Origin of the sequence: Frankia sp. Hr75.2 (assembly GCF_949319125.1) — a bacterium.
GTDB classification, from domain to species: Bacteria; Actinomycetota; Actinomycetes; order Frankiales; family Frankiaceae; genus Parafrankia; species Parafrankia soli.
In genome coordinates this window covers 1-57671 of the sequence record NZ_CASGGV010000244.1, presented here as the reverse complement: position 1 = coordinate 57671, position 57671 = coordinate 1, and the positions used below count along the sequence as shown (strand labels likewise).

Annotated in this window: 46 protein-coding genes and 1 tRNA gene (1 of these 47 running past the window's edge); 32 read left to right on the top strand and 15 right to left on the bottom strand. The window is 73.1% G+C overall.

Annotation, left to right across the window (positions count from 1 at the left end):
• From AC559T_RS17395 to AC559T_RS17380, 4 genes are all read right to left on the bottom strand, one after another.
• On the bottom strand, nucleotides 1-366 hold the 5' end (the start) of the coding sequence (locus AC559T_RS17395) for a tryptophan--tRNA ligase (protein ID WP_071059168.1). The gene continues 654 nt to the left of window position 1, outside the view; the window shows 366 of its 1020 coding nt (coding positions 1-366); it begins with the start codon at nucleotides 364-366; its stop codon lies off the left edge, out of view.
• Between the two features lie 123 nt (nucleotides 367-489).
• Nucleotides 490-1464, bottom strand: a complete 975-nt coding sequence (locus AC559T_RS17390; RefSeq protein WP_071059170.1) for a ribose-phosphate diphosphokinase — start codon at nucleotides 1462-1464, stop codon at nucleotides 490-492.
• A gap of 448 nt (nucleotides 1465-1912) precedes the next feature.
• A complete protein-coding gene (glmU, locus tag AC559T_RS17385; protein WP_498869409.1) occupies nucleotides 1913-3436 on the bottom strand; it encodes a bifunctional UDP-N-acetylglucosamine diphosphorylase/glucosamine-1-phosphate N-acetyltransferase GlmU in 1524 nt (507 codons plus the stop codon).
• 313 nt (nucleotides 3437-3749) lie between these two features.
• Nucleotides 3750-3821 (bottom strand) — tRNA-Gln (locus AC559T_RS17380).
• A gap of 480 nt (nucleotides 3822-4301) precedes the next feature.
• Between AC559T_RS17380 and AC559T_RS17375 the strand changes: the two genes are divergently transcribed.
• Complete coding sequence (locus AC559T_RS17375) at nucleotides 4302-5321, top strand: acyl-CoA desaturase (protein ID WP_020458421.1); 1020 nt, start codon at nucleotides 4302-4304, stop codon at nucleotides 5319-5321.
• A gap of 116 nt (nucleotides 5322-5437) precedes the next feature.
• On the opposite strand, the gene AC559T_RS17370 is transcribed toward AC559T_RS17375, so the two are convergent.
• Together AC559T_RS17370 and AC559T_RS17365 are read right to left on the bottom strand one after the other, a co-directional pair.
• Entirely contained in the window at nucleotides 5438-7327 is a 1890-nt protein-coding gene (locus AC559T_RS17370; RefSeq protein ID WP_498869408.1) for an ABC-F family ATP-binding cassette domain-containing protein, read from the bottom strand.
• A 94-nt stretch (nucleotides 7328-7421) separates the two neighbouring features.
• On the bottom strand, nucleotides 7422-8597 hold the full coding sequence (locus tag AC559T_RS17365; protein ID WP_498869407.1) for a 4-(cytidine 5'-diphospho)-2-C-methyl-D-erythritol kinase: 1176 nt from the start codon (nucleotides 8595-8597) through the stop codon (nucleotides 7422-7424).
• 414 nt (nucleotides 8598-9011) lie between these two features.
• Here AC559T_RS17365 and AC559T_RS17360 point away from each other — a divergent pair, with 414 nt between their 5' ends.
• From AC559T_RS17360 to AC559T_RS17315, 10 genes are all read left to right on the top strand, one after another.
• Entirely contained in the window at nucleotides 9012-9584 is a 573-nt protein-coding gene (locus AC559T_RS17360) for an Asp23/Gls24 family envelope stress response protein (protein ID WP_112105066.1), read from the top strand.
• The gene (locus tag AC559T_RS17355; protein ID WP_235013694.1) at nucleotides 9581-9991 is read left to right on the top strand and encodes a hypothetical protein; all 411 of its coding nucleotides are present in this window, start codon (nucleotides 9581-9583) and stop codon (nucleotides 9989-9991) included. The genes AC559T_RS17360 and AC559T_RS17355 overlap by 4 nt, the downstream gene beginning before the upstream one ends.
• On the top strand, nucleotides 9981-10433 hold the full coding sequence (locus AC559T_RS17350) for a hypothetical protein (RefSeq protein WP_112105067.1): 453 nt from the start codon (nucleotides 9981-9983) through the stop codon (nucleotides 10431-10433). Before AC559T_RS17355 ends, AC559T_RS17350 begins: the two co-directional genes overlap by 11 nt.
• A 51-nt stretch (nucleotides 10434-10484) precedes the next feature.
• Nucleotides 10485-10724, top strand: a complete 240-nt coding sequence (locus tag AC559T_RS17345) for a hypothetical protein (protein WP_112105068.1) — start codon at nucleotides 10485-10487, stop codon at nucleotides 10722-10724.
• Nucleotides 10721-11119: an Asp23/Gls24 family envelope stress response protein gene (locus AC559T_RS17340; RefSeq protein WP_498869406.1), complete on the top strand. Its 399-nt coding sequence runs from the start codon at nucleotides 10721-10723 to the stop codon at nucleotides 11117-11119. The genes AC559T_RS17345 and AC559T_RS17340 overlap by 4 nt, the downstream gene beginning before the upstream one ends.
• 107 nt (nucleotides 11120-11226) lie before the next feature.
• Complete coding sequence (locus tag AC559T_RS17335; protein WP_498869405.1) at nucleotides 11227-12027, top strand: DUF6286 domain-containing protein; 801 nt, start codon at nucleotides 11227-11229, stop codon at nucleotides 12025-12027.
• Nucleotides 12024-12671 carry a hypothetical protein gene (locus AC559T_RS17330; RefSeq protein WP_083390610.1) on the top strand — a complete coding sequence of 216 codons (648 nt, stop codon included), beginning with the start codon at nucleotides 12024-12026 and terminating at the stop codon, nucleotides 12669-12671. Before AC559T_RS17335 ends, AC559T_RS17330 begins: the two co-directional genes overlap by 4 nt.
• A gap of 278 nt (nucleotides 12672-12949) precedes the next feature.
• Entirely contained in the window at nucleotides 12950-13576 is a 627-nt protein-coding gene (locus tag AC559T_RS17325; protein ID WP_071059186.1) for a 50S ribosomal protein L25/general stress protein Ctc, read from the top strand.
• A gap of 17 nt (nucleotides 13577-13593) precedes the next feature.
• Complete coding sequence (pth, locus tag AC559T_RS17320) at nucleotides 13594-14181, top strand: aminoacyl-tRNA hydrolase (protein WP_498869404.1); 588 nt, start codon at nucleotides 13594-13596, stop codon at nucleotides 14179-14181.
• 144 nt (nucleotides 14182-14325) lie between these two features.
• On the top strand, nucleotides 14326-14979 hold the full coding sequence (locus AC559T_RS17315; protein ID WP_020458433.1) for a PIG-L deacetylase family protein: 654 nt from the start codon (nucleotides 14326-14328) through the stop codon (nucleotides 14977-14979).
• A gap of 64 nt (nucleotides 14980-15043) precedes the next feature.
• Here the strand turns inward: AC559T_RS17315 and AC559T_RS17310 are convergent, their stop codons facing one another.
• On the bottom strand, nucleotides 15044-16270 hold the full coding sequence (locus AC559T_RS17310) for a glycosyltransferase (protein WP_498869403.1): 1227 nt from the start codon (nucleotides 16268-16270) through the stop codon (nucleotides 15044-15046).
• A 189-nt stretch (nucleotides 16271-16459) separates the two neighbouring features.
• On the opposite strand from AC559T_RS17310, the gene AC559T_RS17305 reads away from it, so the two are divergent.
• Nucleotides 16460-17674, top strand: a complete 1215-nt coding sequence (locus AC559T_RS17305; protein WP_071059192.1) for a glycosyltransferase — start codon at nucleotides 16460-16462, stop codon at nucleotides 17672-17674.
• A 55-nt stretch (nucleotides 17675-17729) separates the two neighbouring features.
• Nucleotides 17730-18752: a glycosyltransferase gene (locus AC559T_RS17300; RefSeq protein ID WP_498869402.1), complete on the top strand. Its 1023-nt coding sequence runs from the start codon at nucleotides 17730-17732 to the stop codon at nucleotides 18750-18752.
• A 59-nt stretch (nucleotides 18753-18811) separates the two neighbouring features.
• Here AC559T_RS17300 and AC559T_RS17295 read toward each other — a convergent pair whose 3' ends face one another.
• Entirely contained in the window at nucleotides 18812-20404 is a 1593-nt protein-coding gene (locus AC559T_RS17295) for a S8 family serine peptidase (protein WP_498869418.1), read from the bottom strand.
• A gap of 405 nt (nucleotides 20405-20809) precedes the next feature.
• Here AC559T_RS17295 and AC559T_RS17290 point away from each other — a divergent pair, with 405 nt between their 5' ends.
• The 5 genes from AC559T_RS17290 to AC559T_RS17270 all read left to right on the top strand — a co-directional run bounded on the left by AC559T_RS17290 (nucleotide 20810) and on the right by AC559T_RS17270 (nucleotide 30047).
• The gene (locus AC559T_RS17290) at nucleotides 20810-21838 is read left to right on the top strand and encodes an NAD-dependent epimerase/dehydratase family protein (RefSeq protein ID WP_368951929.1); all 1029 of its coding nucleotides are present in this window, start codon (nucleotides 20810-20812) and stop codon (nucleotides 21836-21838) included.
• Nucleotides 21835-22404: a dTDP-4-dehydrorhamnose 3,5-epimerase family protein gene (locus AC559T_RS17285; protein WP_112105078.1), complete on the top strand. Its 570-nt coding sequence runs from the start codon at nucleotides 21835-21837 to the stop codon at nucleotides 22402-22404. Before AC559T_RS17290 ends, AC559T_RS17285 begins: the two co-directional genes overlap by 4 nt.
• Nucleotides 22405-22964: 560 nt before the next feature.
• Nucleotides 22965-24248: a class I SAM-dependent methyltransferase gene (locus AC559T_RS17280; RefSeq protein ID WP_071059198.1), complete on the top strand. Its 1284-nt coding sequence runs from the start codon at nucleotides 22965-22967 to the stop codon at nucleotides 24246-24248.
• 771 nt (nucleotides 24249-25019) lie between these two features.
• Entirely contained in the window at nucleotides 25020-28232 is a 3213-nt protein-coding gene (locus tag AC559T_RS17275; protein ID WP_498869401.1) for a hypothetical protein, read from the top strand.
• Nucleotides 28233-28454: 222 nt separating this feature from the next.
• Entirely contained in the window at nucleotides 28455-30047 is a 1593-nt protein-coding gene (locus tag AC559T_RS17270) for a GumC domain-containing protein (RefSeq protein WP_112105080.1), read from the top strand.
• 693 nt (nucleotides 30048-30740) lie between these two features.
• Here the strand turns inward: AC559T_RS17270 and AC559T_RS17265 are convergent.
• On the bottom strand, nucleotides 30741-32036 hold the full coding sequence (locus tag AC559T_RS17265; RefSeq protein ID WP_498869400.1) for a hypothetical protein: 1296 nt from the start codon (nucleotides 32034-32036) through the stop codon (nucleotides 30741-30743).
• 807 nt (nucleotides 32037-32843) lie between these two features.
• On the opposite strand from AC559T_RS17265, the gene AC559T_RS17260 reads away from it, so the two are divergent.
• The gene (locus AC559T_RS17260; protein WP_498869399.1) at nucleotides 32844-34115 is read left to right on the top strand and encodes a glycoside hydrolase family 26 protein; all 1272 of its coding nucleotides are present in this window, start codon (nucleotides 32844-32846) and stop codon (nucleotides 34113-34115) included.
• 60 nt (nucleotides 34116-34175) lie between these two features.
• On the opposite strand, the gene AC559T_RS17255 is transcribed toward AC559T_RS17260, so the two are convergent.
• From AC559T_RS17255 to AC559T_RS17235, 5 genes are read right to left on the bottom strand one after another with little or no spacing between them, the layout of a single operon-like run.
• Complete coding sequence (locus AC559T_RS17255) at nucleotides 34176-35036, bottom strand: SDR family oxidoreductase (protein ID WP_498869398.1); 861 nt, start codon at nucleotides 35034-35036, stop codon at nucleotides 34176-34178.
• Nucleotides 35033-35959 carry a phytanoyl-CoA dioxygenase family protein gene (locus AC559T_RS17250; RefSeq protein ID WP_112108366.1) on the bottom strand — a complete coding sequence of 309 codons (927 nt, stop codon included), beginning with the start codon at nucleotides 35957-35959 and terminating at the stop codon, nucleotides 35033-35035. Before AC559T_RS17250 ends, AC559T_RS17255 begins: the two co-directional genes overlap by 4 nt.
• Nucleotides 35922-36671, bottom strand: coding sequence for an IspD/TarI family cytidylyltransferase (locus AC559T_RS17245; protein WP_112108367.1), 750 nt, complete (start codon nucleotides 36669-36671; stop codon nucleotides 35922-35924). Before AC559T_RS17245 ends, AC559T_RS17250 begins: the two co-directional genes overlap by 38 nt.
• Nucleotides 36668-38107 (bottom strand): DUF4910 domain-containing protein, encoded by a 1440-nt coding sequence (locus tag AC559T_RS17240; protein ID WP_498869397.1) that lies wholly within the window; start codon nucleotides 38105-38107, stop codon nucleotides 36668-36670. Before AC559T_RS17240 ends, AC559T_RS17245 begins: the two co-directional genes overlap by 4 nt.
• A 20-nt stretch (nucleotides 38108-38127) precedes the next feature.
• Nucleotides 38128-38970, bottom strand: coding sequence for a sugar phosphate nucleotidyltransferase (locus tag AC559T_RS17235; protein WP_020458450.1), 843 nt, complete (start codon nucleotides 38968-38970; stop codon nucleotides 38128-38130).
• A 1630-nt stretch (nucleotides 38971-40600) separates the two neighbouring features.
• Here AC559T_RS17235 and AC559T_RS17230 point away from each other — a divergent pair.
• The 3 genes from AC559T_RS17230 (at nucleotide 40601) to AC559T_RS17220 (ending at nucleotide 42674) form a co-directional block, all read left to right on the top strand.
• Nucleotides 40601-40750, top strand: a complete 150-nt coding sequence (locus tag AC559T_RS17230; RefSeq protein ID WP_498869396.1) for a hypothetical protein — start codon at nucleotides 40601-40603, stop codon at nucleotides 40748-40750.
• Between the two features lie 179 nt (nucleotides 40751-40929).
• Nucleotides 40930-41187, top strand: coding sequence for a hypothetical protein (locus AC559T_RS17225; protein WP_498869395.1), 258 nt, complete (start codon nucleotides 40930-40932; stop codon nucleotides 41185-41187).
• Nucleotides 41184-42674 (top strand): glycoside hydrolase family 26 protein, encoded by a 1491-nt coding sequence (locus AC559T_RS17220; protein ID WP_498869394.1) that lies wholly within the window; start codon nucleotides 41184-41186, stop codon nucleotides 42672-42674. The genes AC559T_RS17225 and AC559T_RS17220 overlap by 4 nt, the downstream gene beginning before the upstream one ends.
• A gap of 37 nt (nucleotides 42675-42711) precedes the next feature.
• Here AC559T_RS17220 and AC559T_RS17215 read toward each other — a convergent pair whose 3' ends face one another.
• Nucleotides 42712-43125, bottom strand: a complete 414-nt coding sequence (locus AC559T_RS17215; protein WP_112108369.1) for a MerR family transcriptional regulator — start codon at nucleotides 43123-43125, stop codon at nucleotides 42712-42714.
• A gap of 414 nt (nucleotides 43126-43539) precedes the next feature.
• Between AC559T_RS17215 and mfd the strand changes: the two genes are divergently transcribed.
• The 10 genes from mfd to AC559T_RS17165 all read left to right on the top strand — a co-directional run bounded on the left by mfd (nucleotide 43540) and on the right by AC559T_RS17165 (nucleotide 56515).
• Nucleotides 43540-47106 carry a transcription-repair coupling factor gene (gene mfd / locus AC559T_RS17210; protein ID WP_498869393.1) on the top strand — a complete coding sequence of 1189 codons (3567 nt, stop codon included), beginning with the start codon at nucleotides 43540-43542 and terminating at the stop codon, nucleotides 47104-47106.
• Nucleotides 47107-47164: 58 nt separating this feature from the next.
• The gene (locus AC559T_RS17205; protein WP_112108371.1) at nucleotides 47165-47920 is read left to right on the top strand and encodes a SurA N-terminal domain-containing protein; all 756 of its coding nucleotides are present in this window, start codon (nucleotides 47165-47167) and stop codon (nucleotides 47918-47920) included.
• Nucleotides 47921-47925: 5 nt separating this feature from the next.
• The gene (locus AC559T_RS17200; RefSeq protein ID WP_498869392.1) at nucleotides 47926-49236 is read left to right on the top strand and encodes a nucleoside triphosphate pyrophosphohydrolase; all 1311 of its coding nucleotides are present in this window, start codon (nucleotides 47926-47928) and stop codon (nucleotides 49234-49236) included.
• A gap of 445 nt (nucleotides 49237-49681) precedes the next feature.
• Nucleotides 49682-50041: an inorganic pyrophosphatase gene (locus AC559T_RS17195; RefSeq protein ID WP_071059219.1), complete on the top strand. Its 360-nt coding sequence runs from the start codon at nucleotides 49682-49684 to the stop codon at nucleotides 50039-50041.
• A 185-nt stretch (nucleotides 50042-50226) separates the two neighbouring features.
• A complete protein-coding gene (sppA, locus tag AC559T_RS17190) occupies nucleotides 50227-52182 on the top strand; it encodes a signal peptide peptidase SppA (protein ID WP_498869391.1) in 1956 nt (651 codons plus the stop codon).
• A 333-nt stretch (nucleotides 52183-52515) separates the two neighbouring features.
• The gene (gene eno, locus AC559T_RS17185) at nucleotides 52516-53799 is read left to right on the top strand and encodes a phosphopyruvate hydratase (RefSeq protein ID WP_020458457.1); all 1284 of its coding nucleotides are present in this window, start codon (nucleotides 52516-52518) and stop codon (nucleotides 53797-53799) included.
• Between the two features lie 7 nt (nucleotides 53800-53806).
• The gene (locus AC559T_RS17180) at nucleotides 53807-54211 is read left to right on the top strand and encodes an FtsB family cell division protein (RefSeq protein ID WP_071059223.1); all 405 of its coding nucleotides are present in this window, start codon (nucleotides 53807-53809) and stop codon (nucleotides 54209-54211) included.
• Nucleotides 54208-54777, top strand: coding sequence for a DUF501 domain-containing protein (locus AC559T_RS17175; RefSeq protein WP_498869390.1), 570 nt, complete (start codon nucleotides 54208-54210; stop codon nucleotides 54775-54777). The genes AC559T_RS17180 and AC559T_RS17175 overlap by 4 nt, the downstream gene beginning before the upstream one ends.
• The gene (locus AC559T_RS17170) at nucleotides 54774-55730 is read left to right on the top strand and encodes a Ppx/GppA phosphatase family protein (RefSeq protein WP_071059225.1); all 957 of its coding nucleotides are present in this window, start codon (nucleotides 54774-54776) and stop codon (nucleotides 55728-55730) included. Before AC559T_RS17175 ends, AC559T_RS17170 begins: the two co-directional genes overlap by 4 nt.
• Nucleotides 55727-56515, top strand: a complete 789-nt coding sequence (locus AC559T_RS17165; RefSeq protein ID WP_498869389.1) for a uracil-DNA glycosylase — start codon at nucleotides 55727-55729, stop codon at nucleotides 56513-56515. Before AC559T_RS17170 ends, AC559T_RS17165 begins: the two co-directional genes overlap by 4 nt.
• The last annotated feature ends 1156 nt before the right edge of the window (nucleotides 56516-57671 follow it).

The following is a 57671-nucleotide window of genomic DNA, read 5'->3' as shown; positions in this document are numbered from 1 at the left end:
CTCGGCGTTGCGGTCACGCGCCGCCTTGTAGGCGTGCGCCCGGTTCATCAGGCCCTTGCCCGTGACGCAGGACAGGATCCAGGTCAGCTCGAAGATCTCCGGGACGTCGGACTGCCGGTAGAAGACCGTGCGCTCGGGATCGAGCCCGAGCGTGATCCAGGTGGCGGCGACGGACCGGGTGTAGGCGGCGAACTTCGCCCTGTCCCGGATGGAGGTCAGGGCGTGGTAGTCGGCGATGAAGTAGATCGACTCGTACGTCGCCGTCAGGTCGAGGGCGGGGCGGATCGCCCCGATGTAGTTGCCCAGGTGCGGATCGCCGGTCGGCTTGATGCCGGTCAGCGAGACCCGTGGCCGGTCCTGCGTCATGTCGGGTGATTCTACGGCCCACCAGATCGCGCTCTCCCCAACGCGCCCCCGAAGCCCGGGCTCAGGGGCCTGGCTTCGGGGGCACAGGGGATCACCCCGGGGGTGGCCGGCGTGGTGGTGGGGTCAGGCGTCCCCGCCGAACAGGCCGGTCACCGAGCCGTCCTCGAAGACGGCCTTGATGGCAGCGGCGATCAGCGGCGCGATCGACAGTTCGGTGATCTTGTCGATGCGGGCCTCGCTGGGCAGCGGCAGTGTGTTGGTGAGGACGACCTCGCTGATCTCGGAGTTCTTCAGCCGGTCGGCGGCCGGGCCGGACAGGACGCCGTGCGTCGCCGCGGCGATGACGTCGGTCGCGCCGTGCGCCTTCAGGGACTCCGCGGCCTTCGTGATCGTCCCGGCGGTGTCGATCATGTCGTCCACGATCACGCAGGTGCGCCCGCGGACCTCGCCGACCACGTCGAACATCTTGACCTGGTTCGGGACGTTCGGGTCGCGGCGCTTGTGGATGATCGCCAGCGGGCAGCCGAGCCGGTCGGTCCACCGCTCCGCGACGCGCACCCGGCCGGAGTCGGGCGCCACGACCGTCACCTCGGACGTGTCGAGCTTGCTCTCGATGTAGTCCGCGAGCAGCGGCAGCGCGAACAGGTGGTCGACCGGGCCGTCGAAGAACCCCTGGATCTGGGCGGTGTGCAGGTCGACGGACATCAGCCGGTGCGCGCCGGCGGTCTTGAACAGGTCGGCGACGAGGCGGGCCGAGATCGGCTCGCGGCCGCGGTGCTTCTTGTCCTGGCGGGCGTACGGGTAGAACGGGGCGACGACGGTGATGCGCTTGGCGCTGGCGCGCTTGAGCGCGTCGACCATGATGAGCTGTTCCATCAGCCAGGTGTTCACCGGCGCGGTGTGGCACTGGAGCACGAAGGCGTCACACCCGCGGACGGACTCCTCGAAGCGGACGAAGATCTCGCCACTGGCGAACTCGTACGCGTTCGTGGGGACCGGCTGCACGTCGAGGGCGCGGGCCACCTCGGCCGCGAGCTCAGGGTGGGAACGCCCCGCGAAGAGCATCAGGTTTCGGCGGTTCTCGGTCTGGTATCCCACCGTTATCTCCTCAAGGCATGACTGGCGGCTCTGACAGGCGGCCCGTGACACGGACGGTTGCGGACGTGGACCGTTGATGTGTTCGTCTGCGGCTGACTCGTCTGCTGGTGGCGCTGCTGCTTCGTCGGACTCGACTGGCTCGTCTGCTGGTCGCGGTGGTCGTCGGGGGGCCGGGCGGCGACCGGCGGCGGGCGGGTACCCGTCGCGCCGGGGCCTGGGCTGGGGTCACTGCCTGGTCAGGTCAGATCTACCCGTTCCGCCCGGGCATGGCGCAGGCGGCCGGGAACGAGCGACTCGGGATCAGGCGTCCCCTTCCACGCGGCAGACTGTGTACGACGGTATCGATAGCCGCAGATCAGCCCACCTGCGGCCAAACGGTTTCTACGTTCGGCCTCGCGCGGCGAAAACGCCAGCGATACCGGGTCCCGGGGCCGGGCTGTGGTTCAACTCACGTGCCCGACTGCCCGGGCTGGCCGGGCTCCTGCCCGACCGGCTCGGGCGTGGCCTGCTTGTGTCCGGCTGGCTCGGCCGTTTCCGCCTCATGCTGCCGGGCGCGCAGCGCGGCCTGCGCCGCGGGGCTGTTCGGCCGGCGGCGCAGTACCCAGCCCGGCACGTTGCGCTGCCGGCCCTCCCTGATCGCGAGCGCTCCCGGTGGGACGTCCTCCCTGATGACGGCGCCGGCGCCGGTGTAGGCACCGTCCCCCACGGTCACCGGGGCCACCAGCATGGTGTCGCTGCCGATCCGGACGTCCGAACCGATCACCGTGCGGTGCTTGGCGACCCCGTCGTAGTTGACGAACACCGTGGTGCAGCCGATGTTGCTGCGCTCGCCGACCACCGCGTCGCCCACGTAGGCGAGATGGGGGACCTTGGACTCATCGCCGATGTCGGCGGCCTTCGTCTCGACGAAGGCGCCGATCTTGCCGCTGCGACCGAGCCTGGTCCCCGCGCGCAGGTGGGCGAACGGCCCGACGACGGCGCCGGCACCGACCTCGGCGCGCTCGGTCACCGAGCTGACGACACGCGCTCCCGCGCCGACGACCGTGTCGATGAGGGTGCAGTCCGGGCCGACCTCCGCCCCGGTGGCGATCGTCGTGGCCCCACGCAGGTGCGTGTTCGGCCAGACGGTCGTGTCCGGCTCCAGGGTGACGTCGACGTCGATCCAGGTGGTGACCGGGTCGACGATCGTGGCCCCGCCGAGCATTGCGGCGCGGGTGATCCGTTCGCGCAGCGTGCGGCCGGCCTCGCTGAGCTGCACCCGGTCGTTGACTCCGCCGGCCTCGGCCGCGTCGGCGACGACGTGCGCCCCGATCGGCTCGCCGTCCGCGACGAGCAGGCCGACCACGTCGGTGAGGTACTCCTCGCCCTGCGCGTTGTCGGTGGTGAGCCGCTTCAGCGCGGACTGCAGCAGCTCGACGTCGAACACGTAGACGCCGGCGTTGATCTCCCTGATCGCGGCGGTCGCGGGGTCGGCGTCCCGCTGCTCGACGATCGCCCGCACCTGGCCGCCGTCGCCGCGCACGATGCGGCCGTACCCGGTCGGGTCGGCGACGAAGGCCGACAGAACGGTGGCCGCCGCGCCCAGCGCCTGATGGCGCTCGACCAGGCCGGCGATGGTCTCGCCGGTCAGCAGCGGGGTGTCGCCGGGCAGCACGACGACGGACGCGTCGGGCGGGAGACCGTCCAGCGCCGCCAGCGCGGCACGCACGGCGTGGCCCGTCCCGCCCTGGTGCTCCTGGACGGCGGTGATGACATGCGGCGCCCGCTCGGCGAGCATGGCCGCGACCTGCTCGCGCCCGTGACCGACGACGACCACCGCCCGGGGCGCCCCGACCGGCTCGGTCGCGCGGAGCACATGCTCGAGCAGGGTCAGACCGGCGAGGCGATGCAGGACCTTCGGGGTGCCCGAACGCATTCGCCGCCCCTCGCCCGCCGCCAGGACGATGACAGCCGCCGGACGTGGCTGAGTCACACGAGCTCCCGCAATCTCGATGGACCTGGCTGCGCCCGACCTGCCGAGGGAACGACGCGCCGTGGACGGACCCGCTGACTCACGGTGAGCGCCGTGGGGTCGGTCCTGTTCGGCCGGCCCGCGGAGGGTGAGGCATCGGCTGTCAGCCTACCGAAGAGGCACTCCAACCTCGGCGACGGTGGGTGACTCCGTGCGGTCTGCCGCATCGCGCGAACGCGAGAGCGGCAAAGAGGGAAATCTTTTGACTGGACGTATCTTGAAAATCAAGACGCCGTCTTGTCGAAACAATTTCGGCACCCCGCGACTGCTTGTGCTCCGCCGCCACGACTCGAACGTGGACTAAGAGAACCAAAATCTCCTGTGCTGCCGATTACACTACGGCGGACCGCGGGTAAAACAGGGTTACTGCCGCGCCCACTCTACCATCGTGCCCGGCAACGGAAGAAATGTACGTGGGCCTCCCGGCGAGTGTCTGTGGTCCCCCCGGTGTGCTGTGCGGATCAGGGTGTGTCCCGGGCCCGGCTCTAGCTGGAGCGGCGTCAGGGCGTCGCGGCACGTAGTCACCCCCCGGCCGAGGTCGTCGGGTGTATTCGTGTTGTGTCCGTGTGAGCACTCTCGCCGCCGCCGGTTGATCCCGACGCAAGGTGATGATCCTGTCGCGAGGGGTGTCGGCGCGGAGGGGGGTGGAATCCTGTGGATCGGGAAAGATGCCATCCGTCGCGTGGAGGCCGTCGGCGTGGGCTGGGCGGTCCGGCCCGTTTGCGTGGCGGACGCCGTGAATGGTGCCCGTTGTCATCCAGGCGGGCTAACGTGGCGACCAGAGGGTCGGCAGTGGGCGGCCCACCGCGACGGACGGGATGAAGCAATGACCGCTACCGACACGGTGAAAGCGACCGAAACCAGGCATCAGGGTGCGGCCGTGGTTGGAGGTGACCAGTCCGTCGCGGATGCCGGCGGGGTCACGTCGCCGGCGCCGACCGAGTCCCACACCACCACTCCCTCGATGTTCCGGGCGCGTGGCGAACAGCTTGTGCTTGTGGCGACGATCCTATTTCCGTTCGCGGCGCTTGTCGCGGCAGTTCCGTTGTTGTGGGACCACTGGATCACATGGCGGGACGTCATCCTCGCGGCGGTGATGTACGCGATCACCGGCCACGGCGTCACCGTCGGATTCCATCGCTATTTCACCCACCGGGGTTTCAAGACCTCCAAGCCGGTGCGTGCCGCGCTCGCCATCGCCGGCAACATGGCCATAGAGGGCCCGGTGATCCGCTGGGTGGCCGACCACCGCCGTCACCACGCCTTCAGCGACGCCGACGGTGACCCGCACTCACCGTGGCGCTACGGCACCGGCCCGGCCGCCCTCGCCCGCGGGCTCTGGCACGCCCACGTCGGCTGGCTCTTCGACGTCGAGCAGACCGACCAGCGCCGCTACGCCCCCGACCTCCTGGACGACCCGATGATCGTCCGGGTGAGTCGTTCGTTTGCTCTCTGCGCCTTCGTCAGCCTCGCCCTGCCCGCGGTCATCGGCGGCCTGTGGGGCGGTTCGTTCGAGGCCGCGCTCCAGGCCTTCTTCTGGGCCTCGCTCGTCCGGGTGGCGCTGCTCCACCATGTGACCTGGTCGGTCAACAGCATCTGCCACGTCATGGGCTCCCGGCCCTACCGCTCCCGCGACCGCTCGGGCAACGTGTGGCCGCTGGCCCTGCTTTCCATGGGCGAGTCCTGGCACAACCTGCACCACGCCGAGCCGACCTCGGCCCGGCACGGCGTCCGCCCCTGGCAGATCGACACCAGCTTCTACGTGATCAAGACTCTGGAGATCCTCGGGCTGGCCCGGGACGTCCGCTGGCCCGACCCCGCCCGCCTGGCCGCCAAGCGCGCCTGACCGGCGTCGTCCACTCCCCGCGCCGCTGGTCCCGGCTCTCGACCTCGGCATCTGTCTCTCCGCCCCGGCACCCGACCCGAGCCCCGGGTCGGGTGCCGGAGCGGCCTTGCGGGGGATTATTCGATCTTGGAGGCCAGGGTGAGCCACTGGTCCTCGGTCTGGTCCTTCTCGCTGGTGAGGGCGCGGAGCTCGGCGTCGAGGGTGAGGATGCGCTCGTGGTCGGTGGCGGCCTCGGCCAGCGCCTTGTGCAGCTCGGACTCGCGACGTCCCAGTTTCTCGAGGGTCCGTTCCAACCGGGCCAGCTCCTTGCGGGCCGCACGCAGTTCGCCCGAGCTCAGGGCCGGACGCGCGTCCGTTCCCGACGCCTGCCCGGAGCCCGCGGCCGAGCCCGGCCCAGCCGGACCCCCCGCGCCGCCGCCCGAGCCACCGGAGCCGCCTGAACCAGCGGAACGCCCCGAGCCACCCGAGGCGGTGGAGGCACCCGAACCGGCCGTCCCGGAACCTGGGGAGCCGCCCGCCGCCGCGCGCCGGGCCAGGTACTCCTCGACGCCGCCGGGCAGCATCCGGATCCGCTCGTCGCCCAGCAGGGCCCAGACGACGTCGCAGGTCCGCTCCAGGAAGTAACGGTCGTGGCTGACGACGACGAGGGTTCCGGGCCAGGAGTCGAGCAGGTCCTCCAGCGCGGTCAGCGTGTCGGTGTCGAGGTCGTTCGTGGGCTCGTCCAGGAGGAGGACGTTCGGGCGTCCCATCAGCAGACGCAGGAGCTGCAGGCGGCGGCGCTCGCCGCCGGAGAGGTCGCGCACCCTGGTCCACTGCCGGCTCGAGGGCAGGCCGAACTGCTCGAGCATCTGGCCGGCGGTGCGCTCCCGGCCGCGTTCCACCGCCAGGATGCGGGCGACCTGCTCGACCGCCTCGAGTGCCCGCAGGTCGCCGGGCAGCTCGGTGACCTCCTGGGACAGGATCGCCGGGCGCACGCTCGCCCCGCGACGGACCCGCCCCGCGCCCGGTTCGAGGGTGCCGATGAGCAGCCGCAGCAGAGAGGTCTTGCCGGCGCCGTTCACGCCGACCAGGCCGATCCGGTCGCCGGGGCCGAGCCGCCAGGTCACGTCGCGCAGCAGCGTGCGGTCACCGACGGTGAGGTCGACGTCCTCGACGTCGTAGACGTCCTTGCCCAGTCTGGACGCCGCGAAGGTGCGTAGCTCAAGGCTGTCGCGGGCGGGCGGCTCGTCGGCGATCAGCGCGTTGGCGGCGTCGATGCGGAAGCGGGGCTTGCTGGTGCGGGCCGGCGGGCCGCGGCGCAGCCAGGCCAGCTCCTTGCGTAGCAGGTTCTGCCGGCGGGCCTCGGTCGCGTCGGCGCGCCGGGAGCGTTCCGCCCGGGCGAGCACGTAGGCGGAGTAGCCGCCCTCGTAGGCGTCGACCCGGCCGTCGACGACCTCCCACACCTGGTCGCACACCTCGTCGAGGAACCACCGGTCGTGGGTGGCGACGATCAGCGCGCAGCGCCGGGTGGCGAGGTGGCGTGCGAGCCAGGCGACGCCCTCGACGTCGAGATGGTTCGTCGGCTCGTCGAGGATCAGCAGGTCGAGTTCCTGCACGAGCAGGCGGGCCAGCGCGACGCGGCGGCGCTCGCCGCCGGACATCGGCCCGGTCTCCTCGTCGAGCCGGTCGATCAGGCCGAGGCCGGTGAGCACGGCCCGCTGCCGCGGGTCGGCCGCCCAGACATGGTCGGGCACGTCGCCGACGACGGCCGAGCGGACGGTGCCGCCGGGCAGCGAGTCGGCCTGCGAGAGGGCGCCGACCCGGGTGCCGCCGGCGTGCACGACCCGACCCGAGTCGGGCGGGTGCGTCCCGGAAATGATGTTGAGGAGGGTCGACTTGCCGGCTCCGTTGCGGCCGACCACGCCGACCCGTTCGCCGATGTCGAGCCCGAGGCCGACGCCGTCCAGCAGCGTTCGGGTGCCGTGCGCTGCCGAGACGCTCTCCAACGAGACAACGACCGGGCTCACGCGACGATTCTCCCCACGACTTCGACCGTGACATCCGCCGCGTACTCGGACGCGTCCCGTGCCCGGAACGTGTCCGAGTATGCAGGCGGGCGGGTCACGCCGGTGACGAGGAGGGGGAAAGCGGCGGGGACTGCGCCGCGGAGCTGCCCGGCTCCCCACCCGGACCGGCCGGGTCCGCCGGGATCACCCGTGCTCCGGCGACCGGGCCGTGGGCCCGCCGGACGGCGCGCGCGACGCCCATGCCGGCGAGGCTCGCGGCGAGCGAGACGCTCGCCGCCGCGTCGCGGGCGAGGAAAGCGCAGGTCGGCCCGGATCCGCTCACGATCGCGCCGATCGCGCCCAGCTCCAGCCCGCTCTCCAGCACCCGCCGCAGGGACGGGCGCAGCCGCAGCGCCGCCGGCTGCAGGTCGTTGACCAGGGCGGCTCCGAGCTCCGCCGGATCCCCGCTGCGCAGGGCGCTCAGGGCAGCGTCCGCGGGCGTGGGCCCGGTGCGCAGCCTGCCCTCGGAGAGCCGGTCGAACTCGCCGTAGACGGCGGGCGTCGACAGCCCGCCGTCGGCGAGCGCGAACACCCAGTGGTACTCGCCGCGCCCGAGGACGTCGGTGAGCTGCTCACCGCGGCCGGTGCCCAGCGCCGTCCCACCGGAGAGCGGGAACGGGACGTCGCTGCCCAGCTTGGCGGCCAGCGCGACGAGGGTCTCGCGGTCGAGGCCGGCGCCCCACAGCGTGTCGCAGGCGAGCAGGGCCGCGGCCGCGTCGGCGCTGCCGCCGGCCATCCCGGCGGCGACCGGGATGCCCTTCGACAGCGTCAGGTGGACGGCCTCGCCGCGGATCCCGGCGGCCTCGGCGACCAGGTAGGCGGCGCGGACAGCCAGGTTGTCCTTACCGGTCGGCACCACCGAGACGGACGGCTCGGCGCCGGTGTCACCCGGGGAACCACCCGGGCCGTCGCCAGCGCCGTCCGCGTCGTCTGACGTCGCCGGTCGCGCGCCCTCGCCGGCGACGCCGACCGTGACCGCGATCGGGTCCTCGTCGGTGAACACCGGGCCGGCGCCGTCGGGCCCGGCGAGTGACTCCGGGGGGACCGACGTCGCGGTGATGTCGTCGTACAGCGCGACGGCCTGCAGGATCGTCGTCACCTCGTGGTAGCCGTCGGGCCGGCGTGGGCCCACCCCGAGGTGGAGGTTGACCTTGGCGGGAGCGCGAACGGTGACGGTCGGCAGGGGGCGGCCGGGTTCGGTGGCGCGTCGACCCGGATGCGATCGAGGCAACGGACGCTCCTTGGCTCAGGCGTCGCTCGCGGCGAGCGCACTCGGCATGGCCGGTGTTGGTCACCGGGGCCCGCGCTCAACGTAGGGGCCCGTGCTCAACTTATCGGTCGCGGCGGCGGAGCGGCTCTTGCGTCCCGCCGGTTCTGGCGCCTCCGGGTGCGTTCCGGTGTCCGCTACCCGCCTCCCGGGTGCCCGGCCGCTTCCTGCGTGGACGTACCAGCCGGTTCCGGCGGGACGTACCGGCCCGTTCCGGCGGGGACGTATTAGCCCGGGCGGGGCGGGTACCTCGTCGGGTGGACGGCACCGGTGACCTCCCCGGCCACCGGGCGCGCGCCGCGGCCCAAGCCGCCGCGGCCCTAAGTCGTCACGGCGCCGCCGGCCGGGCGGAGGCACGGTGACGCGGGAGGAGCAGCGATGACGACCACCACGCGGACACAGAGCGTCGAGACAGGCACCGCCAAGGGAGTCGAGACAGGCACTGCCAAGGGAGCGGGGGAGAGTCGGCCCGGTGGGCCCGACCGGGCCCGGTCGGGGGAGAGCCACTGGAACGGCGTGGCCGAGCGGTCCACGGCTCCCGCCCGGCGTGCCTTCACCGAGCTGGTGACGGCGCAGGGACGGACATCGATCGCGGACTCCGTGGTCCGCAAGATCGCCGGTGTCGCGACCAGGGAGGTGACCGGGGTCCACGCTCTCGGAACCGGTGGCAGCCGCGCGATGGGCACCTTCCGAGCACACCTGCCCGGAACGAGCCCCAGCGTGTCGCAGGGCGTGTCGGTGGAGGTGGGCGAGCGGCAGGCCGCGATCGACCTGGACGTCGTCTGCGAGTACGGCGTCTCGATCGTCGACCTCTCGCAGGCGGTCCGTCGCAACGTCGTCGACTCGGTCGAGCAGATGACCGGCCTGGAGGTCACCGAGGTCAACATCGCCGTGGACGACGTCTACATCGGCGACGACGAGGCGGCGGAGGCCCCGCCACGGGTCCGTTGACCGCGCGGGAGCCAGCCCGTCCGGCACCGGCCGACCCGCCCGGTCTGGTCGACGTCCCCGTGCCGGCTGATGTGGCCGGACCAGCTGACATGTACCGGGCCGGCATCGCCGAGATGGACGAGGTCGCCGCCCGGGTGCGTGCCTGCCCGGACGTCGTCCGACTGGTCGGCCGACCGACCGCGGGCGTCACGCTCCGGGACGGCATGGCTCCCCGGGACGGCGCGGCGGCCGGTGCCAGGCCGGAGGGGATCACGGTTCGCGTGGTCTGCCGGTTCGGGCCGACCGTGGCTGAGCTCGCGGCGCAGGTCCGGGCGGCGGTGGCCCTCGCGGCCCCGGGCTGTCCCCGGATCGATGTGATCATCGATGATCTCGAGGTCGACGTCCCGGCCTGGGTCGGTGTCACCTGACCCCCGCGCCGCGCGGGCGCGGGCGGCGCGGCGGCGGTTCATCCTCGACAACCACCCGGACCGCGGCGGCGATCCCGAGGCGTTCCAGGCCGGCCTGCGGGCGTTCACCGCGGCCGGTGCCGGCGGCGGTCGCACAGATATCGGGCCTGGCGGCAGGCCCGGCGGCGGTGGCCACGGTGATGTCGGGGGCGGTCCGGACGGAACGAGGCCGGCCCCGACCGTGACCTTCTACCGAAAGCGTGGCCCACTCGGGCGGGCCCGTGCGCGGCTGGTCCGCCGGGAGGGCGCGAACTGGGAGATCGCGAACTGGAGGGCCCGGGCCGCGAACTGGAAGGCCAAGGCCACGCGGCCGAGACTGGGAATCAGGGTGACGCGGCGTGCAGGAGGCGGCGCGCACCGGTCCGGAACGAGCGGCACGCCAGGTCACTGGCGCTGCTGGTGAGAGCGGGCGGCGTGCCAGGTTGCTGGCAGTGCCGGTGAGGGAGGACCTCGGATGCGATCGAGTGCGCTCGGACTGATCGCCGGGCTCGTCGCGGGCCTCGCGCTCGCGTTCGGCGGGTTCGGCGAGTTCCTGATCGTCCTGCTCTTCGGGGCCCTCGGCCTGATCGTCGGGAAGCTCGTCGACGGCGAGATCGACCTCAGCCGGTTCGACCGGGGCCGGTTCGACCAGTCGCGGCCGGGCCGGGACCGCGGTCGGTTCCCCGGCGGCGGCCGGGGCCGGGAACAGCCGTGAGCCCCGATCATCTCGGCGGCGGCGGCGGCGGCGCCGGCGGTCCGGGCCGGCTGCTGGTCGCCGAGCGGGTCGTGGCGAAGATCGCCGCGATCGCCGCCGCCGATGTGGAGGCTGTCGCGGGCCCGCCGCTCCGGGCGGCGACCAGGGTCGCCGCGTTTCTGCGCGACGGCTCGCCCGGTGGCCGGCCGAGCGGTCGTCCCGAGGCGACGGCGCGGGTGGTCGACGGAGCGGCCTGGGTGTCGCTGACGCTGTCGATCACCTACCCGGCCTCGGTGAGCCAGACCACGCAGGCCGTCCGGGACAGGGTGCGCGAACGGGTGGCCGCGCTCGCCGGGCTGCCCGTCGCCCGCATCGACATCGACATCCCGCTGCTGTCCGCGGGGGCGGGCCCGTGACCCGGCGTGTCAGCGTGGCCGCTCGCGGGCAGGCCGAACCGTGCCGGTTGTTCTGTCCGTGCCGGAGACCGGCGGTTCGAACCCCCTCGGCGCGGGAGGGAGGCGCCATGCGGGCCGGTAACCGCGTCCTTGCGGCGCTCGTGGCGGCGGTGCTCGCCGCCGCCGGCGTCATCGCACTGGTGGAGATCATCGTTGCCGCGGGCGGGCACGGGCCCGCTCTGGTCGACTGGCCAGCCTGGTCGGCGCGTCTCGGTGACTGGTCGTGGTCGAGCGGCGCCGTCCGGCTCGTGGGGGTGTGCGTCGTGCTCGTCGGCGCCGGCGTGCTGTTCCTCTGCGCCCGGCTGGGCGCGAGGTCGCGTTTCCGGACCCGTCCGACCACGCCCGGCGCGGCGGTGTTCGTTCCCCGCCGGGCACTCGTGCGGGCGTTGCGGCAGAGCGCGCTCGCGGTGGACGGGGTCTCGGCCGTCTCGGTCCGGGTGCGGCGGCGGCGTGCCGTGGTCCGCGCCCGGCTGCGGCCGCGGACGTCCACCGGTGTGATGGTCGAGGCCCGGGCGCGGCTGGTGCGCAGGGTGGAGTCGTTCGACCTGCTGCGCCCGCCGCGACTGATGCTCACGACGAGCTCCGAGCGCCCTGGCCGGCGTTCCGGCCACGGGCTCGTCGCCCCACCGGTGTCGCCCTCGTCCTCGGCTTCGTCGGTGTCGCCCTCGCTTTCGTCGGTGTCGACGTCAACCTCGCCGGTTTCGGCGTCGTCGCTGTCAACGTCGAACCCCCCGGTGTCGCCCGAGCCCGCCTCGGCCGCGGCCCGGACCGTGCCCGGGGCCTGGCGTGCGTCGCCGGCCGCCGCGGCGCCGGGCACGAAGCGCGAGATCGGCACCGCCAGCTCGGGGACGCCCGGGGGCCGGCGATGACCCGCGGCGGCGTTCCGGCCCGGCACGCGGCTCCGTCGGCCGGCGCCGGCTCACCCGCGCCGACGCGCGCCTTCATCCCGGTGGTGGACCGTTGTAACCAGGTCCTCCTGGTGCTGGTCGGCCTGGTGCTGTTGGGCGGTGGAGTGCTGGTCCTGCTGGCCGGATCGGGCCTGTTCGGCCCGGCGCTCGCCGATCGGCCCGTGCTCGGGGGGGATGTCCGCTCCTTCGCGGCGCGGCACGGGTGGTTCTGGCCGGTCGTGGGCACGGCCGCCGGCGTGGTGGCCCTGTGCGCCGTCGGATGGCTGGTCGCCCAGGCCCGGACGAGCCGGCTCCGTGGTCTCTATGTGACTGACGACGAGGTCGGCGGGGTTCACCTCGACACCGCCGCGCTCGCGGACGCCGTCGCGGCGGACCTGGTCGCGAACCCCGTGGTGCACGCGGTGCGGGTGGTCGTGCGCGGACGGCCGCGCCGGCCGGTGCTCCAGCTGGCCGTCGAGGCGGATGCCGGGGCGGACATCCGCGCCGTCCGTTCCGACGTCGAGGAGCGGGTGCTGCCACGGGCGCGCCGTGCGGTGGGACGCCCGGATCTCGGCGCCGAGATCGATCTCGCGGTACACGCCGGCCCGCCGGCCAGGGTGCGCTGACGCCATCCAGGGTGAGCCGGCGGGCGCACCGCGCCGGGGAGTTTGCGCGCTTTCGCGAGCCGGGCGGGGGGAACCGCGGCAGCGAGGTCGGGGCGACACGACACCTGTCGGGTGTTGACAGCGAAGCTTCCGGTACTGTTGAGGACCGCGTCCATGATGGCGCGGCCCCGCCGTCCGGCGCTGAGCCACCTTTCGCCGCTGAGTCACCATCTCCTGGTGATCGGCGGTCGGTGACCGCCAGGCGCCGAGTTCACATTGCTGAAAGGATGAGCGCCCCCATGTCCGAGGTCCGCATCGCCGCGGAGCCGCGCACCGAGTTCGGGAAGGGCGGGGCTCGTCGCACCCGCCGGGCCGGCAAGGTCCCGGCTGTTCTCTACGGTCACGGCCAGCCGCCGCGCCACATCGCGCTGCCCGCTCACGATCTGCTGCACGCATTCAAGACCGACGCCGGCACCAACGTCCTGCTGACGCTGGAGCTGTCGGGCCAGACGGAGCTGGCGCTGCCCAAGGAGGTCCAGCGCCACCCGATCCGCGGCAGCTATGAGCACGTCGACTTGGTCCTGGTCAACCGGGGCGAGCACGTCTCGGTTGAGGTCGCGCTCGTCCTCATCGGTGAGGCCGACCCCGACACCCTGGTCGACCAGCAGGTCACGGCACTGTCGGTGAAGGCCGACGCGGCGTCGCTGCCGGACCGGATCGAGGTCGACATCACCGGCCTCGAGGCGGGTCACGGCATCACGGCCGCCCAGCTGGAGCTGCCGCAGGGTGTCGAGCTCGAGGCCGACGGGGAGCTCGTCGTCGTCCAGGGCCTGGCCAAGCGGACGGTCGCCCAGATGGAGGCCGATCTCGGCGAGACCGCCGAGGGCACTGAGGGCACGGCCGCCGCCCCGGCTGCCTCGGCCTGATCTGCTCCGGCGAGCGGATGGAAGCCCCTGCCGATGACGGGCCCTGGCTCGTCGTCGGCCTAGGCAACCCAGGCGCGAGCTATGCCGGGAACCGGCACAACATCGGTTTCATGGTGGTGGACCTGTTGGCCGAGCGCACCGGCGCCCGGCTGCGGTCCCACCGCTCGCGGGCCGAGATCGACCAGGTGCGGCTCGCTGGGCGCTCGGTCGTTCTCGCCAGGCCGCGGACGTTCATGAACGTCTCGGGGCCGCCGGTGGCCGCTGTCCGGGCGTTCTACAAGATCGACCTCTCCCGGGTGATCGTCGTCCACGACGAGCTGGACATCCCGTTCGACGCCATCCGGCTCAAGCGCGGCGGCGGGGACAACGGGCACAACGGGCTGCGCTCGATCACCTCGTCGCTGGGCTCGCGTGACTACCTGCGGGTCCGGGTTGGCATCGGCCGGCCACCCGGGCGGATGGATCCGGCGGATTTCGTCCTGCGCGACTTCAGCCCGGTCGAGCGCAAGGCGCTCCCGCTGATCGTCGACAACGCGGCGGACGCCGTCGAGTCGCTGCTCCAGGAGGAACTCGCGGCCGCGCAGAACCGCTTCCACGCCGGTTGACGCGCACCCGCGAGGGAACACACCGCTACCGTGTTCGCCCGCGGGTGCGCGAGCGCGCTGGTGTAGACGGTATCGGTGATGTTCCGCTGTGCGGATCCGGGTAGGTTGGGCCGCCATGTGGCCGGTGACCGAGAGGAGCATGCGATGCTCGCGCTGACGCCGGGCCGCCCGGTCGAGGGCAGCGCCTACACGGTGGTGGCTCTCGGCGCGCACGCGGACGACGTGGAGATCGGCGCCGGCGGCACGATCTCGCAGATGATCGCCGCCCATCCGGACACTGTGGTCCACTGGGTGGTCTTCTCCGGCAGCGGTGAGCGGGGTTCCGAGGCGGAGGCGAGCGCGCGCGAGCTGCTCGGCTCGTCCCTGGGCTCCCTGCACCTGCACGAGGTGCGGGACGGCTTCCTCCCCCGGGAGTGGAGCGGGGTCAAGGAGATGCTGCTGCAGATCTCCCGGCAGGTGACCCCGGACATCGTCTTCGCGCCCTCGCTCGGTGACGCCCATCAGGACCATCGCATGCTGGCCGAACTGGCCTGGCAGGCCTTCCGCGGCGCGCTGATCCTCGGCTACGAGATCCCCAAGTGGGAGAGCGACCGCGGCGCCCCGAGCCTCTACGTACCGGTGCCCGAGGACGTGGTGGCGGCCAAGGTGGAGCATCTCCAGCGGCACTTCAGCAGCCAGCACGACCGGATCTGGTTCGACGAGGAGACGTTCCGCGCGACGATGCGGCTGCGCGGCGTCGAGTGCGGCAGCCGCTACGCCGAGGCGTTCGACGCCCGCAAACTGACACTCGCCTGGTGACCTGACCGGGTCACCGGGCCACCCCCGGTGACCAGGGCCGGTGCGGGGCCCCGCCAGCCCCGTCTCAAGCGGTCTGAGCTGTGGTCTCCTCGGTGCGCCCGGCCAGCATGCCCCGGACCCGGTCGATGAGCGTCGCGTGATCGAGCTCGCGCAGGACGAACTCGCGCCCGGCCGTCCCGACCTCGGCGGCGAGCCAGGGGTTGTCCAGCAGCCCGCAGACGGCGTCCGCGAACGCGCCCGGATCGTCGGCGACCAGCAGGTGCTCGCCCGGGCGCCAGCCCAGGCCGCGGCTGCCGGTCGGGGTGCTGACGACGGGCGTCCCGGCGGACATCGCCTCGATCGCCTTGATGTTGACCCCGGACCCGGAGCGCATCGGGTTCACCGACACGGTCGCCCCGGCCACGTAGCCGAGCACGCTCGGCACGTCGGTGTGCAGCTCAACGCTGTCGAAGCCGGCCAGCCACTCGGCCAGGCCGTCCTCCGGACGGCGGCCGACGACCTGCAGGACGGCCGCGGGGTGACGTACCCGGATCGTGGGCCAGCAGCCGCCCAGGAACCAGCGCAGCGCCTCGATGTTGGTGGGCGTGTCCAGCGAGCCGACGAAGACCAGGCGCTCGCCGGCCCGCTCCGTGTCCGCGACGCCGCCGGCCGCGCGGGCCTCGGCGACCGTGCTGGCGGGCAGGAACGGCGGCAGGTGGAACGTCGGGACGCTCGCCCGCCTGCGGCGCCACTCGTGGTCCTCCACGGAGATGTCCGCGATGGCGTTCACCAGCGGTGAGTGGTGCATGGCCTGCTCGGCGAGCCGCAGGCGGTGGTACTCGAGCTCGTAGGCGACCGCGCGGGGGCCCGTGGAGTTCCGGGCCAGGACGCGGAAGAACTCCGAGTCGATGTTGTGCGCCCGCACCAGGTGGGGAAGCCGCCAGATCCGCGCGATCTCCTCGCCGAGATGCGACGTCCGGCAGCTGTAGCTGATGACGGAGTCGGCGCGCGGCGGGGTGTTCTCCAGCGCCCGGCGCAGCGGGCCCACCGGGCGGGACGCGTGCGTGAACGGCCGCGGCGAGAGGTGCGCCAATGGGCTGTCGTCCCGGGGGAGGCGGATGACCGCCGCGCCGGGGACGGCGTCCTCGTAGGCCGCGATGTCCAGGTCGGTGCGGGACGGCACCAGGACCTGCATCCGGATACCGGCCGCCGAGGCCGCCGTGAGGAAGCTGAAGGTCTCCACCCGCCCGCCGGCATCCGCGGGGAGGAAGGGCTCCTCGACGACGACGATCCAGCGCTCGGAGTCGCTCATCCGAGTAACTGTAGTCCCGGGGCCCGCGACCGCCCGGCAGGGGAGCGGCAGGGACACCGGCGGACATGCCGGGACAGCGGGTCCGGGCGGGCAGGGACGGGTTTCGCGCGGCCCGCGTCGGTGATCGCCCCGGTAAGGTGGCGGGTAGCCCATTCCGGCACCTGGTAGAGGCACCGCTACGGTTGTCGCATGACAGGAGCTCGTGCATTCGGGAAGGGCACCGCGATCGCGGTTCTCGGCGCGACCGCCGTGTACGGCCATGTTCTGTATCCCGCTTACATCGGGTACCGCAGTCGTGGGCTTGCGCCGTCGGTCCCCGCCGAGCCGGACGTGTGGCCGGGCCTCAGCGTCGTGGTCTCCGCCTACCGCGAGTCGGCGGTCATCGGCACCAAGCTCGACGAGCTGGCCGGTACGGACTACCCCGGCCCGATGGAGATCATCGTCGTCGCCGACGACGCGGAGACGGCCACGGCCGCCCGCCGTCCCGGCGTCCGGGTCCTGTCGTCCGGGGAGCGGCTCGGCAAGGCCCGCGCGGTCAACCGCGGTGTCGCCGCGGCCAGCCACGACGTCGTGGTCCTCACCGACGCCAACGCGGTGCTGGCCCCGCACTCGCTGCGCGCGGCAGCGCGCCACTTCACCGACGAGTCCGTCGGCGCCGTCGCCGGCGAGAAGCAGGTCGACGACCCGGCCGGTGCCCAGGGCTTCTACTGGACGTTCGAGTCCTGGCTCAAGCAGCGCGAGTCCGCGACCGGCGCCACCATCGGCGTGGTCGGCGAGATGCTGGCGTTCCGCCGCAAGGCGTTCCGGCCGCTGCCGAAGGACACCGCGGTGGACGACGCCTGGCTGGCGCTCGACATCCTCGAAAGTGGCCTGCGTGTGGTCTATGAGCCCGAGGCCTACTCGATCGAGACCTCCGCGCCGGACTACGCCGCCGAGTGGGAGCGCCGCACCCGCATCGTCGCCGGCAACCTCGACATGCTCTGGCGGCGCCGCGCCGCGCTCGTGCCCGGCGCGCTGCCGGTCACCTCGCAGCTGTGGGGGCACCGGCTCGTCCGGTCCTCGTTCGGCCCGCTGGCCCACGTCGCGCTGGTGGCGATCAGCGTCCCGGCGGCCCGCAACAGCTGGGGCGCCCGGCTGTTCCTGCTCGGCAACGCCGCCGGTGCGGCCAGCGCCGGCGTCCTGATGCGGGGCGGGACCCCGCCCGGGCCGAGCCGCCTGGTGGCCCAGGTCTTCTTCCTGCAGGCCGTCGCGCTCGGCGGCGTCCGCCGCTTCCTGGCCCGTGACCGGCCGGCGATCTGGCCGAAGCCGGACCGGCAGCCCGTGCCGGCGCAGCCGGCGGCGTCCGAAGCCGACATCGACCCCGCCAGCGCGTCCGGGGCCGGTGCCTCCGTGTCCGTTGTGTGACTGTCGTCCGTCGTGAGCTGACCGTTCCGAGCGGCGAGCTGAGAGGAACAGACCCGTGCCGGACATCGCACCCGACTCGGTTGCCGACCAGGCGACACCTGCCGGCTCCACCCTGGAGACACCAGCTCCGGACGGCCCCGCCGCCGCGCCCGCCAGGGTGCCAGCCGTGCCCGCCGTGCGGCCGGCCGTGGACGGCTGGTCGTTCGAGCTCCAGCTCGTGAGCTTCCACAGCCGTGACCAGCTCGAGCAGATGTTCGCGACGCTGCCGATCGACATGCCCGTCGTCGTCGTCGACAACGCCAGTGGCGTCGACCGGGTGGACGAGCTCCTCGCCGACCGGCCGAACGGCCGCTACATCGATTCCGGTGGCGGCAAGGGCTTCGCGAAGGCGGCCAACATGGGCATCCGCTCGTCCGCGTACGACTACGTGGTGCTGGGCAACCCGGACAGCCGGCCGACCGTCGAGGTCATCAGGACGCTCGTCGCCGACCTCGAGGGCGACCCCGGCCTGGTCGTGAGCGCGGCGACCATGAAGGGGCAGGACGACAAGCCCGAGCTCGGCAACGGCGGCTGGGAGCCGACCCCCCGTCGGGTGCTCATGCACGTCCTGGGAGCCCACAAGATCGCCCCGTCGTCGGCGCTGTTCGCCCGTCCGACGCCGAACCGGCCGATGAGCCCCGAGTGGCTGACCGGGGCCTGCATGGCCGTCCGCCGGCAGTCGTTCCTCGAGCTCGGCGGCTTCGACGAGACGTTCTACGTCTACAACGAGGACATGGCGCTGGGCCGGGCGATCCGCGAGGCGGGGATGCGCCAGCAGCTGCGCACCGACCTGCTCGTCCCGCACGGCGCCGGCGGCTCCGGGGCCGGCAAGACGTGGATGCTGCAGATGCGCGGCGCCTCGATGGTCCGCTACCTGCGCAAGCACAATGCCCCGGCGCGGGTGAACGTGATGCGCTCGATGCTCGTCGCCGGCTACGCGGGCCGTACGGTGCTCTCCCGGGTGCGGGGCCGCAGGGCCACGGCCGACGAGCACGCCGCCTACATCAAGGGCCTGCTGGTCGGCCCCCCGCCGCGCTGACGCCAGGGCCCTGCTGACGCCAGGGCCTGCTGACACTGACGCCTCGGACGTCCCGAGCGTCAGTGCGGTGTCCGCCACCCGCGGGTGTCGACGGGAACGCCCCCACCGGGGGTGCGCGGGCCTCCCGCCGCCGGCCCGGCCGGATGCGGTGGGGCCGGCGGGACGGCCGCCGTCGCGTGCTGGCCACCGCCCGGCCCCGTGACCCCGGCCGTGACCCGGCGGCGGCCCGGCGTCGCGGCGAACCGGGCGCCGGCCAGCACGTACGCCAGCGCCCCGAGCAGAACACCCGCCGACGCCGCGAGGCCGAGCCCGGCGATCCAGGTCAGCGCGGACGGGCCGTCCCCACCCTCGTCGGGGCTGGCCGCGGCGACGGGGGGAGTGGCGGCCGCGGGCAGCGGCGGTGTCGGCAGGGCCGGGATGGCCCCGTCGGGGGTGGCGCCGCCCCCGGCCCCGCTGCCGCCGTCCGCGCTGCTGCCGGTGCGTGGGATCGGGGCGGTGAGCAGCGGGTTCCCGTCCACGAGGGGGAGCTCGGCGGTCAGCGCGGCCACCGGCTCGACCAGCCCGAAGCCATACTGGCTGTCGCGCCCCACCGGGCCCATGTCGAGCGCGGTGCGGATCAGGCGGTTGATGACGTTGGGTGCGTCCAGGCCGGGCTTCGCGGCGCGGACGAGCGCGGCCACCCCGGCGACGATCGCCGCCGAGTTGCTGGTGCCGCCTCCGGTGTCCAGGCCGTCGGGCGACACCCTGGTCGGCACCGGAGCCCGGATGCCCGGTCCGGGCGCGGCCAGGACGGCCTCCGGCCCCTGGACCGAGCCGCCCCAGAACATCCCGCGGTAGTCCGATCCGGTCACGGCGATCACGCCCGGGATGTTCGCCGGGGAGTTCACCTCGGTGTCGCCCGGCTCGGTGTTGCCGGCCGAGGCCACGACGACCACGTCGTGCGCGAGCGCGTAGCGGACGGCGCTCTCCTCCGCGCTCGTCGCCCGCCCCACCGAGCCGAGGGACATGCTGATCACGCCCGCCCCCCGGTCGACGGCGATCCGCACCGAACGGGCGACCTCCTCGGAGTCGGCCTCCTCGCCGGTGGAGATCGGCAGGATCTTCGCCTCGGGCGCGACCCCCCACACAGCCGGGTCACCGACGTCACCGCGGGCGGCGACCAGCCCGGCCATGGCCGTGCCGTGGCCGTCGGGGTCGTCGTCGCGCAGCCCGTCGAGAGCGGCGTCCGCACCGACCCCGGCGCCGGAGAGGAGCTGCCCGCTCAGCTTCGGATGGGTGGCGTCCACCCCGCCGTCGATGATCGCCACGATGACGCCCCTGCCGCGGCTCACCCGGTGGGCCTCGGCGAGCCGGAGGCTCTCGTGGTACCACTGCTCGTTGGTGGACGAGAACCCGCTGGACGGCAGCCCGCCCGACGGGGAGCGGCCCGGCGCCGCGGCCGTCGGCGCGGGGGCGGCCCGCGGGGCCGGCCGGGCGCTCGCATCCGGGACAGCCTGCTGGGGCGTCGCGGCGGTCGCTGTGCCGGCCGTGGCGACGGCCGCGGCGCCGGGCAGCAGCACCGCCGACAGCACCGCCGTCAGCACCCCGCCGGCGACTCCGGCCGACGGGCGCCGCCCGGCCCGGGCCCCGCTGGCGCCGCCTCGGTGACCCATCACTACCTGACCTGCCTTCGGACGCTCCGCGCGGCGCGGACCGGGGGATACGCATCACGCCACGAACACGCACACACCATGTCCGTAGGCGAGCTTTCCACATCCTCGGTGTTGTGCGGTCGTTTGTCTGCGAGTCGACAGGCCGTCGGTTCACCAAGACACACGTCGGCTACATGACGTGATGTAGGTCATATCCGTACGGGGGAGGGTGGGCAGGGTCGGCGGCCTCGGCGGGGAATGGCCGGTGGGCCTCCGGTATGCGCAGAGTGTTCGTCGTCAGACGGACAGGAGCACAGTGGGGCGTCACTGGCGGGCGCCTCCGGCCCTCTCGGTACCTTCTGTGGTCGGAGCGCAGGGCCGTCGTCGAACCCCGCGTGCCCTCGTCGAGATCGGGAGGACTCTCGGATGAAGGTGCTCGTCACCGGCACGGAGGGCTACCTGGGCTGCCTGCTTGCCCCGGAGCTGCTGCGCGACGGCCACGAGGTGGTCGGGGTGGACACCGGCTACTACAAGTACGGCTGGCTCTACCGCGGCACGGACCGTGTCCCGTACACGATCGACAAGGACCTGCGCGACCTCACAGTCGAGGACTTCGCGGGCGTCGACGCGGTCGTGCACATGGCGGAGCTGTCGAACGACCCGCTGGGCGCGCTGGCGCCCGACGTGACCTACAAGGTGAACCATCAGGGGTCCGTGCGGCTCGCGAAGCTGGCGAAGCAGGCCGGCGTCCAGCGGTTCGTCTACATGTCCTCGTGCAGCGTCTACGGCGTCGCGACGGGTGAGGACGTGACCGAGACCTCGCCGGTCGACCCGCAGACGCCGTACGCCGAGTGCAAGGTCTACGTCGAGCGGGACGTCGCGCCGCTGGCCGACGACACCTTCTCGCCGACGTTCCTGCGCAACGCCACCGCGTACGGCGCCTCGCCGCGGATGCGGTTCGACATCGTGCTGAACAACCTGGCCGGGGTCGCCTGGACCACGAACGAGATCGCGATGACCTCGGACGGCACCCCGTGGCGCCCGCTGGTGCACGGCCTGGACATAGCCAAGGCGATCCGGTGCGTGCTCGCCGCGCCGCGCGACGCCGTCCACAACGAGATCTTCAACGTGGGTGACAGCGCGCAGAACTACCAGGTGAAGGAGATCGCGGACGCGGTCGCCACCGTCTTCACCGGCTGCAAGCTGAGCTTCGGCGACAACGGCGGGGACAACCGCAGCTACCGGGTGTCGTTCGACAAGATCGCCTCCCAGCTCCCGGGCTTCTCCTGCGACTGGGACGCGCACAAGGGAGCCGAGCAGCTCCACGAGGTGTTCAGCCGCATCCAGCTCGACACCGAGACGTTCACCGGCCGCGGGCACACCCGGCTCAAGCAGCTGCAGTACCTGATCGGCACCGGCCAGGTAGACGCCGAGCTGTTCTGGACCGCCCGGTGAAGCTCACGCCCACCGCCGTCGACGGCGTGACGATCGTCGACGTCGAGGCGTTCTCGGACGACCGCGGCCTGTTCGCGCGCACCTTCTGCCAGGAGGAGTTCGCCGCCGCCGGGCTGGAGGTCGCCGTCGCGCAGTGCAGCGTCGCCTACAACCGCCGTGCCGGGACGATCCGCGGCCTGCACTGGGCCGGCGAGCCGGTGCGCGAGACCAAGCTGGTCCGCTGCACCCGCGGCGCCCTGCTGGACGTCATCGTCGACTCGCGGCCCGGCTCGGCGACCTACCTGGAGCACGTGGCCGTGGAGCTGACCGCGGACAACCACCGGGCGTTGTTCATCGCCGCCGGGCTCGCGCACGGCTACCAGACCCTGGTGGACGACACCGAGGCCACATACCAGATGAACGTCCCGTTCACTCCGGGGCATGATCGTGGTCTCCGTTTCGACGACCCCCGGCTCGGGATCGCCTGGCCGCTGCCCGTCTCGGTGATCTCGGAGAAGGACCGCGGCTGGCCGCTGCTGCCCGCCGGCGCCCCGGGTGACGAGCTCATCCAGCTCGGCCAGACCTGAACGGGGGGATCCGGTTTGCCGGATCCGCGTCCCGGGCCCGTCGGCAACGGCCATGCCCGCTGGGCAGGCCGGTTTCCCGGGGTGGGGATGCCCGGCGTGCTTGCGTCAGGTCAACTCCGTGCGTGTGTGACACTCACGTCACCGTGATGTGCGCCTGTCGGGGTGGCATCCCGGGCACGAGGCGGGAAGCGTGGAGGAGACGGCGAAAGCGGCCGAATCCAGCACCTGGCGTGTTTGTTCGCAACGCTGAGTAATGTGGGGGTGGTTCGGGACGGCCGGACGGGTACGAGCGGACCACCTGGAAATCGATCTGTTCGCACGCCCGTCATGGTGATCTGGTCGGACGCGGTCGTCGGTGGGTCGGTGGTCCGTGACCGGTCGACCGGAGGCGGCTGACGGCCGTCACGCCGACATCGTCATCATCTCGACCGAGGCCACATTAGATCCGATCCGGCCGCAGCCCGAACTGTTGTCAGCCGAAGTACAGCCAGCTGAAGTGCCGCCAGCTGAACCGCCGCTCACCGGTCACCGCGCGCCGGTCACCTCGAACAGGGGAACGCATGTCATCCGGAACCTCAGCAGAAGGAAGCCCGGCCGCGGGAGGCGTCGCCGCCCCGGTCACCGCCTGCCGATCGTGTGACGGGCCCGCCCCGCGTGTCTTCCTGTCGCTGGGTGACACCCCTGTCGCGAACCGGCTCGTGAAGGCGGACGCCCTCGACGCCGTGGACCCGGCCTTCCCGCTGGAGGTCGGCTTCTGCGAGCAGTGCGCGCTCGTCCAGCTGACCCACGTGCTCCCCGCCGACGAGATCTTCGACGCCGACTACCCGTACTTCTCGTCGTTCTCCGACATGCTCGTCCGGCACTCCGAGAAGCACGTGATCGACCTGATCGCGAGCCGCAACCTCGGCCCGGAGAGCCTGGTCGTCGAGGTCGCCAGCAACGACGGCTACCTGCTCAAGGCGTTCGTCGAACGCGGCATACCGGTGCTGGGCATCGAGCCGACCCCCGGCCCGGCCGCCGCCGCGCGCAAGGCGGGCGTGCCCACCCGCGAGGAGTTCTTCGGGGCCGACCTCGCCCGTACGCTCGTCGCCGAGGGCCTGCGGGCGGACGTCATCATCGCCAACAACGTGATGGCGCACGTCCCCGACCTCAACAGCTTCGTCGAGGGCTTCTCGATCCTGCTCGCCGACGACGGGATCGTCGACGTCGAGAACCCCGGGGTCGGCGCGCTGCTGGCGCACAACGAGTTCGACACCGTCTACCACGAGCACTTCTGCTACTTCTCCACGATCGCGGTGGACGCCCTCATGCGCCGCCACGACCTGCAGCTCGTCGGCGTCGAGGAGTTCGCGGACCTGCACGGCGGGACGCTGCGCTGGCGGATGCAGCACCAGGGCGCCGCCGAGCCGACCGGGTCGGTGAAGGCCGTCCTGGACGCGGAGCGCGCCGCCGGCCTCGGGACGTTCGAGCGCTACGGCAGCTTCGGCGACGACGTCCGCGTGCTGCAGGGCGAGCTGACCGAGCTGCTGCGCTCGCTGAAGGCCGAGGGGAAGTCCATCGCGGCCTACGGCGCGGCGGCCAAGGGCGCCACCCTGCTGAACTCGACCGGCATCGACCACACGCTGATCGACTTCGTCGTCGACCGGAACGTGCACAAGCAGGGCAAGTACATCCCGGGCGCGCGGATCCCGATCCTCGACCCGGCCGTGCTGCTTGAGCGCCAGCCCGACTACCTGCTGCTGCTCGCGTGGAACGTGAAGAAGGAGATCATGGCCCAGCAGGAGGAGTACGCCTCTCGGGGCGGCCGCTTCGTCGTACCCGTGCCCCGTCCGGTCGTGCTCTAGGAGAGCCCAACCCAACGAAGCGATGACATCAGCGTCGGCAGCCCCCCGGCTGCGCCCAGCACCCCGCGGCCCGGACATCCTCGACGTCCCGGGCGGGACGGGGTGTCGGGCGTGACCGATCTCGGTATGGAGCCGAGGGCAGCCGGCGCGGACGACGCGGACCTCCCGCCCGAGCCGCCCGCCGGCGACGCCGACACCACGCAGTACGTGCCGCGCGCCCCGCGTCAGCCGCGCACCGGGCCGACCGGCCGGAACGACGAGCCCCAGCCCCGGCCTGGCGCGACCGATCCCCGGCAGCAGGAGGTCCACGTCGACACTCCGCTGCCGCGGATCGTCCTGCCGGGCACGCCCGATCCGCGGGGCGCCACCGATCCCCGCGGTGGTGCTGACCAGTGGGGTGGTGCTGACGGGCGGACTGGAACTGATCCGCGCGGGGGGCCGGAGCAGCATCGGCCGGTTCCCGAGCCGTTCGTGGTGGAGGGCCGATCCGGCTACCGGGACGGCCGCACCCCACCCCCCGGTCGCACTCCGCTCCCGGGATACCGGCCCGAGGCTGGTCACACTCCGCCCCCGGGTCGCACTCCGCCTCCAGGGCACACTCCGCCTCCAGGCCGGACGCCGCTCCCGGACCGTCGGCAGGAGCCGGGCCATCGGGCGGAAGCGGGCTACCGGCCGGAGGTGGGCCGTACTCCGCCCCCGGGCCGCACGCCAGCCCCGGGGAACACCCCACCGGCCGGGCAGGCGCCTCCCGGTCACACACCGGCAGGGCACGTGCCTTCCGGCTACACGTCTCCCGGGCAGGCGCCGCCGCCCGGGCGCACGCCGCCGCCCGGCTACACCCCCCGCCCGGGCGGTACGCCCCTGCCGGGCGTCCGGCCGCCGGACGGGACGCCGCCGAACCAGGGCGCGGCGCGTGCGCTGACGCCGCCGCCGGGCTGGACCCCCATGCCCCGGCATTCCACCGGCAACACGCCCGCCCCCGGCGGCACCCCGACCGACCCTGCTGCCCGGCACGACCAGCCGGGACAGGGCGAGCGGGGTGCCGCGCAACGGGCGGGCGGGGCGCCCCCGTCCGGCGGATGGGTTCCGCCCGAGACCACCGTCCGCATGGGTACCACCGGGCCGCAGGCACCGCCTCCGCCGGGAGGCGTGGCCCGTCAGCCCACGCCGAGGCCCGCTCCGCCGAGCGGCTTCACGGTGGGCACGCCACTGCCGGGGCGCCCGGCCGGCACCCCGCCGCCCGGCGCCGGGCCGGCGCAGACCCCATCACCGCAGACCCCACCACCACGGACGTCACCACCGCGGACCTCGTCGCCCGGCCTGCCGCCGGCGGGCCGGCGGGGCGATGACTTCATGCGGGTCGACGTCGCCGGCCCGAGTGCCGCCGCACCCCCGCCGGCGACCCAGCTCCCATCCACACCGCCCTCAGCCACCCAGGCCCCGACCGCCCACTCGTCTGGCGCCCACTCGTCTGGCGCCCACTCGCCTGGCGGGCAGTCGCCCGCCGGGCAGTCGCCAGCGGATCAGCGTCAGGCCCCGCCGCCGCCCGCCGCACCGCGTTCCGCGGGAGCGCCTCCCGAGGGGCGCCCTGCTGGCGCGGCCGGCCCTGCCGGCCCTGTCGGCGCGGCCGGAGCGGGGGACGCGCGACGATCGGGGCGCGGATGGTCGGCGACGGGGCGACGGGAGCCGCGCCCACCGGGCCGGGGCGGCGGCGCCGCGGCCGGATCGGACCAGACCGCGCTGACCAGCCGGGCCGGCGATGGCCGCGGCCGGCAGGGCCGTGGTGGGCAGGGCCGTGGCGGGCGCCGCGGGCGGCAGGGCGCGGCCCGCAACCCCGACATCCACTTCATCAACGCGTTCACCGACACCATCGACCTGTCGTCGCTGCGGCGCCGGCTGGAGATGGAGGACGGTGCCGCCGCCGTCGACCAGACGGACTACATCCCGCGTCTCTACGGCCGTAACCGGCCGGAGTCCGACGCCGCGAGCACGCAGGTCATGCGGCGCTCGGGGGCCGGAACGGGGCCAGGGCAGGCTGGTGGCCGGTGGGCCGGCCCGGCCAGCTCCGGGAGCGCGGCCGGAGCGGCCGCGGGCGAGGGCGACCCGGTGGACGGAACCGCCCGGCCCGGCCGGGCGCGCCACGCACGCGGCGGAGGTTCCGGCACCGGGGCGCTGGAGGTGGCCGAGCAGCGTCCGGGCACCGGGCCGGCCGCCGCCGAGGAGGCCGTCGTAGGCGGCGGGTCGACGAAGGCGAAGGCGATCTGGACCCTCGCCGACCAGGGTGTCTCCAGCGCCACCAACGCCGCCGTCTCGCTCCTGATCGCCCGGCAGGTGAGCTCGTCCGAGTACGGTTCGTTCGCGATCGCCTACATCATCTTCTCGGTGATCATCGGGATCTCCCGGGCGGGTGGCTGCCTGCCGCTGGGGATCTCGTACTCGGGCAAGTCGGTGTCCGAGTTCCGGTACGCGGCCGCGTCCGCCACCGGAGCGTGCCTGGTCTTCGGTGGACTGCTGGGGATCGTGCTCGTCGGCGTGGGGGCCGTCGCCGGTGGGTCGGTCGGCTCCGCCCTCGTCGTGGTGGGCTTCGTCCTGCCCGGCCTGCTGCTCCAGGACGCCTGGCGCTACGTGTTCTTCGCGATGGGCAAACCCCTCGGCGCGTTCCTGAACGATGTCGCCTGGGCCCTGGTGCAGGTGGTCGGGCTGACGGTGCTCATCGAGCGGGGCGTGACGGCCTCGCCGCCGATGCTGCTCGCCTGGGGCATCTCCGCGCTGGTCGCGGCGCTGCTGGGGGTCGCGCAGGCCGGTCTGTGGCCGGCGCCGTCGCGGGCGCTGACCTGGGTCCGGGAGAACCGGGCCAACGCGGCCAACCTCGCGGCCGAGTTCGTCACCGTCCAGGGCGCGCTGCAGGCGTCGATGCTGCTGATCGGGCTGCTCAGCTCCAAGGAGACGATCGGGGCGCTGAACGGCGTGCGGACGCTGCTCGGCCCGACCACCGTCATCGGCGTGGGCATCGTCAGCTTCGCGGTGCCGGAGCTCTCCCGCCGCATCGACATGTCCGTGCGGGCGCGCGAGCGCGCGGCGGTGCTGCTCACGGTGATCGTGGTCGGCGTCGGCGGCCTGTGGAGCCTGCTGTTCATCGCATTCCCGGCCATCGGGGAAACGCTGCTCGGTGACACCTGGCCCGGGGCGCACCACATCCTCGTGTACTCCGCGTTCCACTACGCGGGGACGGCGCTGCCGACCGGGCCGGCCTGCATCATGTACGCGCTCGGCCGAACCAAGATCACGTTCCGGATCAACCTGTCCATGGCGCCGATGCTCTTCGCCTTCCCGATTCTCGGCCTGCTGCTCGCGGACGCCACGGGCGCGGTCATCGGGTACAACCTCGTGTTCTGGGGCATCGCCCCGGTCTGGTGGATCCTGCTGCGCCGGATCGTCCGCGAACACGCACGCGGACGACCGGACGCCCGCGACGCGGCCGAGATGTCCGTCCAGGTCGGGGCGCCCGAACAGACCGAGACGTTCGAGGAGATCGCGACGTCCGACCGGGCCGAGAGGTTCGATCACACCGGGATGTCCGACCGGGCCGTCCTGCCGGCCGGGAACGTGCGGGTCGTCGAGCCCTCCGGACGGGAGGGCCCCGGCCGGGAACGGGCCCAGGTGTCGAGGCTGCCCGCGCTCGCGCCGCCACCACCATCCGGTCGTCCGAGCCGCGGCGAGGCGGTACATGTCAGGCCGGCACACGGCGGCGAGGCGCACGGAACCCCCGCGCGCGGCGGCGCGGGCTCCGGTGGGGCGGCGCAGGAGGACGTCGAGCGGACCACGGTTCTGCAGGGCCCGCCCCCGCGCGGAAGCTCCGTTGAGGTGTCGCCGCAGGCCGGCGAGCGGGACCGCAATGATCCTGAGCCGCTGGACCTGCTCGAACCGGAACAGCGCGGCGGTGCCGACGGACCGCGAGGCGGCGGGCGAAACCCTGGCCGCTAGCCTGCGCTCACGCTATGAGTCGCTTACTTTGCGCTATCGGCTATGCTCACAAATCGGTTCCGTCAGATCTTGGCCGTGGTCCGATGACCGGGCCGGACGCTCCTGTGGGGGGCCCAAATTGACTCCGCTTCACCTGCCGCCCAAAGGGCTTGCGTCAGCGTTCGCCCAGCTGCGGCTGACCGGCACCTCGCCACGCGCCTGGCGCCCTGAGGCGGGCGCCGCATGAGCCGCTCCTCTCAGCAGGGCACGGAGTCCGGCCGGGCCCCATCTGCCCCGTCGCTGATCCGCATCCTCAAGCCGCGGTGGATGGTGATCGCCATCTCGGTGGTCATCCTGGCCGCGCTGGCGATGATCATATCCAAGCAGCAGGCGGCGACGTTCCAGGCGAGCTCGCGCATCTTCCTGGACACCTCGGACCAGACCCTTGGCGCGAACTCGGTCGACGCGGGCCGCTTCGTGCAGACCCAGGCCCAGCTCGCGACCTCGACAGCGACTCTGGACGAGATCGCCGCCAAGCTGAAGATCACCCGGGCTGACGTCGCGGACCGCCTGACGACGACCCCGTCGGACGAGGGGTACTTCTTCACGATCACCGGTACCGGCACCAGCGAGCAGGCCGCGATCGACTTCGTCAACGCCGCGACGGCCGCCTACACCTCCCAGCTCGGGAAGTCCGGCTCCGGTGACGAGACGTTGGTCGACACGCTCACCAGGATCCGGAACGAGAAGGCAACCCAGCTCCAGGGCCTCGACCAGCAGGCCCAGACCCAGGAAGGCGGGGCATCGGACCCCGGGCTGACGAACCAGCGTCTCGTGCTCCAGGACGAGGTGAAGGCGCTCAACACCCGGATCACCGAGGCCGGTGTGAACGTCGCCGCGGCGCCCACCACGATCCGGCTCGCCGAACCGTCGCGGTCGGAGGGTCAGGTCGCGCCGAGCCTGTTCCGTAACGTCCTCGTCGCCGCGCTGCTCGGCCTGTTCGGTTCCGCGGCCGGGCTCTGGATCATGTACCAGCGCCGCCCGACCATCCTCGACCCGCACAACTCGGCGGACCTGATGGGCGTGCCGCTCATCGCGGACCTGCCGGCGAGCCGGACGAGCGCGAACGCGGCGGAGACACTGGTATCGGCCATGTCGGCGGTGATGTCACCCACCAGCAAGGTGGTGGCCTTCACCCCGGCATCCCGGACGGACCTCAGCTCCGAGCTGGTCGCCGCCGTCGCCGCCGCCTGGTCGGACGACCAGGGCGTGGTGCTGATCCTCGACACCTCGGCGCAGTCGGAGGTCCGCGCGTCGCTGGAGGGGCTGCCCCGGCCCACCTCGGCCGAGCTGCCCCGCTGGGCGCACGAGCCGACCTGCCTGGCCCGCTCCTCGGGGACGGGCCGCGGCCACATCCTCTACAACCGGGTCTCGCCGGCCCGGGCCGCCCGCCCGGGGGGCCTCGCGCCCATCCTGGCCGACCGCGCGCCTGTGGTGGACCTCGTCATCCTCGTCACCGCCGCGCTCGCGGACCTGCCGATGACCGCCGCCTCGGCGATCCAGGCGGACGCCGTCGTCGTCATCACCTCGCCCGACACCAACCTCAAGGAGCTCGAGCAGGTGCCGCGCGACTGGCCGGCCCTGGCCGAGCGGGTCGTGGGTGTCGTGCACGACGGCCGCACGGCGGTGCGACGCAACGCGGGTGGCGGGCGCGGCTCGCCGCAGGCCGCGGTCGAGTCGATCACCTCGGCCTCACCGGTGGGCGGCGAGGCGGCCAGCCGCGCCCCCCGTGACACCGAGGCGACGGACCGCTACGCGCGTCCCGCGAAGCGCTGAGTCAGGCACTGACGGCAGCAGGCAACACAAACACCACAGAGGCCGGCCGCCGCCCCGAGGTACGAAGGACGGGCGGCGGTCAGGCCCCGCCAGGCACGGCAAGAGGCACCACCCCCCAAGGCCCGGGACCCACGGGCGGCGGGGATGCTGGACCGCACCGAATGAGGGGCGGGTTGGCCGGGATTTGGCAGAGTCCCGGCCGGCCCGCCCCTCGCTGTTTCCGCCCGGGAACCCGCCGGTCCGGGCTGGGGAGATACGCGCGCCCGAAACGATCGTGCTCAGGCCGGCGGGGGCGGGCCGGCGGGGGTAGGTGTCGGGGCAGCGCAGGCACGGGCCGGCCGGGCCTGGGCGGCGCTGACCCGGGGCTGGGGCACGGGGCCGGGGCGCGGGGCTGGGCAGCGTAGGCCCAGGGCTGGGGCCGCGCGGGCCATGCGCGGAAACGGGTGAATATCTATCGCTTCCGGCCTTCTTCGTGGTCCCCAGCACCCCTCTGCCCGTTGCCGGCTCGGATGGCGCGGCCGCCACGAGCCGCAGTCGATCCTGGTGTTCCGTGGAACCGGAACGTGCTCAGACCGCGACCACCCCGAACCGCAGCCGATCTTGGCGCTCCGCCAACGACGAGGACACACCCGGATGCTGTCGCAGTGCTAGGAGATGCCCCTGCAGGGCTTCAGGCGGAGCGCTGGGCCGGTGTCAGACGACCGGGCGGGGTGGTGAGCTGGGATCGGCCGGGGGGCTCTCCCGGCTTCGACTCCAGCGTTCGTCCTCCGGCGTGGCGGTGAACCACGAGACCAGCAGCATGCCGAGCGCGGTGACCACCGGGCTCAGTAGACCACCGGACAGAATGCTGTAGAAGACGATGACCGACCCGGACAATACGAACGACGGCGAACCGCGTACGAACATGGCCATGACGAACGCCAGGAACGCCACCGTCCCGATCACGCCGTACTCCAGTACCAGCTTCGGGAGGAGGGCGTAGTTCAGCGGCAGGCTGGTCTTCAGGTAGAAGGCCGCGGCGTCCCGGTCGGCGAATCCGGGGCCGGAGCCGAACAGGACCGTCAGTGGATCCTTGTCCAGCGCCTCCCAGGTGCGGGTATAGGGCTGGACGAACCGCAGGCTTCCGCTGGAGTTGTTCGACGATGTCTCGGTCGCCCGTTGGGCGAAGATATCGGCCGCCGGGGTGAAGCTCAGGATGAGGACGACGATGCTCACGCCGACCAGCGCCGTCGTGGCGAACCGGGCGCCCTTGTGTACCGACAGCAGCACCAGGGCGGCGGCCAGCAGCAGGACCCCGGTACCCGAGACCGTGGATAGCAGGGCGAGCACGTACATCACGTAGCGCCACCAGCTGCCGCTGCGCAGGACACAGACGACGATGCCGAACCCGAGGAACTGCGAGCAGAAGGACGGCTCGAGGCAGATGAAGGCGTTCGACTTGTAGAGACTCGATCCGTACTGGACGGGGTAGCTGGTGTTGAACCCGTGCATCCGGAAGTCGGCCGGGATGACGCTCAGGACGTCGGTGTACTGCCAGCCCACGAGCTGGATGGCGAACTGGAACAGCGCGACCCCGGCGAGGATCGTCGTGAGGTTCACGAACCGGTCGAGCAGCTTGGGGAACAGCGCGCGCGAGTCGGCGGGGGCGAGCCCGAAGCACAGCGGGATGTAGGTGCCGAAAAGCAGGATGAGTGAGGTGAGGGCCGTGTCGTCGAGCTCGCGTAGAAAGGACACCAGGCCGGCCGCGCAACAGGCGGTCATGGCGAGCAGGTAGGCGCGCAGGCGGCCGACGTTCACCTGGATGTCGCCGCGGCTCATCATCACGATCACGCCGACGATGGTGATCGGCAGGATGAGCTGGAGCTGGGCGCCCGCCACGGGGATGGCGAGCCTTTGCAGGAAGATGTTGCAGAACAGCAGGACCGTCAGGGTGTTGAGGATCCGCGCGTTCTCCGGGCGCCGGTCGGCGGCCTCCGAGGTGGGGATCACCCACGAGCGTGGAATCCTCGTGGTGAGGGTGGTGGTGACCACCAGTTCCCGCCCCCGTTTCTGCCGCGTCGGATGTCTCGCCCGCGCCGTCGTCCCCGGTCGGGACGACCGCGTCAACACCGTCGTCCACCGGGTACGGCCGGTCGCTCTCGCACTGCCGGGCCGCCTCGGGGCCGGTCGGCCCCACCCCGTTGGTCGGTACACCACCGGTTGGTCCGACCCGGGTTCATGCGGGGGTGCGGACGGAGGGTCAGTGGTCGGCGGGGTTCTTCCACCCGAGGGTCTGGTGTCGGCTCGGGGCGACAGTGTATCCGTGGGCGGATTGCCCTCTCGGGTGGGCCGCTCGGGCCCTACTCCACCGGGTATCGTTAGTAAACCTCACGTGGCGTCATGGTTACGACAGGTGGTTGCGGGGGAGCGTGTCGTATTGATCTAGCGGTCCTGTGAATAATGTGCGAGTAGCAAGAGGCGCAAGGAACTGACCATGATGCGTACCTCGCCGGGGAACCGGTCGAGCTCGCACCCCGTTGGGCGGTCAGGGGGGCAGGAAACGGACGTCTCCGATGACGTGACCGGCCCGTTGGTCGAGCCGATCGCCTCGGGGTACAGGTGCCGCCCGTTCGTCGGGAGGCGAGCGAGCAGGCCTAGCGGCGGGCCGGATACGGCCAGGTCGGTGTGGCCACGTCGGCGCGGGCGTGGCCAGGGCGGAGCACGACCGGGATCGCGGTCACTGCGGTGCTCCGTCGACCGCACGTCATCAGACAGTCACCAGGGCGCGGGCGGCGCGTCGTCGACGGAGGTGGGGGCGTGGAACATCGCCGTGGGGATGCCGGCGACCCAGGTTCTTCGTCCGGCGAGGGGCCACCGCGGGACTCGTCCGACGACCACGCCGGTGACGCCCAGCACGCCGGCGACGTCCAGGCATCCGGGTCGCCGCGGGCAGGCGGCCGTCGCGGCCCTCGCTCCAAGTGGGCGGCGGGTCCCGCCGGCGGCCAGCCGGGGCGTCGGCGCCGCGTCCTGCTGCTCGGGGGCATCGGCGCGGCGATGGCCGTGGTCCTGCTGGCGGTCGGGATCGTCGTGCTGACCGGTGGGGAGGACGAGCCCCCGACCACGCATCCGACCACCGGCGGCGTGAGCTGGGTCTCCGGCGCGAACGCCAACCCGCCGAACGACCTCGCCGGCTGGGAGAAGTGGATCGGCCGGCCCACCGACATCGCGATGGTCTTCACCGCCCGAACGAACTGGCAGACCATCACCCAGGCCGACTGGCCGATGTCCGACTTCCGCCCCGGGACCTACCCGGGCAAGCTCTCCGTCGCCCAGCCGCTGTTCCCGCAGAGCGGCAGTGAGGCGGCGTGCGCCCGCGGGGACTATGACAGCCACTGGCGCGACTTCGGCACCACGATGATCCGTAACGAGCGGCCGGACGCGATCGTCCGCCTCGGCTGGGAGTTCAACGGCGACTGGTTCTGGTGGCATCCTCGCGACACCGTGGCCTGGAAGACCTGCTTCCGGCGGGCGGTCGCCGCGATGCGGTCGACCGACCCCCAGGTGAGGATCGACTGGAACATGACCGCGCACCGGGACACCATGCCCAACGGCGACAACGTCTGGGACGCCTACCCCGGCGACGACGTCGTCGACATCATCAGCATCGACGCCTACGACTCCTACCCGGCGTCGGCCACGCAGAAGATCTTCAACAACCAGTGCAACCGGGCCTCCGGCGCGTGCTCGGTGGCGGCGGCCGCACGCGAGCGCGGCAAGCAGTTCGCCGTCCCCGAGTGGGGCCTGGTCCGCTCCACGGGCGGCGGCGGCGACAACCCGTTCTACGTGGAGAAGATGTACGAGCTGTTCGTCGCCAACCGCGACATCCTGGCCTACGAGGGCTACTACAGCGCCTCACCGGCCGAGACCGAGAACGTCGGCTCGTCGCTGCACAACCCGACCGCGAACCCGGAGAGCGCCAAGCGTTATCTCGAGCTGTTCGGGCCGCGGGTGAGCGCCGCGCAGGCCGGCGCCGGGACCTCGACCCCGGCCGGAGCCGCTCCGCTGACCGGGGACCCCGGCTCCTCCTGACCACCCGCTCCGCCCCGCGGCTCAGCCGGGGCGGAGCCGGTCCGGCCTCCGGGGATCGGGTCAGTAGCTCTTCTTGGCGGGGCGCAGGTGTAGTTCGGTGATCTCGGCGGTGCGCGGGAGGCGGGTCAGGTAGGTGACCAGGTCCGCCACATCGTCGGCCTGGATCAGCAGCTCGGGCCGGTAGGGCCGGCCCTCGCGCAGGAAAATGGTCTCCTGGCGGGGCGTCGCCGTCCGGCCGAGGTGGAGGGTCACCACCCGGATGCCGTCGGCGTTGACCTCCTGGCGCAGGCTGTCCGCGACCGCCCGCATCGCGTGCTGGGTGGCCGCGAACTGGCTGGTGCCGGCACCCGCCCGGACCCCCTGCGACGAGTTCATGACGATCACGTCGGCGCCCGGCTCCTCCGCCGCGCCCGACGTCTCGGGCGCGCTTTCCGATGCCGCCGCGCGCAGGGCGGGGAGCAGGCGCTGGGTGAGGGCGAACGGGCCGCGGACGTTCGCGGCGTACTGGGTGTCGAAGTCGTCGACGGAGGCGTCCTCGACCCGGGAGGTGAGGTAGCCCCCCGCGCTGTGGACGAGGAGGTGCACCCGGCCGTACCGGCTGGCGGTGTCCGCGGCGAACCGGTCCACCGCTGCGGTGTCGGTCAGGTCCAGGCGCACCGGCACGAGCGTCCCGGCGCCGGAGGCCGCGCCGTCTGTCGTGGCCACGCCGGCCTCCTTGGCCAGGGCGTCCAGGCGGGCCTGGTCGCGGCCGAGGGCCAGCACGGTCGCGCCGTCCGCGGCCAGGCGGGCGGCGACGGCGCGACCGATGCCGCTCGACGCGCCCGTGACCACCGCGACCCGGCCGGCCGGCAGGCGCGTGTTCCCGGCCGCGCCGGCCACCCGGCCCGCCGGCGGGACTGTGTCCTTGTCGGCGGCTGTCACGCGGTGGTCTGGGGTTCGTAGACGAGGATCGCGTCCGGCAGCGGGGGAGCGGTGTCGTAGCTGAGGCAGATGTCCTCGGGGATGCGGCTGAGGTCGGTGCCGCGCAGGTAGTCGCGCATCGTCGTGCCGGTGCACTCGGAGTCGACGTTCACCGAGCCCACGTGGTTCACCACGTCGTCGTAGTGCACGGTGCGGAAGTCGATGCTGAACCGGGTGCGGCCGGAGGTGTTCGGCACCGAGGAGTGGAGCTGGTTGCCGGAGAAGACCAGCATTCCGCCGGGAGGGGCGACGACCCGCGTCTGCGGGAAGATCTCGACCTCCTCCTCGGGCTTCGGCTGCACGCGCGTGTCGGTCTTGATGTGCTTGGCGGCCGACGCGCGGTTCGTCTTGTTCCACTCGTAGTAGTTGTAGGTGCGCGAGCTGTTCCTGACTCCCTGCGTGAAATAGCGGGGATGGAAGGCCAGCCCGTTCTCCGGGACGATGTCGAAGATCGGCATCCACCAGTTGAGCTGGCAGAACGGCGCCGAGTACCAGGTGTCACGGTGCGGGTGGAAGGCGTAGGCGATACCCGAGGTCAGGTAGTCGTCGCTGGTGGACGTCCGCAGCCGCGGGACGTCGAAGTAGGTCTTGCTGATGTCGCAGCCCAGCTCGGCGAGCATCGCCGGCAGGAGTTCCTTGCAGGTCGGGTGGTGGATGAAACGCGGCTTCAGGTCGGCGAGCAGGGCGGCGTACTCCTCGACGGGCATGTGGTGCTGCGCCGTCTCGGGGTCCAGGTCACCGAAGGCGTCCCGGATCAGCTCGCGGGTGAACTCGACGAATGCCGTGGTGCTGGGCCGCGGCGAGTAGACGAACAGCTCGCCCGCGTACAGCTTGGCGCGCCTTTCGTCATCGGACAGCGCTGAGTCGAGCAGCACCGTGCTCATCGGGTTCCCCCTCGCTCTGGACGTGGATGAGAAGCAGCCGGGCGATCTCGAGCTCTTCCGGCGTCGTGACGTGGATGTTGGCCGGCTCGCCCGGGAGCACGACCACCCGTCCGCCGGCGTCGGCGACCATGGCGGAGTCCTCCACGGCCTCGACCGCGCCCGCGTGCGCGGCGCGCAGGGCGGCGGCACGGAAGGCGTGCGGGGTCTGTACCAGCCGGTGCGTCTCGCGCGCCAGCGAGGCCCCGGTGACGAGGTCCGGGCCGCTGGCCAGGACCCCCTTGACGACCTCGGTGAGCGGCAGGCCGGGCACGGCGCCGTCCGCGCCCGCACGCACCGCCGCGACGACCGAGCGGTACAGCGCGGCGGTGGCCAGCGGGTGCGCGGCGTCGGTCACCACGATCACCCCGGCCTCGGCCGGGACGGCGGCCAGCCCGGCCCGGACGGACTCGGCGCGGGTGGCGCCGCCGGGGATGGCGCGCACGCCGTCCGGCGGAGCCCACCGGTCGAGCAGGGGCGCGGGGAGCACCACGACGACCCCGTCGCAGGCGGCCGCGGCCGCCCGGACGGGATGCGCCACGAGCGGGAGCCCGCCCAGGTCGGAGAACTGCTTGGGTCCGCCGAACCGGGTGCCGCCACCGGCCGCCAGCACGATCGCCCAGGCCGGCCCGCCGGGAGCCGATTGAGCAGGTTGAGCCGATTCCGCCGAACTCACCTGATCACTACCGCGGGTTCCGGCGCGGCGGCGACGGTGCCGGGCGGCGCGACCGTGGCGGGAGCGGCGATGGGAGCGGTGTCGGGCGAGTCGACGGCCGGGCCGTCCTCGGTGAGCAGGCCGACGCCGGCCAGCGCGTCCGCGGCGTTGGCGACCGCGTCGAACGGCAGCTCGGCCCGCTCGGCGATGTCGAGCAGGGTGCGGGTGCCGTCCGCGAGGTTGAGCACCCACAGCAGGCCCATCTCGATCGACGCGCGGTTCATCGTCGCGCCGATCGAGCGGTACAGCCCGCGCCGGCCGAGCTGGGGCTCCCCGTAGGGAGAGGTGTTGCGCCAGACCCGGTCGGCCTCGCAGATCTCCATCGTCCGGTTCAGGATGGCGAACGAGTCCGCCAGCGACTCCGGCGTCACGAAGTCGATGTTGTCGGCCGACGTGTGGTATTCCGGGTACTCGCCGTGCTGGCTGCGGCCGAACCGGCCCACCGGCAGGTCGAAGCCGGGCGAGCAGAACTGGCGCTCGTCGTAGCCGTAGGGCGAGAAGCCGACGACCCGGTGCGGACGTCCGGTCTCGGCGAGCGCGCGCGCCGCCGCCCGGTCGACGACCGCGTCGCCGCGCCGGCTGCGCTTGTAGGTCGGCGTGCCCCGGTCACCGAGGCCGGTGAGCACCAGGCCGTGCCGGATCCGCCCGACCGCCGCCGGGTTGCGGGCCAGCCAGGTGATCGAGCCGATCGTCCCCGGGATGAACAGCAGCCGGTAGGTGAACCGGCGTTCCCGCGCGGCCAGCGCGGACGCCAGCTCGGCGGCCACGGCGATGCCGGAGGAGTTGTCGTTGGCCATCGCCGGGTGGCAGGTGTGCGTGGTGACGAGGAACTCCTCGTCGGTGGTCCCGGGCAGCACGATCTCGCCGTAGGTCAGCGACCCGTCGGTGAGCGAGGTGTCGATCTCGACCTGGTACTCGCCGTCGGGCAGCGCCGCGAGCTGGCGGTCGGTGAGGCAGAAGCCCCACGCGTCGTTGTAGTAGGACGTCCGGTAGGGGACCCAGTCGGGCCGGTCCGGCATCGAGTACAGGTGCTGGCGCAGCTCGTGCAGCGGCATCCTCGCGCGCACGGGCGTGCTGTAGCCGAGCAGGTGCAGGGGGTTGTCGGCGACGTCGACGACGACCCGCCCGTCCGGCCCGACCAGCCGGGCGCCGGCGACGTTCCACTCCCGCGGGACCGTCCAGTCCAGCACGGGCGTGCCCGACGGCACCTCGTGCACGGTGAACGGGATCTGCGCGGGCAGCGCCGCGCGCACGAGGTCCAGGGTGGCCCGCACCCCGCTGCCGGTGATGGAGCGCATGGGGGGCATGAGGGCGGCGACCAGGTCGTGCAGGCGGCGCCCGACCGCGTCGATGCCGGCGGTGGTCATGGGCGCAGTACTCAGGGGCGTGGTACTCATGGGAGCGGCGTCCGGTTCCGTCAGTCGGCCCAGACGCGCCACGGCGCCGTGCCCGCGTCCCACAGCTGGTTGAGCTCGGTCCAGTCGCGGAAGGTGTCCATGCCCATCCAGAACCCCTCATGCGTGTGCAGGGTGAGCTGGTTGTCCCGGGCGAGCTGCTGCAGCGGGTGGCGCTCGAGCATCGTGGACGGGTCATCGTCGAGGTACTTGTCGACGAACTCGCGCTCGAAGACGAAGTAGCCGCCACTGACCCAGCCGGTCGCCGGGGGCTTCTCGGCGAACTGCGTGACGGCGTTGCCCTCGGTGACCAGCTCGCCGTAACGGCTGGACGGCCGCACGCCGGTGACCGTGCCGATCCGGCCGGACCGGATGTGGTCGCCGAGAACGTCCGCCACGTTGATGGCGCCGACGCCGTCACCATAAGTGATCATGAAGCGGGGGCCGGTGAGGTACTGCGCCACCCGGCGCAGGCGGGCGCCCGTCCCGGTGAGCAGTCCCGTCTCGACGAAGGTGACCTCCCAGTCCTCGTCGCCGGCGGTGTTGTGGAACTGCGGTGTGTGGTCGTCGGCGAGCTTGAGCGTGAAGTCGGCGACCTGCTGGCGGTAGGCCAGGAAGTAGTTCTTGATCAGGTCGCTCTTGTAGCCGAGACACAGCACGAACTTGCGGAAACCGTAGTGCTCGTAGGTCTTCATGATGTGCCACAGCACCGGCTTACCGCCGATGTCGACCAGGGGCTTGGGGAGCTTCTCGCTGGCCTCGCGCAGCCGGGTTCCCATGCCGCCACAGAGGATGACGACCGGAATGTCGCGCGGGTCGACGCTTGCGGCATCCGTCGAGAGAGCTCGGGTTGTCTCGGTGGTCAAAGCTGTCGCGTCTCCCGTGTCAGTGCCCCGGCGGGCCCGGGGGCGGATGGCTCGGTGCCGGATGGGCCAGGTGCCGGAGGCAGAGCCGGTGCGGGGCTGTGACGGGGTCCGTGCCACTGGCCGTACCGGCTCACCGGCTCCGCCGGTGCGTACCGGCCGCGGGAGGGGTCGTCTCCCGCGTCGGGCGCTGGCCGGTGCGGCCGTCCGTTCCCGACGGCGGGCCCGGTTCCCCTCGGACTCGGCCGGCGCGGCTCCTGCCGGCCGGCACGGTCGCCAGCCGCCGGAGCGTGAGGATGTGCAGCTCGCGACGCCCGTCACCTGTCGGGGGCGGACGTGCGGTGTCCTCCAGTCGGTCCGCGGAGTTTCCTGGTCCACTGTTGTGTGATCGCGTATTCGCGTGTTCTCCTGCGCGTTGATCGCGTGTGCGCGTGACGGCGGCCAACCGCCGACCTGAGCGCCGGGCGCGACGCGGCAACGGTACCGTACCGCCCCTTCCGTGCCGGTCCACGGTCCCGGAGTACCTGGTCAGCATGGGCGGGTCGGACCCCGTCCACCCGGCCGGACGGCTCTGTCAACGTTGACGTGAGTGCCGGTGCGCGAGGGCTCTTCCGCGGTCCCTTTGGCACCGGTGTGCGTCGTCCTTGTTACGGTTTGTCGGATGTCCTGGGATGAAGGACGCGGTCCGTCGTCTCCATGTCCATCCCCCGGCCTGCGCGGTCGCTGGCCTCGGCGCGCCTATACCGTTGTCTTTCTCTACGTCGGCCGGGAGGTAAGATCCATGCTCTCGGCCATACTTTTTACTTTTAGTAAACGACTCAACATGATTCAGGCCCTGGTTCGGCGGGACGACGCACTCGGGGGTGGATCCCATGCCGCCTGACGAGTGGCACGGCCACGGCCGCCCCGATCTGACCCGCGCGAGCCGGGCCGACGTGCCGACCGGTGAATGGGTCGTCGACGACGGCCCCGCGGGCACCCGGCCGACGTCCGACTGGTCGATCGGGGTCTATCGGCGCGGTGACGAGGTTCCGGGGCCCGGCCCGGCCACCGGAGCAACGGCCGCCACCGGCGCCACCTCCGCCTCGCCGCCCGCTGGAGCGGCCGCGGTTCCCGCCCCTCCCGCCCAGCCGGCCACCGGCAGGGCTCCCGGCTCACCTTTTGACCCCGAGATGCTCTCCTCCCGGCGCCGGCCGGCGCGCCGCCGTTCGCCGGCCGCGCCGATCGCCCCCTACCCGGAGGGCCCGGCCTACCCGGGATCCGCCACGCGCGGCGAGTCCGGGGCGCGCGGCGAGTCCGGGGCGGAATGGCCCGATGACCACGAGTCCGGCCAACGCGGACGGGGCCACAGCGGGTCCCGGCGCGATCGCGACTCCAGATGGGACGTGCCCGGATGGGACGCCCCCGGATCCGACCGTCCTGGCCCCGGCGAGGGCGAACAGCGCCAGCGTCAGCCTGAACGGCACCGGTCCGGACCCGGCCGGCCCGCGGGTCGCGGCGTCGGTGAGCCCACGTCGGGGTACGGCGAGTCCGGCCACGGGCGCGATCCGTACCGCGGCGCGGACGGGCGTCCCGGCGCGGCGGGGCACTGGGATGAGCCGGACTGGGCCGGCGAGCCCTCCCGTCCCGCCCCGTGGACCCCGCCGCCCTTCGAGCCACGGCCATCCTCGGCACCGCCCGCACGGGTCCCGCCGCCGGCGGCACCGCCGTTCTCGGCACCGAGCTCGCGGGTGCCACCGCCGCCACCGTCGGAGTCACCGTCCTCGACGTGGCCGCCCGGTGATCTCGCCACCCAGCATTTCCAGCGGCGAGACTGGGAAGGTGAGCCGCGGCCCGGCGGACCGAGGCCCACCCGGCCGGGCGGGGAACGCGCAGACGAGACGATGATCCTCCCGCCGTCCCGGCCGGAGCAGGGCGCGCGCGAACGCGGGGATCGCGACCAGCGGAGCCAACGGCCGGGCCGTGACCAGCGGAACCATCAGCCGGGCCGTGCCCCCCGCGACCAGCCGGACCCTGATCGGCGCGGCGACCAGCCGGGCCTTGACCGACGTGACCGGCCAGGCCGTGATCGGCGGGGCGATCAGCCGGGCCGTGATCGGCGGGGCGATCAGCCGGGCCGTGATCGGCGGGCCTCGGAGCGGGCCCGTCGCGGAGACGGCGCTCGCGAGCGGGCCCCCGGGGAGGGCACCGCCGCGCGGGAGCGGTCCTCGCGGCCGGTGACCGGCCCGGAGCGTGCCCAGCGGTCGGACGACCAGCCGGAGCGGTCGCGGCGGGGGCAGGAGCAGACCGGGTGGGCGCAGGAACATCCGGAGCGGCCGCGGCAGCGGCGTTCGGCCACCGACCGCACCCGGTCCGACCGCACCCGGTCCGATCGCGCCCGGCCTGACCGTGCTCGGCCCGAGCGCTCGCGGCCCGGGTCCGCCGGCGGGCACGTCACCGGGGTGCTGCCCATCGCCGACCCCGTCCGGGACGGGCGTGGTTCCGCGCAGCCGCCGCGGACCGAGCCGGCGGCCGACGCATCGCTGCCACACCGGGTCACCGACTGGATCATCGAGCACTGGGGCGCGAAGCCCGGGCGGCACCCGTACCTGCCGGTGGGCCTGGTCGCCCTGGCGGCGGTGCTGGCCCTGGTCGCCTGGATGCTCGGGCCGGCCCAGAACAGCCCGGCGAGCGTGGACGCGGCCCCGGTCACGCCGACTCCGTCCGCCGCACCCTCGCCTGCCGCCGTGCCGCCGCCGGCACCCGTCTCGGCCGAGCCCGCCCCCGGATCCGGTGCGGTCGCCCCGCCATCGGGGCAGGTGACCCGCGTGGCGCGGGCGGCGACCGCGGGGAGTTTCCCCAGCGGGGTGGCCGCGCACACGGTGGCGGAGGCGACGGCGTGGGCGCAGTTCCGCGGCCGGCCGGTGGACGTGGTGGTCACCTACACGGACCGAAACAGCTGGGACGCGATCGTGAACCCCTGGATCGGCCGCAGCGCGTCGACGTTCTCAAACTTCGCCGGCACCCTGGTCGTCAGCGTTCCCCTTTTTCCGGTCGAGGGCTCGGAGCTGGGAAATCTCACTGACTGTGCCGCTGGTGACTACAACGCGAAATGGCGCCAGTTCGGCCGGTGGCTGGTGAACGAGGGTCGAGGGGACTCGTTCGTCCGCCTTGGCTGGGAGTTCAACGGCGACTGGTTCGCCTGGCGGGCCTCAGCGAACCCGACGGCCTACGTGCAGTGCTTCCGCAACGCCTCGTCGTCGATCAAGGCGACGAGCCCGAAGGTCCGCATCGACTGGAACATCAACGCCCACGGGCCGCGCAGCGCCTTCGCCGTCTACCCGGGTGACCAGTACGTCGACGTCATCGGCATCGACAGCTACGACCAGTACCCGCCGAGCCCGACCCTCAGCGCCTTCGACGCCCAGTGCGACGCCACCGAAGGCCTGTGCCAGGTGATCAGCTTCGCCCGCCGGCACAACAAGCTGTTCTCGGTGCCCGAGTGGGGTGTGGTCAGCCAGCAGAACACCAAGGCCGGTGCCGTCGGCCAGGCGGGCGGGGACAACCCGGTCTACATCGAGCGGATGTACAGCATCTTCGAGCGCAACGCGGACATCCTCGCCTACGAGGCGTACTTCAGCGACGACGTCCCGGGCAACGTCCACTCGTCCCTGCTCAACCCCAACCGCCACCCACGCTCGGCGGACACCTACAAACGGCTCTGGTAACACCCACCCGCGACCCCGGGTCGCGGCGTGCGGCCGGTCAGATGGCGCCGGAGCGGCCGGCGTCGTCGTGGAGTCCACCGACGAACGCCTCGGCCACCTGCACCTGCTCGCGCAGTGTGATCAGCTTCTCCTCGGCGAGGGCGACCCAGGTGGCCAGCCGGGCCTGGAGCTCGGCGCGCCGTTCGGCGGGCAGGTCCGCCTCCTCGAGCTCGTCGCGCAGCACGAGCAGGGAGCGCATCTCCTCCAGGGTGAAGCCGAGCGGCTTCATTTTCTTGATCAGGAAGAGCCGGTCGACCGCGTCGTCGTCGTAGAGGCGGAAGCCGCCCACCGTCCGACCGACCGGCATCAGGAGCCCGGCTTCCTCGTAGTACCGAACCGTGCGCAGGGACAGCCCGACTCGCTCGGCGACATCACCGATCTGGTGGACGTCACGGCGTCGCGTGGTGGACAAGTCGACCCTTACGTCAGCATCTGTCGCCGGTGGCAAACCGGGCGTCTGACGACTGTACGTCGATCCGTGACACGGCGCCCGCATCTCGATCGGACGCCCTGCCGTAGGCTGGTCATATCGACCCCGCCGCCCGGGAACCTCGCCGGGGACGGCTGCATCCGGGACGCCTCCGCACCCAGGGTGGCTCCGTATCCGGGGTACATCCTCTCCGGTGCCCAGCGGGGGTGGTCGGCCCGCCGGCGGAGGTTGTCCTCCGTCCGGTTCCCACAGCCGGCAATCCTCACGGCCGGCAATACCGTCTGTCGGATCGCTGTTGCAACCGGAGTCGGCCGCCGTCTGGCCGCATCGCCGTGGCCGCCGCGTAGTCCGTCGGCACCGGATTCGCTAGCACTGGAGAGGCACGGGACGGATCACATGACCCTCGCGCCGCTGCTCGACGCCCTAGTCGCCCGCCCCGGCGGTGATCCAGCGCTGACCCGCGCGCTGGGCTCGCCGGACGAACCCGTCCTCGACCTGGCCGGGCCCGCGGCGCTGCGCCCGTTCGCGGCGGCGGCGATGGCCCGGGCCGGTCACACCGTCCTCGCGGTGACGGCGACCGGCCGCGAGGCCGAGGACCTGGCCGACGCGGTGGGCAGCCTGCTGGGTCCCGAGCGCGTCGCGGTGTACCCGAGCTGGGAGACGCTGCCCCACGAGCGGCTCTCGCCGCGGGCGGACACGGTGGGGCGCCGGCTGGCCGTCCTGCGCCGGCTCGCGCACCCGGGCACCGGCGGTGCCACCGGTGCGGGCCCGCTGGCCGTCGTGGTGGCCCCGGTCCGCTCGGTGCTCCAGCCCCAGGTGGCCCGGCTGGGTGAGCTGGCCCCGGTCGCGCTGGCGAAGGGGGACACCGCCGACCTCGAGGAGGTCACCGCCCGCCTGGTGGGCATCGCCTACCACCGCGTCGACCTGGTCGAGCGGCGCGGCGAGATGGCCGTCCGCGGCGGGATCCTCGACGTCTTCCCGCCGACCGAGGAACACCCGCTGCGGATCGAGTTCTTCGGCGACGAGGTGGACGACATCCGCCGCTTCTCCGTCGCCGACCAGCGAGCGCTGCCCGCGGAGGACGGCGAGCCGGCGGCCGAGCTGTTCGCGCCGCCGTGCCGGGAGCTGCTGCTCACCGACGAGGTCCGGGCCCGCGCGGCGGAGCTGGCGCGGGAGCACCCGCAGCTCGTCGACATGCTTGACAAGATCGCCGAGGGCATCCCGGTGGAGGGCATGGAGGCGCTCGCGCCCGTGCTCACCGACGAGATGACCCTGCTGCTGGACGAGCTTCCGGCGGGCTCACGTGTGCTGGTCTGCGATCCCGAGCGGGTGCGCACCCGGGCCGGCGAGCTGGTCCGCACCAGCCAGGAGTTCCTGGACGCCTCGTGGAGCGTCGCGGCGCTCGGTGGCGGGTCGCCGATCGACCTGGGCGCGGCGACCTACCGCTCGGTCGCCGACGTCCGGGAGCGGGCCGCCGAGCTGGGTATCCCCTGGTGGTCCGTCAGCCCGTTCGCCTCCGACCCCGGAGCCGGAGCCGCGGCCGGGGGCGACGACGCCTTCGGCGACGACACGGTCGTCGCCAGCCTGCGGCCGGCCACGGCCTACCACGGGGACACCGCGCGGGCCACCGCGGACATCAAGGGCTGGCTCGCCGACTCCTGGCGGGTGCTGCTCGTCACCGAGGGCCACGGCCCGGCCGAGCGGCTCGTCGAGATGATGCGGGAGGCCGATCTCGGCGCGCGGCTGGCGGCCGACGCCGAGCTCGCCGCGGGGGTCGCCGTCGTCACCCAGGCCCAGCTCGGCGCCGGGTTCGTCAGCCCCACGCTGAGGCTGGCCGTGCTCACCGAGACCGACCTCGCCGGCGCCCGGGGGGTCACCACCCGGGACATGCGCCGGATGCCGAGCCGGCGGCGCAAGGGCATCGACCCGCTCGCGCTGAGCGCCGGCGACCTCGTCGTGCACGACGCCCACGGTGTCGGCCGCTACGTCGAGATGGTCACCCGCACGGTGGCCGGCGCCAAGCGCGAGTACCTGCTGCTCGAGTACGCCCGCGGCGACCGCCTCTACGTGCCGACCGACCAGCTCGAGCAGATCAGCCGCTACGTCGGCGGCGAGGGCCCGAGCCTGGACCGCATCGGCGGCGCCGACTGGGGCAAGCGCAAGAGCCGGGCGCGCAAGGCCGTCAAGGAGATCGCCGGCGAGCTGATCCGGCTGTACAGCGCTCGGATGGCCGCCCCCGGCCACGCCTTCGGTCCCGACAGCCCCTGGCAGCGTGAGCTGGAGGACGCCTTCCCCTTCCGGGAGACGCCCGACCAGCTCGCGGCCATCGACGAGGTCAAGGCCGACATGGAGAAGCCCGTCCCGATGGACAGGGTGATCTGCGGCGACGTCGGCTACGGAAAGACCGAGATCGCCGTCCGCGCGGCGTTCAAGGCGGTCACGGACGGCCGCCAGGTCGCCGTCCTCGTCCCGACCACGCTGCTCGTCCAGCAGCACTTCCAGACCTTCGCCGAGCGGTACGCGCCGTTCCCGGTCACGGTGAAGGCGGTGAGCCGGTTCAACGCGCCGTCCGAGCAGCGCGCCGTGCTCGACGGCCTCGCCAACGGCACGGTGGACGTCGTCATCGGCACGCACCGTCTGCTCTCCGGCGAGACGAAGTTCTCCGACCTGGGCCTGGTGATCGTCGACGAGGAGCAGCGCTTCGGCGTCGAGCACAAGGAGCACCTCAAGAAGATGCGGACCGCGGTGGACGTGCTCACCATGAGCGCCACGCCGATCCCGCGGACCCTGGAGATGTCGATCACCGGTATCCGGGAGCTGTCGACGATCGACACCCCGCCCGAGGAGCGCCACCCGGTGCTGACGTCCGTGGCGCCCTACGACCCGCGCCAGGTGACCGCGGCCATCCGCCGCGAGCTGTTGCGCGAGGGGCAGGTCTTCTTCATCCACAACCGGGTGGAGAGCATCGACCGGGCCGCGGCCGCGCTGCGCGAGCTGGTGCCCGAGGCGCGGATCGCCACCGCGCACGGCCAGATGAACGAGGACGCCCTCGAGCAGGTCATGGTCTCCTTCTGGGAGAAGAAGTTCGACGTCCTGGTCTGCACGACGATCGTCGAGTCGGGCCTGGACATCTCCAACGCGAACACGCTGATCGTCGAGCGGGCCGACAACTTCGGGCTCTCCCAGCTGCACCAGCTGCGCGGGCGGGTCGGGCGAGGCCGGGAGCGCGCCTACGCCTACTTCCTGTACCCGGCGGACCGGCCGCTGTCGGAGACCGCGCACGACCGGCTGGCCACCATCGCCCAGCACAACGACCTGGGCGCCGGCATGGCCGTCGCGATGAAGGACCTGGAGATCCGCGGTGCCGGGAACCTGCTCGGCGGCGAACAGTCCGGCCACATCGCATCGGTCGGTTTCGACCTGTACGTCCGGATGGTGGGCGAGGCCGTCGCCGAGTACAAGGGCGAGGCGGAGGAGCCGCCGGAGGTCAAGGTCGAGCTGCCCGTCGACGCGAACCTGCCGCACGACTACGTGCCCAGCGAGCGGCTGCGGCTCGACGCCTACCGCCGGCTGGCCGGCGCGGTCTCCGACGCCGACATCGCCGAGGTCCGCGGCGAGCTGACCGACCGGTTCGGCCCGCTGCCCGAGCCGGTGGAGAACCTGCTCGCCGTCGCCGGCCTGCGGGTGCTCGCCCGCCGGTTCGGCGTCACCGAGATCACGGTGGCCGGCCGGCAGGTCCGGTTCGCCCCGCTGGAGCTGCGGGAGAGCCAGACCCTGCGGCTGACCAGGCTCTACAAGGGCGCGGTGGTCAAGCCGGCCGTGCGCACGGTGCTGGTGCCGGCGCCCACCGAGACCGGCCGGATCGGCTCCCGACCGCTGCGCGACCGTGCGCTGCTGGCCTGGGCCGGCCAGTTGCTGGAGGCCGTCGCCGGCGACTCGGTGGCCGCCGCCGCAAGTCGGTGAGGGCCGCACCGGATAGCCCTATACCGTTCAAGCCCGGCGAGCGGATACGGTCAGCACCGTGAAGTTTCCGCGTCTTCTGGCCGGGCTCGGGCTCGTCGTGCTCACCGGCATCGCAGGTACCGCATGCACGACGCACGCCGGGGCTGCCGCGCAGGTCGGGTCGAGCACGATCGAGACCTCCACGGTGCGCGGGATCGTCGACCGCGGCTTCGAGGCCGTCTCGACCGTCCCCGCCCAGCAGGCGGCGCAGAGCCTCGACCGGCCCGAGCTGCAGCGCCGCACGCTGACCACCCTGGTGCAGCTCCAGGTGCTCGAGTCCGAGGCGGACCGCCTCGGGGTCACGCTGAGCAGCCAGGACGTCGACGCCTACTACCAGGCGTACGCCGTCCTGCAGTTCGGCAGCGTCGAGGCCTTCGAGACGCGGGCCGCCGCGGCCGGCTTCGCCAAGGAGGACGTCGGCGTGATCGTGCGCACCGGGGCGCTGGAGTCCGCCATCGGTGACAAGATCGCGCCCACCACCCTCGCCTCGGTGGCCGAAGCCCGCACGCAGTACGACAGCATCGTGGCGCAGGTCGGCGAACTTCCGCTGACCTTCGAGGCGGCCCGTCCGTACCTGCAGCGCTTCCTGGCCACCGACCAGCGTGCCGTCAAGCTCCGCCCGCTGCTGACCGAGGCCGCCGACCGGGAGCACGTCTCGATCAACCCGCGCTTCGGCTCGTGGGACGACAAGCAGTTCGCCGTGGTCTCCGCCCCCGGGACGATCGCCACGACGGCCGCGCCGGAGTCCGCGCTCGACCTGACACTGGGCTCCTGACCGGCGTGACCACCCGCATCACCCTGGTCTCGACCAGCGCCCGGGTGGCCCCCGGCCTGCTCACCGCCGCCGCCTGGGACGTGCTCCGCTCGGCCCGGGTCTGGACGGCGAGCCCGGAGCATCCCCAGGCCGCGGCGCTGCGCGAGGCCGGCGTCGACGTCTCGGTGCTGCGCCCCGCTCCGCCGTCCGAACCCGGCGCGGGGCTGCCGGCCGAGGCCGGTGTGGTGCCGTCAAGCCGGGCGGAGGCTGATCCGGTCGCCGAGCTGCGGGCGGTGGCCGGGCCGGGCACCCATGTCGCGTGGCTGCTCGACCCGGTCTCGCCGACAGCCGCCGACCGCGCGCTGCGCGCCGCCCTCACCGACCAGGACCACTCGGCGGAGCCGGGGGCCGTCGTCGAACTGCTCGTCGCCACCCGCGAGCTGCCCGGGTCGGCGCTGCTCGACGCGGTCGCGGTCATGGACCGGCTGCGCTCGCCCGGCGGCTGCCCCTGGGACGCCGAGCAGAACCACGTCTCGCTGGCCCCCTACCTGCTCGAGGAGGCCTACGAGGCCTACCAGGCCATCGAGGACGGGGACCTCGCGGAGCTGCGCGAGGAGCTGGGCGACGTCCTGATGCAGGTGCTCTTCCACGCGCGGGTCGCCGCCGAGTCCGGCGGGGCGGGCTGGGACGTCGACGACGTCGCGGCCGGGCTGACCGCCAAACTGATCCGCCGCCACCCGCACGTGTTCGGTGACGTCGCCGTCTCCGGCGCGGACGACGTCGTCACCAACTGGGATGCGATCAAGGCCCAGGAGAAGGGCCGGAAGTCGGTGACGGAGGGCGTGCCGCTCTCCGCGCCGGCGCTCTTCCTGGCCGCCAAGCTGCTACGGCGGGCCGCGAAGCTCGGGCTCCCGCCGGAGCTGGCCCTTCCCCGCCACCCGGCCGGCAGCGGCGCCGGGGCGGCCGGGGCCGGCCTGCCCGGCCTCGTCGCGGAGCTGGCCCGGGAGGTCGGGACTGCCGGCCCCGGAGATCGGGCGTCCGCCGGTCAGGGTGACGGTCCTGGCGCCGAGGCGGGCACCACCGCCGAGGAGCGGGTCGGGGACCTGCTGTTCGCCGCGGTCGTGCTGGCCGGGGAGCAGGGGGTCGACCCGGAGACCGCGCTGCGCGCACGGGCCCGGCTGTTCCGGGACACGCTGGCCCGGGCCGAGCACGCCGCCCTCGCCCGCGGCGAGGAGCCCGGTGGGCTGGCCGCCGACAGCTGGCGAGACCTGTGGGCAGCCGCGAGCCTTCCCCCGCTGGAGCGGGGCGCCGCGGGCGGGCCGGTGCGCGAGGCCTGACCGGGCGTCGAGGAACTACGCAGGCCAGATACCGCCGTCCGGCGATGCGTGGCGGATGGGTGAGTCCTGGCTGTCACTCAACCGCCGCGGTTCCTCAGCGCCGTGCATACAGGCCTGGTAGGCATGAATATTTTCCGCCTCCGGCCTTCTCCGGGATTCCCGGTGCTCCGCCGCGCACCCCTGCCTCCCGGTGACACGACCCCCCGAGCCTCGGCCGCGTCCCGCGTCCCGCAGGTGATCATGGTGTTCCGCGGTGCCGCCGTCATGGTTGACAGTCGATCTAGGAAACGTTGGTGGTGTGGAGGCGGTGGGCCTTCATCCTCTGGATCGGCTGACTGGTGGTCCGCCGACGCCGACGCGTCGCCAGCCCGCATCGCCACGTATCCAGCCGAGAGACTCAGCATCAACCTGACCCGGTTTTCGCGATCTTTGGAAGACGGCGATCATGTCTGAGAAACACCTCTTTGGCATCCTCGGCGAGCTGGTGGCTACCTCGCGCCTGGTAGTGGACCGTCCGGCCGGAAGCAGGCATCCACGAGTGCCGCAGGCCGTGTATCCCGTCGACTACGGCTACCTGGAAGGCACCGTGGCCGCGGACAGTGACGGTGTGGATGTCTTCTGTGGCAGCGCCGCCTGCACTGGCGTCGTGGGGTTCTTCGTGACGGCAGATCCCGTCAAACGCGATGTGGAGATCAAGGTGCTGATCGACTGCACCGCCGACGAGATCGAAGGTGTGCGACGTCTGCTGGACGATGTCTTGGAGATCGGCGGCATGCTCGTGCTGCGGTCCACGGAGACCGACTGAGGACCGCCGAAACACCTGTCTGACGGGATGAGCCCGGGTCGCAGAGACCGCGCCACGACAAGGCCGAGCAGGATCGCCGTCAACCATCACCTGGGACGTCAGTGGCAAGCATCTACCGGGACAGGACAACAGCCGCGCCCGACCAGCCCCGCCGAATTACCCGGCCTTGCGTCTAGCCTCGGAGCATGGTTGGAACACCCAGACAGGTGGCCGCCGACGTCCAGCGGATCGCGCGGCGGCGCAACGCCCCGATCGTGCTCGAGCTCGACCTGACGTCCGATCCGGTCGAGGGCGTGCCCACGGACCCGCTGACGGCGGCGGTCTCGCACCGGCGGACCGGCCTGCGGGAGATCGTCGACGGGCTGCGCCGAGCGGCTCGGGACGAGCGCGCGAGCGTCGTCGTGGCGCACGTCGCCGCCTGCGGGATGCCGCTGGCGCGGGTGCAGGAGATCCGGGACGCCGTCGCCGAGTTCCGGGCCTCCGGCGGGGCCGCCTACGCCTACGCGGACACCTTCGGCGAGTTCGGCGGCGGCACCGTCGCCTACTACCTGGCCTGCGCGTTCGACGAGATCTGGCTCGCGCCGCCCGGTGACCTGGGCCTGACCGGCGTCGCGATGGAGACCCCGTTCGTGCGCGACGCGCTCGACCGGCTCGGTGTCACCGTTGAGATCGGTCAGCGCCACGAGTACAAGAACGCGGTGAACACGCTGGTGGAGCGGGACTTCACCCCCGCCCACCGGGAGGCGCTGGCCCGCATCGTCGACTCCAGCGCCGAGCAGATCGTCGCCGGGATCGCGCAGAGCCGGGGCCTGTCGGCCGACCAGGTCCGGCGCATGATCGACATCGCGCCGCTGGCCGGCCACGTGGCGCTCTCCGCCGGCCTCGTCGACCGCATCGGCTACCGCGACGAGATCTACGAGTACGCCCGGGAGCGAGCCCGCGCGCTGGCCGGCCGGGACCCGGGCGATGACGCCGGGGAGACGGTCGAACCGGTTCTGAGGTACGTCTCCGCCTACCGGCGGGCGGCCGTCCGCAAGGCCGAGTCGCCGGTGCGCCGCGCCGGGTCGTTCGCCTCGTCGCTGCCGGCGACGATCTTCCTGCGCGAGTCCGGCCGTTCCCGCACGGGAACGGCCGGTGGTCCCGGGGACGAGAGACCGGCCGGCGCGGCGGGCCCGTCGCGGGCGGGCGCGGACGTGGTGCCGCCGGAGATCGATCCGCACACGTCGGTGGTGGCGCTCGTGCACGGCACCGGGCCGGTGGTCCTCGGCGGAGCCACGATGCCCTTCTCGGGGCCGGTGTTGGCCGCCGACGCCGTCACGGCAGCGTTCCGCGCCGCCGCACGTGATCCTTCTGTGGCCGCCGCGGTCTTTCGGGTGGAGAGCCCTGGAGGCTCCTATGTGGCCTCGGACGTGGTCCGTCGGGAGATCGAACGGTTCCGATCCACAGGCCGTCCAGTAGTGGTCTCGATGGGCTCGGTGGCCGCTTCGGGCGGGTACTTCGTCGCGCTCGCGGGGGACGTGATCGTCGCGAACCAGGGAACGCTGACCGGGTCCATCGGTGTCTTCGGCGGCAAGCAGGTCGTGCGCGACCTGTTCGACAAGGTCGGCATCGGCTTCGGCGCCGTCGCCGCCGGTGAGAACGCGCTGATGATGTCCCCACGCCAGCCGTTCACCCAGGCCGAGCGGGCGAAGCTGGACGAGTTCCTCGACCGCGTCTACGCCGACTTCGTGGACAAGGTCGCCCAGGCCCGCCGCATGTCGCACGGCGACGCCCACGAGCTCGCCCGCGGCCGGGTCTGGACGGGCGCCGACGCCCACCGTCACGGCCTGGTGGACGAGCTGGGCGGGCTGGCCCACGCGATCGACCTCGCCTGGGCCCGGGCCGGCCTGCCGGCGGGGGAGACGCCCAGGGTGCGGCTCACGCCGAAGCCGTCGGTGTTCGACCGGCTGCGCGCGCCGAAGTCCAGCGAGGAGCCGGCCGCGGCGTCCGCGCTGGCACCCGGGCTGGGCGCCGGGCTCGCCGGCCTCGGGCTGCGCGGCGCGCTGCTCGTCGGCGAGCGGCTCCTGGGGGCTGGCCTGGCCCGGGCGGGCCTGCCGGGTGCCGGCCCCCTGGTGATGCCGCCGGTCGGCGAGATCCGTTAGTCCCGCGGGGCCCGGCCGGGCAGAACGCGCGCTGGTTGCGCGACCCCGGAGCGTGATCAGGGTGTCACGATGGTGGCGGGACGTCCCCGCGTGGCGCGACCGGGAGGCGACGCGGTGGCGCGCGGGCGGCGGTAGTCTCGCACCGACCGGTTCGTCCGGACGGCGCCGCTCGTCCCCGTGCCCCGGGTCCGCGCCCGCCGGGCTGCCGCGGCGGATCCCCGGTGCCCGTCCGTCCGCCAGCGGTCGTTTCTGTCCGCCAGCAGATGTCTGTCCGCCAGCAGATGCCGTCCCGCGCCGGTGCCCCGGTCGCGTCTCCATCGAAAGGTCGTGCCCGTGCCGTCCATCGAGGCTGTCGGAGCCCGTGAGATCCTCGACTCCCGAGGCAACCCCACCGTCGAGGTCGAGGTCGTCCTGGAGGACGGCACCCTCGGCCGCGCCGCCGTCCCGAGCGGTGCCAGCACCGGTGCCTTCGAGGCCGTGGAGCTGCGCGACGGCGGTGACCGCTACGGCGGCAAGGGCGTCACGAAGGCCGTCGAGGCGGTCATCGGCCGGATCGGCCCCGCCATCATGGAGCTGGAGGCCACCGAGCAGCGTCTGCTCGACGCGACCCTGATCGACCTGGACGGCACGCCCGGCAAGTCCGCCCTCGGCGCGAACGCGCTGCTCGGGGTCAGCCTCGCCGTCGCCAAGGCCGCCGCGGCCTCCAGCGGCCTGCCGCTGTTCCGGTACCTGGGCGGCCCGAGCGCCCACCTGCTGCCGGTGCCGATGATGAACATCCTCAACGGCGGGGCGCACGCCGACACCAACGTCGACATCCAGGAGTTCATGATCGCGCCGATCGGCGCGGGCACGTTCGCGGAGTCGCTGCGCTGGGGTGCCGAGATCTACCAGGCGCTCAAGAGCGTGCTCAAGGGCCGTGGCCTGGCCACCGGCGTCGGCGACGAGGGTGGCTTCGCCCCGAGCCTGCCGACGAACCGGGAGGCGCTCGACCTGATCGCCGAGGCGATCGACAAGGCCGGCTTCGGGCTCGGCGACGACATCGCGCTGGCGCTCGACGTCGCCTCCACCGAGTTCTTCGCCGACGGCTCCTACACCTTCGAGGGCAGCGGCCGGTCGGCCGAGCAGATGATCGACTACTACGCGGACCTGGTCGACTCCTACCCGATCGTCTCCATCGAGGACCCGCTCGCCGAGGACGACTGGGCCGGCTGGACGAGCATCACCACCCGGCTCGGTGCCCGCGTCCAGCTCGTCGGCGACGACCTGTTCGTCACCAACCCGGAGCGGCTGGCCCGCGGCATCGCCGAGGGGGCGGCGAACGCGCTGCTGGTGAAGGTGAACCAGATCGGCACCCTGACCGAGACCCTGGACGCGGTGAACCTCGCGCACCGCAGCGGCTACCGCTGCATGATGTCGCACCGCTCCGGCGAGACCGAGGACACCACGATCGCCGACCTGGCCGTGGCCGTCGACTGCGGCCAGATCAAGACCGGCGCCCCGGCGCGCAGCGAGCGGGTGGCGAAGTACAACCAGCTGCTGCGCATCGAGGAGGAGCTGGACGACGCCGCCCGGTACGCGGGAGCCGGCGCGTTCCCGCGGCGGACGACCACCGGCTGAGCCGACCATGCCCGTCCGGCGTACCGCGCTGACGACGAGGGCCACGCTGCTGGCCGTCGTCATCTGCGTCCTGGTGTTGACCCTGGCCTATCCGTTGCGGCTGTACCTGCAGCAGCAGGCGAAGATCTCCGAGCTCACGCGGGCGAACGCGCAGCGCCAGACCAGGGTCGACGACCTGCGCGCGGAGGTGGCCCGTTACGACGACCCCTTGTGGGTGGCGGACGAGGCGCGCCGCCGGCTGCACTTCGTCCTGCCCGGGGAGAAGTCGTACCTGATGCCCACCGCGCCGCATCCGACGGCGGAGCCCGGAGCGGACGCGGCCGGTGGCTCCGGCGACCAGTCCTGGTACGGCCGGCTGTGGTCACAGCTGGACGAACCGCCGGCTACTCCGACTCCGGCGCCGCCCTCGTGAGCGGCGGCGTGGGCGGTGAGCTCGCCGTCGTGCGCCGCCAGCTCGGCCGTCCGCCGCGGGCCGTGCTCGACGTCGCGCACCGCTGTTCGTGCGGGCTGCCGGACGTCGTGGAGACAGCCCCGCGGCTCGAGGACGGCACGCCGTTCCCGACGCTGTTCTACCTGACCTGCCCGCGGGCGGCGGCGGCGATCTCGCGGCTGGAGGGCTCCGGCCTCATGCGGGAGATGACCGCGCGGCTGGGGACCGATCCCGGGCTCGCCGCCGCCTACCGCGCCGCCCACCGCGACTACCTGGCGCGCCGCGACGCCCACGGAACCCTGCCCGGGAACCCGAGCGCCGGTGGGATGCCCGACCGGGTCAAGTGCCTGCACGTGCTGGTCGCCCACAGCCTGGCCGCCGGCCCGGGAGTCAACCCGTTCGGTGACGAGGCTCTCGCTCAGCTCGCCGACTGGGGGGCCCGCGGGCCGTGCGTCGAGCCGGACGGCGCATCCTGTGCGGGGGAACCGGGGGGCTCGCGCGGCCATGCGGCACGCGTCGGCCAGGGACGAGAGGAGACCGCCGGATGACCCGCGTGGCCGCGATCGACTGTGGCACCAACTCCATCCGACTGCTCGTGGCCGAGCTCGACGAGGGGGCGGCCGGCTCCGGTGGGCGGCTGCGCGAGCTGACCCGCCGGATGGAGATCGTCCGGCTCGGCGCCGGCGTCGACCGCACCGGTGAGCTGGCGCCCGAGGCGCTGGCCCGGACGTTCACCGCGCTGCGCGACTACTCCGACGAGATCACCCGGCTCGGCGCGACCCGCGTCCGGATGGTCGCCACCAGCGCCACCCGGGACGCGCGCAACCGTGCCGAGCTGGTGGACGGCGTCCGCGCGATCCTGGGTGTCGACCCCGAGGTGATCAGCGGTGGCGAGGAGGCTGCGCTCTCCTTCGCCGGCGCGATCGGCGATCTCGACGGGGTCGCGACTCCGATCCTGCTGGCCGACATCGGCGGCGGCTCGACCGAGCTGGTCCTCGGCGGCGCCGAGGGCGTGCGGGAGTCGATTTCGGTCAACGTGGGCTGCGTCCGCATGGCGGAACGCCACCTGCACTCCGATCCGCCGGCACCGGAGCAGATCGCCGCGATCGTCGCCGACGTCCACGCGGCGTTCGACCTGGCCGAGCGCACCGTGCCCATCACCACCGCCGCCACCCTGGTCGGTGTCGCCGGGACGGTGACCACCGTCGCGGCACTGGCGGCCGACCTGCCCACCTACGATCCCGACCGCATCCACCTGATGGTCACCTCGGCCGCCGACGTGGCCGCCGTCACCGCGAGCCTGCTCGGGATGACCCACGCCCAGCGCGCCGCGCTGCCGGTGATGCACCCCGGGCGGGTGGACGTCATCGCCGCCGGCGCACTGGTGCTGCGGACCCTCATGGAGCGGTCCGGAACCTCCATGGTGATCGCGAGCGAGCGGGACATCCTCGACGGCATCGCACTCTCGCTGGGCGGAGTGGTCGAGTCCGGGGCTCGGTGAATCTGCCGGGCTCGGGCTGGCCCGGAGACCCGGCCGTCCCGGGCACGCCCGTCGCCCGTTCCGGGCCGGAGGTGGCGACCCTCGCAGGGACGGCGCCGGACTGCGACGAGCTTGACGCGCGGATTTCGGTCTGCCGGGCCTGCCCGCGGCTGGTCGAATGGCGCGAGGAGGTGGCCGCTGTCCGCCGGGCCGCGTTCGCCGACCAACCCTACTGGGGACGGCCGGTGCCGTCGTTCGGGCCGGCCGACGCGCGGACGTTGATTGTCGGCCTCGCCCCGGCCGCGCACGGCGGCAACCGGACAGGCCGGATCTTCACCGGCGACCGCAGCGGGGACTGGCTGTTCACCGCGCTGCACCGGGCCGGCCTGGCCGCCCTCGGGACCTCCGTCTCCGCCGGCGACGGCCAGCGGATGACCGGCGCGCGCGTGGTCGCCGTCGTCCGGTGCGCGCCGCCGGCGAACAAGCCCACCCCCACCGAGCGGGACACCTGCCGGCCCTGGCTGGTCCGGGAGCTCGAACTGCTGCGACCGGCCCTGCGGTCGATCGTCGTGCTGGGCGGATTCGCCTGGTCCGCGCTGTGGCCGGCGCTCGCGCGGGCCGGCTATCCGACGCCGGCGCGGCGCGTTCCGTTCGGCCACGGCGTCACGGCGGACGCGGGTCCGGTGCGGGTCCTCGGGTGCTACCACCCGAGCCAGCAGAACACGTTCACCGGCCGGCTGACCGAGCCGATGCTCGACGCCGTCCTCGCCGCCGCCGTGGCCGATCCGGTGGCCCAGGAGGGCTGATGGCGGCATCGTGGCCCCGCGGAGCTGATGGTGGTCCCGCGAGCTGACGGTGGTCCCGCGCGCCGGCTCCGGGGAGGCTCCGGCATGCAATCGTCCGGCGCCCGGCTCGCTCCGGTGACGTCCCGGGCCGCCCGGACGGGAGCCCGGGTCGTCCTCGGTGGGGCGCGTTGCGTGGGGCCGCGAATCGCCGCGCGGCCAGGTGACCGAAACCACGGTGAAGGTCGAGTCTTGCGGAAACGTCCATTACCGTATCCGGTGGGAGCACGACTTCCCGTATGCGGGGACAGTGGGCCAGATCACGCCGCGACCGCCTGTCGGACTAACGGACGGGTCGTGCGGCGAAGGCTCGGTGTGGTCTTCGAGGCTTGGCGTGTCTGCCCGTGGCAGCCGCATTTTTCCTCGTCGAGAAGGTGGTTCACCGCGGATCTCATTGTCTGTGGGGATACCGACCGGCGAACCCGCCGGCCGTCGTGGTGGGCCGGGTCGGGCCGTCCGGCCCGGGAGTGGCGTCCGGCGGTGGTCGCGCGGCCCCCTTCGCCCAGGACGGGTGGCCCCGGGTCCAGGTCGCTCGTGATGTCGCTTTGCGCTTCCGATCCCATGCGGAAGGTGTCCTCCAGGTGCCTGTCGGGATGCCACTGTGTGGCCAGCGTCACCCCGGAACGGCGGACCGCGCAGGCACCGGTGGGCAGCCCGGCGGAGACGCCGGGGGAGGGCCGGCGACCCGGAGACGGCCGGCCGGGTCGGGGCCGCCGGGCCTGGTCCGCGCGTCCGCGGGCCGTCCTCGACGGAGCCGGAGCCGAGACCGCCTTCCCGGTGCCCGCTGAATGGCCTTCGAAATAGGTCCGCCGTCCCCGGCCGGTGTCGGCAGAACAACATCGAGGGCATGCCGGAGGATTCTGCTCGGCACTGGTACCGAATTCCGATTGGCGCCGTGAGCGCCGGTGGGGCCGTTCACGCGGCTGCCGTGGGTGCGGATTCCCTCGCCGCATCGCTGATAACGACTCGAATCGTTTGGGACGGTGCCGCCGGGCCGCGCCGGCGCCCGGCGCGCGACGTCTTTCGCGCCCGGGTGGGCGCTTTGTCGCACCACCTAGCCGGCCGGCTGGTTCGCCCGGCGGGGCGGCCCGGTGCGGCCCGCCGCGGCCGCGCCGGCGGG

Coding starts and splice junctions, on each gene's coding strand:
- AC559T_RS17375 (WP_020458421.1), top strand. CDS start 4,302: ATGACCGCTACCGACACGGTGAAAGCGACCGAAACCAGGCATCAGGGT.
- AC559T_RS17360 (WP_112105066.1), top strand. CDS start 9,012: ATGACGACCACCACGCGGACACAGAGCGTCGAGACAGGCACCGCCAAG.
- AC559T_RS17345 (WP_112105068.1), top strand. CDS start 10,485: ATGCGATCGAGTGCGCTCGGACTGATCGCCGGGCTCGTCGCGGGCCTC.
- AC559T_RS17335 (WP_498869405.1), top strand. CDS start 11,227: ATGCGGGCCGGTAACCGCGTCCTTGCGGCGCTCGTGGCGGCGGTGCTC.
- AC559T_RS17330 (WP_083390610.1), top strand. CDS start 12,024: ATGACCCGCGGCGGCGTTCCGGCCCGGCACGCGGCTCCGTCGGCCGGC.
- AC559T_RS17325 (WP_071059186.1), top strand. CDS start 12,950: ATGTCCGAGGTCCGCATCGCCGCGGAGCCGCGCACCGAGTTCGGGAAG.
- pth (WP_498869404.1), top strand. CDS start 13,594: ATGGAAGCCCCTGCCGATGACGGGCCCTGGCTCGTCGTCGGCCTAGGC.
- AC559T_RS17315 (WP_020458433.1), top strand. CDS start 14,326: ATGCTCGCGCTGACGCCGGGCCGCCCGGTCGAGGGCAGCGCCTACACG.
- AC559T_RS17310 (WP_498869403.1), bottom strand. CDS start 16,270: ATGAGCGACTCCGAGCGCTGGATCGTCGTCGTCGAGGAGCCCTTCCTC.
- AC559T_RS17305 (WP_071059192.1), top strand. CDS start 16,460: ATGACAGGAGCTCGTGCATTCGGGAAGGGCACCGCGATCGCGGTTCTC.
- AC559T_RS17295 (WP_498869418.1), bottom strand. CDS start 20,404: ATGGGTCACCGAGGCGGCGCCAGCGGGGCCCGGGCCGGGCGGCGCCCG.
- AC559T_RS17290 (WP_368951929.1), top strand. CDS start 20,810: ATGAAGGTGCTCGTCACCGGCACGGAGGGCTACCTGGGCTGCCTGCTT.
- AC559T_RS17280 (WP_071059198.1), top strand. CDS start 22,965: ATGTCATCCGGAACCTCAGCAGAAGGAAGCCCGGCCGCGGGAGGCGTC.
- AC559T_RS17270 (WP_112105080.1), top strand. CDS start 28,455: ATGAGCCGCTCCTCTCAGCAGGGCACGGAGTCCGGCCGGGCCCCATCT.
- AC559T_RS17250 (WP_112108366.1), bottom strand. CDS start 35,959: ATGAGCACGGTGCTGCTCGACTCAGCGCTGTCCGATGACGAAAGGCGC.
- AC559T_RS17240 (WP_498869397.1), bottom strand. CDS start 38,107: ATGAGTACCACGCCCCTGAGTACTGCGCCCATGACCACCGCCGGCATC.
- mfd (WP_498869393.1), top strand. CDS start 43,540: ATGACCCTCGCGCCGCTGCTCGACGCCCTAGTCGCCCGCCCCGGCGGT.
- AC559T_RS17195 (WP_071059219.1), top strand. CDS start 49,682: ATGTCTGAGAAACACCTCTTTGGCATCCTCGGCGAGCTGGTGGCTACC.
- sppA (WP_498869391.1), top strand. CDS start 50,227: ATGGTTGGAACACCCAGACAGGTGGCCGCCGACGTCCAGCGGATCGCG.
- AC559T_RS17180 (WP_071059223.1), top strand. CDS start 53,807: ATGCCCGTCCGGCGTACCGCGCTGACGACGAGGGCCACGCTGCTGGCC.
- AC559T_RS17170 (WP_071059225.1), top strand. CDS start 54,774: ATGACCCGCGTGGCCGCGATCGACTGTGGCACCAACTCCATCCGACTG.